The 57,671-nt window shown below is 73.2% G+C and carries 39 protein-coding genes (2 of these 39 only partly in view); 7 read left to right on the top strand and 32 right to left on the bottom strand.

The annotated features are described in order from the left end of the window. Positions 1–831 carry the 3' portion of a 1,4-dihydroxy-2-naphthoate polyprenyltransferase gene (locus ACTJIY_RS07690; RefSeq protein WP_353707748.1) on the top strand. 39 nt of this gene lie to the left of the window's left edge, so the window shows 831 of its 870 coding nt (coding positions 40–870); the start codon falls outside the window, past its left edge; the stop codon is at positions 829–831. A gap of 37 nt (positions 832–868) precedes the next feature. Here the strand turns inward: ACTJIY_RS07690 and ACTJIY_RS07685 are convergent, their stop codons facing one another. After that, the gene (locus tag ACTJIY_RS07685; protein ID WP_253055055.1) at positions 869–1,207 is read right to left on the bottom strand and encodes a DUF4229 domain-containing protein; all 339 of its coding nucleotides are present in this window, start codon (positions 1,205–1,207) and stop codon (positions 869–871) included. A gap of 31 nt (positions 1,208–1,238) precedes the next feature. Between ACTJIY_RS07685 and ACTJIY_RS07680 the strand changes: the two genes are divergently transcribed. Next, positions 1,239–1,709 (top strand): PLD nuclease N-terminal domain-containing protein, encoded by a 471-nt coding sequence (locus ACTJIY_RS07680; RefSeq protein ID WP_440674732.1) that lies wholly within the window; start codon positions 1,239–1,241, stop codon positions 1,707–1,709. Positions 1,710–1,750: 41 nt separating this feature from the next. Here the strand turns inward: ACTJIY_RS07680 and ccsB are convergent, their stop codons facing one another. The 6 genes from ccsB to ACTJIY_RS07650 all read right to left on the bottom strand — a co-directional run bounded on the left by ccsB (position 1,751) and on the right by ACTJIY_RS07650 (position 7,557). Then, positions 1,751–2,770, bottom strand: coding sequence for a c-type cytochrome biogenesis protein CcsB (gene ccsB / locus ACTJIY_RS07675; protein WP_440674731.1), 1,020 nt, complete (start codon positions 2,768–2,770; stop codon positions 1,751–1,753). Between the two features lie 3 nt (positions 2,771–2,773). Next, positions 2,774–4,660: a cytochrome c biogenesis protein ResB gene (gene resB / locus ACTJIY_RS07670; protein WP_440674729.1), complete on the bottom strand. Its 1,887-nt coding sequence runs from the start codon at positions 4,658–4,660 to the stop codon at positions 2,774–2,776. Between the two features lies 1 nt (position 4,661). Continuing rightward, positions 4,662–5,417, bottom strand: coding sequence for a cytochrome c biogenesis CcdA family protein (locus tag ACTJIY_RS07665; RefSeq protein ID WP_253055132.1), 756 nt, complete (start codon positions 5,415–5,417; stop codon positions 4,662–4,664). A 107-nt stretch (positions 5,418–5,524) separates the two neighbouring features. Further along, the gene (locus ACTJIY_RS07660; RefSeq protein ID WP_253055051.1) at positions 5,525–6,157 is read right to left on the bottom strand and encodes a TlpA family protein disulfide reductase; all 633 of its coding nucleotides are present in this window, start codon (positions 6,155–6,157) and stop codon (positions 5,525–5,527) included. Between the two features lie 127 nt (positions 6,158–6,284). Beyond that, complete coding sequence (locus tag ACTJIY_RS07655) at positions 6,285–6,956, bottom strand: histidine phosphatase family protein (protein ID WP_253055050.1); 672 nt, start codon at positions 6,954–6,956, stop codon at positions 6,285–6,287. 70 nt (positions 6,957–7,026) lie between these two features. Continuing rightward, complete coding sequence (locus ACTJIY_RS07650) at positions 7,027–7,557, bottom strand: MarR family winged helix-turn-helix transcriptional regulator (RefSeq protein ID WP_440674728.1); 531 nt, start codon at positions 7,555–7,557, stop codon at positions 7,027–7,029. Positions 7,558–7,729: 172 nt separating this feature from the next. On the opposite strand from ACTJIY_RS07650, the gene ACTJIY_RS07645 reads away from it, so the two are divergent. Next, positions 7,730–8,281: a YceI family protein gene (locus tag ACTJIY_RS07645; RefSeq protein WP_253055048.1), complete on the top strand. Its 552-nt coding sequence runs from the start codon at positions 7,730–7,732 to the stop codon at positions 8,279–8,281. A 110-nt stretch (positions 8,282–8,391) separates the two neighbouring features. On the opposite strand, the gene ACTJIY_RS07640 is transcribed toward ACTJIY_RS07645, so the two are convergent. Both ACTJIY_RS07640 and ACTJIY_RS07635 read right to left on the bottom strand, forming a co-directional pair. After that, positions 8,392–9,066 carry a redox-sensing transcriptional repressor Rex gene (locus ACTJIY_RS07640; protein WP_253055047.1) on the bottom strand — a complete coding sequence of 225 codons (675 nt, stop codon included), beginning with the start codon at positions 9,064–9,066 and terminating at the stop codon, positions 8,392–8,394. Positions 9,067–9,124: 58 nt separating this feature from the next. Beyond that, positions 9,125–9,418: a glutaredoxin family protein gene (locus tag ACTJIY_RS07635; RefSeq protein WP_353707742.1), complete on the bottom strand. Its 294-nt coding sequence runs from the start codon at positions 9,416–9,418 to the stop codon at positions 9,125–9,127. Between the two features lie 60 nt (positions 9,419–9,478). Here ACTJIY_RS07635 and ACTJIY_RS07630 point away from each other — a divergent pair, with 60 nt between their 5' ends. Then, positions 9,479–10,360, top strand: coding sequence for an HAD family hydrolase (locus tag ACTJIY_RS07630; protein WP_253055045.1), 882 nt, complete (start codon positions 9,479–9,481; stop codon positions 10,358–10,360). A gap of 184 nt (positions 10,361–10,544) precedes the next feature. On the opposite strand, the gene ACTJIY_RS07625 is transcribed toward ACTJIY_RS07630, so the two are convergent. Both ACTJIY_RS07625 and ACTJIY_RS07620 read right to left on the bottom strand, forming a co-directional pair. Beyond that, on the bottom strand, positions 10,545–10,643 hold the full coding sequence (locus ACTJIY_RS07625; protein WP_003792170.1) for a 30S ribosomal protein bS22: 99 nt from the start codon (positions 10,641–10,643) through the stop codon (positions 10,545–10,547). A gap of 221 nt (positions 10,644–10,864) precedes the next feature. After that, positions 10,865–12,106 (bottom strand): acetoin utilization protein AcuC, encoded by a 1,242-nt coding sequence (locus tag ACTJIY_RS07620; protein ID WP_440674727.1) that lies wholly within the window; start codon positions 12,104–12,106, stop codon positions 10,865–10,867. Positions 12,107–12,272: 166 nt separating this feature from the next. On the opposite strand from ACTJIY_RS07620, the gene ACTJIY_RS07615 reads away from it, so the two are divergent. Together ACTJIY_RS07615 and ACTJIY_RS07610 are read left to right on the top strand one after the other, a co-directional pair. Next, positions 12,273–13,649 carry a TrkH family potassium uptake protein gene (locus tag ACTJIY_RS07615; RefSeq protein ID WP_253055043.1) on the top strand — a complete coding sequence of 459 codons (1,377 nt, stop codon included), beginning with the start codon at positions 12,273–12,275 and terminating at the stop codon, positions 13,647–13,649. A 163-nt stretch (positions 13,650–13,812) separates the two neighbouring features. Then, positions 13,813–14,517, top strand: coding sequence for a potassium channel family protein (locus tag ACTJIY_RS07610; protein WP_253055131.1), 705 nt, complete (start codon positions 13,813–13,815; stop codon positions 14,515–14,517). A 57-nt stretch (positions 14,518–14,574) separates the two neighbouring features. Here the strand turns inward: ACTJIY_RS07610 and ACTJIY_RS07605 are convergent, their stop codons facing one another. Continuing rightward, positions 14,575–15,150 (bottom strand): ArsR/SmtB family transcription factor, encoded by a 576-nt coding sequence (locus tag ACTJIY_RS07605; RefSeq protein ID WP_253055042.1) that lies wholly within the window; start codon positions 15,148–15,150, stop codon positions 14,575–14,577. Positions 15,151–15,226: 76 nt separating this feature from the next. Between ACTJIY_RS07605 and ACTJIY_RS07600 the strand changes: the two genes are divergently transcribed. Next, a complete protein-coding gene (locus ACTJIY_RS07600) occupies positions 15,227–16,540 on the top strand; it encodes an MFS transporter (RefSeq protein ID WP_440674726.1) in 1,314 nt (437 codons plus the stop codon). Between the two features lie 12 nt (positions 16,541–16,552). Here the strand turns inward: ACTJIY_RS07600 and ACTJIY_RS07595 are convergent, their stop codons facing one another. The 20 genes from ACTJIY_RS07595 to ACTJIY_RS07500 all read right to left on the bottom strand — a co-directional run. Beyond that, positions 16,553–17,188, bottom strand: a complete 636-nt coding sequence (locus ACTJIY_RS07595; RefSeq protein ID WP_440674725.1) for a hypothetical protein — start codon at positions 17,186–17,188, stop codon at positions 16,553–16,555. 376 nt (positions 17,189–17,564) lie between these two features. Continuing rightward, on the bottom strand, positions 17,565–19,583 hold the full coding sequence (locus tag ACTJIY_RS07590) for an Ig-like domain-containing protein (protein WP_440674724.1): 2,019 nt from the start codon (positions 19,581–19,583) through the stop codon (positions 17,565–17,567). Then, positions 19,580–21,829 (bottom strand): glycoside hydrolase family 127 protein, encoded by a 2,250-nt coding sequence (locus ACTJIY_RS07585; RefSeq protein WP_440674723.1) that lies wholly within the window; start codon positions 21,827–21,829, stop codon positions 19,580–19,582. Before ACTJIY_RS07585 ends, ACTJIY_RS07590 begins: the two co-directional genes overlap by 4 nt. A gap of 211 nt (positions 21,830–22,040) precedes the next feature. After that, entirely contained in the window at positions 22,041–24,617 is a 2,577-nt protein-coding gene (locus ACTJIY_RS07580; protein WP_440674722.1) for an immunoglobulin-like domain-containing protein, read from the bottom strand. A 113-nt stretch (positions 24,618–24,730) separates the two neighbouring features. Then, positions 24,731–29,668 (bottom strand): family 43 glycosylhydrolase, encoded by a 4,938-nt coding sequence (locus ACTJIY_RS07575; protein ID WP_440674721.1) that lies wholly within the window; start codon positions 29,666–29,668, stop codon positions 24,731–24,733. 237 nt (positions 29,669–29,905) lie between these two features. After that, positions 29,906–32,323: a family 43 glycosylhydrolase gene (locus tag ACTJIY_RS07570; RefSeq protein WP_440674720.1), complete on the bottom strand. Its 2,418-nt coding sequence runs from the start codon at positions 32,321–32,323 to the stop codon at positions 29,906–29,908. A 174-nt stretch (positions 32,324–32,497) separates the two neighbouring features. Further along, positions 32,498–35,392: a family 43 glycosylhydrolase gene (locus tag ACTJIY_RS07565; protein WP_440674719.1), complete on the bottom strand. Its 2,895-nt coding sequence runs from the start codon at positions 35,390–35,392 to the stop codon at positions 32,498–32,500. 169 nt (positions 35,393–35,561) lie between these two features. Further along, positions 35,562–39,752, bottom strand: a complete 4,191-nt coding sequence (locus ACTJIY_RS07560) for a beta-L-arabinofuranosidase domain-containing protein (RefSeq protein WP_440674718.1) — start codon at positions 39,750–39,752, stop codon at positions 35,562–35,564. A gap of 254 nt (positions 39,753–40,006) precedes the next feature. Then, the gene (locus tag ACTJIY_RS07555) at positions 40,007–43,885 is read right to left on the bottom strand and encodes an alpha-L-arabinofuranosidase C-terminal domain-containing protein (RefSeq protein ID WP_440674717.1); all 3,879 of its coding nucleotides are present in this window, start codon (positions 43,883–43,885) and stop codon (positions 40,007–40,009) included. Positions 43,886–44,155: 270 nt separating this feature from the next. Next, positions 44,156–45,133, bottom strand: coding sequence for a galactofuranose ABC transporter, permease protein YjfF (gene yjfF / locus ACTJIY_RS07550; RefSeq protein ID WP_253055031.1), 978 nt, complete (start codon positions 45,131–45,133; stop codon positions 44,156–44,158). Positions 45,134–45,213: 80 nt separating this feature from the next. Then, entirely contained in the window at positions 45,214–46,272 is a 1,059-nt protein-coding gene (locus ACTJIY_RS07545; protein WP_440674716.1) for an ABC transporter permease, read from the bottom strand. Then, the gene (locus ACTJIY_RS07540) at positions 46,269–47,810 is read right to left on the bottom strand and encodes a sugar ABC transporter ATP-binding protein (RefSeq protein WP_353707728.1); all 1,542 of its coding nucleotides are present in this window, start codon (positions 47,808–47,810) and stop codon (positions 46,269–46,271) included. The genes ACTJIY_RS07545 and ACTJIY_RS07540 overlap by 4 nt, the downstream gene beginning before the upstream one ends. Positions 47,811–48,030: 220 nt before the next feature. Beyond that, positions 48,031–49,047, bottom strand: a complete 1,017-nt coding sequence (locus ACTJIY_RS07535; protein WP_253055028.1) for an ABC transporter substrate-binding protein — start codon at positions 49,045–49,047, stop codon at positions 48,031–48,033. Between the two features lie 460 nt (positions 49,048–49,507). Then, complete coding sequence (gene araA / locus ACTJIY_RS07530; RefSeq protein ID WP_253055027.1) at positions 49,508–51,016, bottom strand: L-arabinose isomerase; 1,509 nt, start codon at positions 51,014–51,016, stop codon at positions 49,508–49,510. Positions 51,017–51,201: 185 nt separating this feature from the next. Then, positions 51,202–51,972 carry an L-ribulose-5-phosphate 4-epimerase gene (locus ACTJIY_RS07525; protein ID WP_440674715.1) on the bottom strand — a complete coding sequence of 257 codons (771 nt, stop codon included), beginning with the start codon at positions 51,970–51,972 and terminating at the stop codon, positions 51,202–51,204. After that, positions 51,969–53,639 (bottom strand): xylulokinase, encoded by a 1,671-nt coding sequence (locus ACTJIY_RS07520; protein ID WP_440674714.1) that lies wholly within the window; start codon positions 53,637–53,639, stop codon positions 51,969–51,971. The genes ACTJIY_RS07525 and ACTJIY_RS07520 overlap by 4 nt, the downstream gene beginning before the upstream one ends. A gap of 128 nt (positions 53,640–53,767) precedes the next feature. Next, complete coding sequence (locus ACTJIY_RS07515; RefSeq protein WP_253055130.1) at positions 53,768–54,820, bottom strand: LacI family DNA-binding transcriptional regulator; 1,053 nt, start codon at positions 54,818–54,820, stop codon at positions 53,768–53,770. Between the two features lie 35 nt (positions 54,821–54,855). Then, positions 54,856–55,737, bottom strand: a complete 882-nt coding sequence (gene proC, locus ACTJIY_RS07510) for a pyrroline-5-carboxylate reductase (RefSeq protein WP_253055024.1) — start codon at positions 55,735–55,737, stop codon at positions 54,856–54,858. Between the two features lie 158 nt (positions 55,738–55,895). Further along, positions 55,896–56,633 (bottom strand): hypothetical protein, encoded by a 738-nt coding sequence (locus ACTJIY_RS07505; RefSeq protein ID WP_253055023.1) that lies wholly within the window; start codon positions 56,631–56,633, stop codon positions 55,896–55,898. Positions 56,634–56,801: 168 nt separating this feature from the next. Then, a protein-coding gene (locus tag ACTJIY_RS07500; RefSeq protein WP_440674713.1) for a family 43 glycosylhydrolase crosses the window boundary here: on the bottom strand, positions 56,802–57,671 show its final stretch. 2,298 nt of this gene lie beyond the right edge of the window; only the last 870 of its 3,168 coding nucleotides appear in the window; the start codon falls outside the window, past its right edge — the gene reads right to left on this strand; the stop codon is at positions 56,802–56,804.

Genomic DNA, 57,671 nt, shown 5'->3' with positions numbered 1-57,671 from the left:
CGCACCCTCCCCGCCGCCGCGACGCCCGTCATCGTCGGGTCCGGCGCCGCGGCCCAGGTGGACGGCTTCGCCTTCTGGCCCGCGCTGCTCGCCCTCGGCGTCGCGCTCGCGCTCCAGGTGGGCGTGAACTACGCGAACGACTACTCCGACGGCGTGCGGGGGACCGACCTCGACCGCGTCGGCCCCATGCGGCTCACCGCGACCGGCGCCGCGCGACCCGGTCAGGTGCGCGCCGCGGCGTTCGGCGCGTTCGGCGTCGCCGCCGTGCTCGGGCTCGTGCTCTGCGCGGTGACCGGCCACTGGTGGCTGGTCGCCGTCGGCGCCCTCGCGATCCTCGCGGGCTGGTACTACACGGGCGGGCGCAACCCCTACGGCTACCGGGGTCTCGGCGAGGTCGGGGTGTTCGTGTTCTTCGGGCTCGTGGCCACGCTCGGCACCACGTACACGCAGGCGGGCGTCGTGACGTGGCCGTCGGCCGTCGGCGCAGTCGCGGTGGGCCTGCTCGCGTGCGCGATCCTCATGGTGAACAACATCCGCGACATCCCCACCGACGTCGTCGCGGGCAAGCGGACGCTCGCGGTGCGGCTCGGCGACTTCCGTGCCCGCCGGGCCTACGTCGCGATGATCTGGTTCCCGCTGCTGCTGGCGGTCGTGTGCGCGTTCGCGGCGCCCTGGTCGCTCGCCGTCCTGCTGCTCCTGCTGCCCGCGGTGCTGCTCACGGTCCCGGTGATCGCGGGGGCACGCGGGCCGCTCCTCGTGCCCGTGCTCGCCGGGACCGGGCTGTTCGAGCTCGCGTACGGCGTGCTGCTGGGGGTCGGGCTGGCGCTCTGAGCGCCGTCGGTCCTGCGCCGGGGTGCAGCGGCAGGGCTCAGCGGGCCGACGACGCCCCGGGCTGCTCGGTCGGCGTCGTGTCCGCACCTCTCGAGGCGGCGTCCTCCTGCGCGTCGAGGGCCGCGTCCTCGGCCGCCGCGTCGTCCTCGATCTCGCGCGAGAACCGCTCGCCCGTCCGGGCGCGGTGCTCGGCCCGCTCGGCGAGGTAGCGCGACGCCGCCTCACGGGGCGTGCGCAGCGTCAGGTAGGACAGCATGAGCGCGACGACCGCGGCGACCAGGACGAGCAGCCAGCCCCGGAGGCCGGCGAACCAGAGGACGCCCAGCGCGACCGCGAAGAGGAGCAGACGCAGGACGGAGTAGATCACGACAGGCACGACTCCAGGGTACGGCCCGTAGGCTGGAGCCATGCTTCGCGTGCTGCTCCCCCTCCTCGCCGTCGGCCTCGCGGTCTACGCGCTCGTCGACCTCGCCTCGAGCGACGAGGAGGAGCGCGGCGGCATCCCGAAGGGGCTGTGGATCGTCCTCATCATCCTGCTGCCGTTCCTCGGCCCGGTCGCCTGGATCCTCGTCAAGCGCTCCGCGTCGCGGTCCGGCTCGCGGTACGCGGCCGGTCGGCCGTCGGGCGGTGCGTCGAACGGCGGCACGCGCCGCCGTCGCAACGCCCCCGTCGCGCCCGACGACGACCCCGAGTTCCTCTGGCGGCTCGAGCAGCAGCAGCGCCGCCAGGCGCGGGACGAGGCGCCCTCGCCCGCGACGGACGACGCTCCCCCGACGGCCGGGGGCACGACGGAGGACGACCGCACCGAGGACGACGGCGACGCGCACCGTCCCGGCGCGAGCAACGGGTCCGACGACGGCGACGACACCGCCCGCTGACCGACCCACCGCAGTGAGGTCGAGCGCGGTGTCGGACCGGGTCAGTCGCCCGGGTTGAGGCCCGAGTACGAGTGCTTGCCGTTGAACAGCAGGTTCACGCCCGTGAAGTTGAAGAGCACGCACGCGTAGCCGACGATCACGAAGTACGCCGCCCGGCGGCCGGACCAGCCGCGGGTCGTGCGGGCGTGCAGGTACGCCGCGTACACGATCCAGACGACGAAGCTCCAGACCTCCTTGGGGTCCCAGCCCCAGTAGCGGCCCCAGGCGTGCTCCGCCCAGATCGCGCCGCCGATGATGGTGAACGTCCACAGCACGAACGCGACCGCGTTGAGGCGGAAGCTGAGCGCCTCGAGCTGGAGCGGGCCCGGCGTCGAGTCGAGCCAGCGCCAGCCGCGCGCGCCGAGGAAGGCGTTCCCGGAGTCGCGCGAGTCGCGCAGGAGCTGGAGCACCGACGTGACGAACGCGACGGTGAAGATGCCCGTCGCGATGATCGCGACGCCCACGTGGATGACGAGCCAGTAGGACTGGAGCGCGGGCTGCACGCCGGTCGCGGCGACGAAGAACGCGTTCTGCGCGAGCACGAGGAACAGAACCGCGAGGCCCGTGACGAACGACCCGAGGAAGCGCACGTCCCGCTTGAGCGACACGGCCAGGAACACCGCGAGCGCGACGAACGCGCCGACGAGCGTGAACTCGTACATGTTGGCCCACGGCGTGCGGCCGGCAGCGATCCCGCGCGTGACGATCGCGACGAGCAGCAGCGCCGTCCCGAGCCACGTCAGCGAGATCCCGATGTTGGCGGCCTTGCGCGACGGCTCGGGCGCGGCGACGGGTGCGGCGTCGACGACGTCCGGCGTGCCCGGGCCGTACGGCGAGACGGACGCGCCCGCGCCCGCGAGCACCTCCGCGCCGGGCGCCTTCGCGTCGGCCCGTGCCTCGGCCCGCTCGTCGTCCGCGCGGCCCGCGAGCCGCGCGAGGTCGATCGCGAACGCGACGAGCGCGACGGTCAGGGCAGTCGCAGCGGCCCAGACGAGGTCCTGGCTCAGCTCGGCTACGGTCATCGGTCAGCCTTTCGTGCGCGGTCGCGCGGTCGGGTCCTGTGCGGGACGCGCGGTGGAGCGGGTGCGGTCGGCCGGTGCGCGTCCCGACGACGTGGTGAGGTCACCCTCACCCGATGGTGCCACGCCCGGGAGCGCGGCGAGAAGCGAGTCCACCTCGCCCTGGAGCCCGGCGTCGTCCCCGCGGGCGAGACCCGCGACGGCGACGACGGTGCGCTCGCGCGGGCCGTCGTCCCCGTCACCGGGGACCTCCTCGCGCCACGCGCGCACCCACACGCGGCGGCGCGGGGTGAACAGCGAGACGGCGAGCCCCGTGAGCGCGCCGAGCGCGAACACGAGCACCCACGTGAGCGACGGGTCGTGGCGCAGGTCGAGCGCGACGTAGCGCGGCAGCGAGTCGAACGTGATCGTGCCGAGGCCGTCGGGCAGGTCGACCGTCTCGCCCGGGGCGACGAGCAGCTTCACGCGCTCGCCGTCCGCGTCGACCGACGGCGTGAGGTCGTCCGTGTCGAGGCGGTAGACGTTCTGCGGCAGGCCCTCGTCGAGACCGAGGTCGCCCCGGTAGACCTCGAGCACGAGGAGCGGGTTGATCGGCTGCGGGTACACCGACTCCGCGGTCTCGCCGTCCTCGCTGAGCTGGGCCGTCGGCAGGAAGTACCCGACGAGCCCGATCTGGTCGAGGCCGGACGACACGTCGGGCACCTTGATGACGCCGCGCGAGGTGTACATCGTGTCCTCGGGCAGGAACGGCACGCGGCCCGAGAACGCCACCTCGCCGTCGGCGTCGTGCACCGTGACCTCGGGCGCGAACCCGTTGCCCTGGAGGTAGATCTTGGCGCCGCCGGCGGTGAGCGGGTGGTTGACCTTGATGGTCTCCTCGTGGGACTCGCCGTCGGGGTCGCGCACGGTGACCGTCGCCGTGAAGTCGCGCGATTGCGCGAACGCGACCGCGTCCTGGGCGAACTCCGACTCGAACGCGTCGAGCGTCATCGAGAACGGCACGAGCGACGACGGCCGGAACCACGCGCCGTTCTCGAACGTGTCGTAGTCGACGACCGCGTTGGCGAACCCGCGGCCCTCGGTGACGATCGCCTGGCCGCGGTAGTGCAGGAGCTGGCCCGTCGCGACGGCGACGAGGAGACCGACGAGCGACAGGTGGAACAGCAGGTTGCCCGTCTCGCGCACGTAGCCCCGCTCGGCGGACACCGTGCGCGCGGCGGGTCGCGCCGCGGCGCGACCGCGCGCGGGGGCGGCCTCCTCGGCGCCCGTGTCGACGCGGAACGTCGGCAGCCGGCGCAGGCGGCCGCGCAGGTGGCTGCTCGCCGCCGCGACGACCTCGTCCGGCGAGGCGTCGGTGACGGCGCGCGCCTGCGCGGGGAAGCGGTCGAAGCGCCGCGGCGTGCGCGGGGGCCGCGTGCGCAGCGCCTGCCAGTGCGCCTTCGTGCGCGGCAGGATGCAGCCGACGAGCGAGACGAACAGCAGGATGTAGATCGCGGAGAACCACACCGAGGCGTAGACGTCGAAGAAGCCGAGCCGGTCGAGCCACTCCCCCGTCGTCGGGTTCTCCTGCAGGTACCGCAGCACGGCCGCCGGGTCCTGGGGGCGCTGCGGCAGGACGGAGCCGGGCACCGCTGCGACCGCGAGCAGCATGAGGAGCATGAGCGCGACGCGCATGCTCGTGAGCTGCCGCCACGTCCAGCGCAGCGTGCCGCGCCACCCGAGCCTCGGGAGCGCCGGGCCGCCGTCGCCTCCCGCGCCGCCCCCGCCACCCGACGGCGTCCGGTCACCCGGGCCGTCGCCCGCGGAGAACGCGTCGTCGATGCCCTCGGGGCGGTAGCCCGTCGGCGTCGGACGCTCTTCTGATCTCTCGGCCTGGCCGGTCCGCTCGGTCATCTCACACCACCGTCACGTAGCCGTCGATCCAGCCCTGCATGGTCGTCGTCCACGTCGTCCACAGGCCCGTGACCAGCGCGAGGCCGATGAGCACGAGCAGCCCGCCGCCGATCCGCATGATCGCGAGGCGGTGCCGGCGCAGGAAGCCGAGCATGCGCTGCGAGCTCTGGAGCCCGAGCGCGATGAGCAGGAACGGCACGCCGAGACCGAGGCAGTAGGCGACCCCGAGGACCGCGCCACGGCCCGCCGAGGCCTCGTTCAGCGACAGCGACTGCACGGCGACGAGCGTCGGACCGAGGCACGGCGTCCAGCCGAGCCCGAACACGATGCCGAGCAGCGGCGCTCCCCACAGCCCCGCCTGAGGGCTCAGGTGCAGGCGCCGCTCGCGCTGGAGGAACGGGACCGCCCCCATGAAGGCGAGCCCCATGAGGATGACGACCACGCCCAGGACGCGCGTGATGACGTCCTCCCACCGGACCAGGTGCACGCCGATCGCGCCGGCGGCGACCATCAGCGCGACGAACACGAGCGTGAAGCCGGCGACGAAGAGCCCGACGCCCGCGAGGACGCGGCCGCGGCTCGGCGCCGCGACCCGCGTGGCCGTCGTCGTCCCTCCGGACGCGCCACGCCCGCTCCCGGCGTTCGCCGCGGCCATGCCCGAGACGTACCCGACGTAGCCGGGCACGAGCGGCAGCACGCACGGCGAGGCGAAGGAGACGAGCCCCGCCAGGATCGCCACCGGGACCGCCAGCAGCATCGACCCGCTCCAGACCGTCGCGGCGAACGTGTCGCCGACGCTCGTCGCGGCGGCGGGGAGCGCGGTGGCCGGGACGGTGGCGGCGAGGGACGCGAGGGTGACCACGGTCAGCCGGCCGCCTCGTCCTCGGCGAGCACGTCGTCGACGAGCGCGTTCAGGGTCGAGCCCTCGGCGAGCCCGATGACGCGTGCCGCGACGCGGCCCTCGCGGTCGAGCACGACCGTCGACGGGACCGCCTGGAGCGGCACCGTGCCGGAGAGCGCCGCGACGACCTCCCCGCTGCGGTCGTCGATCGACGGGTACGGCACCTCGAACCGGCGCTGGAACGCCTGCGCGGCCCCGGCCTCGTCCGTCGTGTTGATGCCGAGCACCTGCACGCCGTCGTCGGCGCGGTCGTTCGCGAGGGCCACGAGGTCGGGCGCCTCGGCGCGGCACGGCGCGCACGCGGCGTACCAGGTGTTGAGCACGACGACGTCGCCCAGCCAGGCGCTCGTGTCGACCGGCTCGCCCTCGTAGTCGGTGCCGGTGAGCGCGACGACGTCGCCCCGCTCGCCCGCGTCCCAGGTGCGGACCGAGCCGTCGCCGGAGACGTAGCCCTGCCCCACGACGTCCGTCGTCGCGCCGGAGTCCTGGGCGCACGCCGCGAGGCCGAGCGTCGCGGCGAGCACGACGCCCGCGGTCAGCACGCGGCGGACGGGCGGGAGGGCGCGCGCGGCACGCGCGCGCGAGCTGGCGGTCACAGCGGCATCACGGGAGGCACCCTGCCCGGGGTTCCTGGACGCCACCTGGGAGACGTGACCTCCGCCACTCCCGAACGGGACGGTTCGGGCGTCCGGACGGCGACGACTGCGCGAGACATGACCGACGTCACGCCCCCGCGACGGTCGCGGCGCCCGGGAGGAGGTCGGCGACCGGCTCGGAGTAGTGCAGGCCGACGAGGCGGTCGTCCTCGAAGTGCAGCGACGTGAGCGACGCGAGCGAGCACTGCCGCTTGCGCGGGTCGTGCCACAGGCGGCGGTTCTCGAAGCTCAGGCGCGTGAGCCACACGGGGAGCTGGTGGCTCACGAGGAGCGCCTCGTGGCCCGCGGCCTTGTCCCGGGCGTCGGCGACCGCGGCGCGCATGCGCGCGACCTGCTCGGTGTACGGCTCGCCCCAGGACGGCCGGAACGGGTTCCACAGGAAGCGCCAGTGCTGCGGGTGGCGCAGCGACCCGTCCCCGACGCCGAAGGTCATGCCCTCGAAGTGGTTCGCGGCCTCGATGAGCCGGTCGTCGGTGCCGAGCTCGAGCCCGAACGCCTCGGCGGCGGGCGTGGCCGTCTCCTGGGCGCGCTGGAGCGGCGACGCGACGACGACGGCGAGGTCCGCGCGGGGGCGGGACGCGCCGTCGGGCCCGGGCTCGCCCGCGAGGTGCGCGGCGACGCGGCGGGCCATCTCGTGGCCTCGCTCGGAGAGGTGGTAGCCGGGGATGCGGCCGTAGAGGACGCCGTCGGGGTTGTGGACCTCGCCGTGGCGCAGGAGGTGGACGATGGTGGAGACCATGCGCACCAGTGTCCCGCACTCCCGGCCCTGACCGGCACCCGCGGGCCGGCGGCTCCCGGAGCGACCCGGGTCAGGAGTCGCGGTCGGCCTTGCACGCCTCGGCGACGGCCGCCATCGCCTCGCCGAGCGCCCGGAACTGCTCCGGCGTGAGCACGTCGACCATGAACCGGCGCACGGCGGCCACGTGGGCCGGAGCCGACGCCACGAGGACGCGGTAGCCCTCGGTCGTCATCTCGCAGTTGACCCCGCGGCGGTCGCCCGTGCTCGCCGAGCGCCGGACCAGGCCGCGTGCCTCCATGCGCGCCACGGTGTGGGTCACGCGGCTGCGGGACCGGGCGAGCCCGTCGGCGAGGGCGGACATCCGCAGCGTGTGGTCCGGGCTCTCCGAGAGCCGCACCAGCAGCTCGTACTCGTTGAGCGACACGTCCGACCGCTCCTCGTGGTCGCGCCCCAGCGACTCGATGAAGCGCACGGTCCCGTCGAGGTAGGCGCGCCACAGGCGCTGCTGCTCGGCGTCGAGCCAGCGCGGCTCCTCGCTCGCGGCCGCGGTGGTCCCGCGGGCGGTCGTCGTCAGCTGGTGGTCGACGTCGTTGCTGGTCATGGGTCCTCGGGCGCTGGCGGACGGGGGCGGGTTCAGGGGTGGAACCTCGCCGAACATTGTTCCACCTCACCGGGAATAGACGGATCACCCCCTGCTGTTGATACGCTCGTGCGAAGTTGAACCTTCAACCAAGTTCGGTCCCCCGGGACCCTCGACCCCTTCAGGAGCACCCATGGCCACGCCGCTGCCCGCCGGGCTCAACGCCGGTACCTACGCCCTCGACTCGTCCCACTCGCAGGCGGCCTTCACGGTCCGCCACGCCGGCATCTCCAAGGTGCGCGGCACGCTCGCCATCACGGCCGGCACCATCACCGTGGGCGACGACCTCGAGTCGACCTCCGTGACCGCCGAGCTCGACGCCGCGTCCGTGAGCACGGGCGACGCGAACCGCGACAACCACCTGCGCAGCGCGGACTTCTGGGACGCCGAGAACAAGCCGACGTGGACCTTCGCGTCGACCAGCATCTCCGGCGACGGCGACGACTTCGTCGTGGCGGGCGACCTGACCATCAACGGCGTGACCAAGCCGGTCGAGCTCGAGACCGAGTTCGCGGGCACCGCGACCGACCCGTTCGGCAACGCGCGCGCCGGGTTCGAGGCGACCACGGAGATCTCCCGCAAGGAGTTCGGCCTCACCTGGAACGCCGCGCTCGAGACCGGCGGCGTGCTCGTGGGCGACAAGATCAAGATCGCCCTCGACGTCTCGGCCATCAAGCAGGCCTGACGACCGGCTCCCGGGACACTCTTCCCCGGTACCGTTCCCCGAAACACTGCACCCCCGGCAGGGGTGCCGCCCCGAGGGGCCGCGTGCGCGAGCACGCGGCCCCTCGTCGTTCAGCGGTCCTGCGCCTCGGCGAGCGCGCGCGCCTGGGAGTGGAACGCGAGGATCTGCAGCTCGCTGCCGACGTCCACGCCGCGCACGTCGACGTCCGCGGGCACCTGCAGCGCACGCGGCGCGAAGTTGAGGATCTCCCGCACGCCCGCCGCCACGACCCGGTCCGCGACGGACTGCGCGTGCGCCGCCGGCGTCGCGAGGACCACGATCGACACCTTCTCCCGCGCCACGACCTCCTCCAGCGCGTCGACGTGCTCGACGACGAGGCCCGCCGCCCGCGTGCCCACGACCTCCGGCGACGCGTCGAGGAGCGCCGCGACGTGGAAGCCCCGCTGCTCGTACCCCGAGTAGTTCGCGAGCGCGTGCCCCAGGTTGCCGATCCCGACGATCGCGATGCGGTGCTCGTCCACGAGCCCCAGCGCCTCGGTGATGTACTGCGCGAGCGAGTCCACGTCGTAGCCCACGCCGCGCGTGCCGAACGAGCCCAGGAACGACAGGTCCTTGCGGAGCTGCGCCGGACCGACGCCGGAGAGCTCGGCGAGCTCGACCGACGACGTCGTCGCGACGCCCCGCGCCACCAGGTCGCGCAGCGCCCGCAGGTAGGACGGGAGCCGCGCCACCGTCGCGCTCGGGATACCCGGCGCCGTCACCTCACCGACTACCTGCTCAGCCACCCGTCACCCCGTCGTCCTGGGACCGTCCTCGTCGACGGTCGCGCTCCACCGGGAGGAATCATCCCAGGTCCGCGCGCGCCGTCGAAATCCGACCCACCGCGCGGGCGAGCCGGCGGGCGTCCACGCGCCAGAACCCCTGCTGCACGCCGCCGACCGTCACGACCGGGACGTACTCGCCGTACTGCTCGCGCAGCGCCGGGTCCGCGTCCGGCGCGTCCACGTCCACCTCCGCCCACGCGACGCCCGCCTCGGCGCACACCGCCGCGACGACGGCGCGCGCGTCGTCGCACAGGTGGCACCCCGCTCGGCCGTAGAGGAGGACGGGAGGGGCCGGCGCGTCGGAGGTGCTCACGCCTCCCAGGGTACGAGGACGCGGCCCCGGGCCGAGCGCGGGACCGCCTAGAGTGGGGACATGGCGACGTCTTCCGGTCCGGGCCCCGTCCCGACCCCCGGGTCGACCGCCTCCGAGGCCGCGCCCGACGCCGGCCGCACACCCCCCGCACCCGCGCACCGCACCGCCGCGTTCTTCGACGTGGACAACACGATCATCCGCGGCGCGTCGTCGTTCCACCTCGCCCGCGCGCTCTACCAGCGGGAGTTCTTCTCGACGCTCGACATCGTGCGCTTCGCCGTGCACCAGGCGCGCTACCTCCTGTTCGGCGAGAACAAGCAGCAGATCGACCGCATCCGGTCCCGCGCGCTCGCCCTCATCGCGGGTCGCTCCGTCGCCGAGGTCACCGCGATCGGCGAGGAGGTCTACGACACCGTCCTCTCGCTGCGCATCTACCCCGGTACGCGCCGCCTGCTCGACGAGCACCTCGCCGCCGGTCACCAGGTGTGGCTCGTCTCCGCGACCCCCGTCGAGATCGGCGAGCTCATCGCGCGCCGCCTCGGCACGACCGGCGCCCTCGGCACCGTCGCCGAGCACGAGGACGGCTTCTACACCGGCCGCCTCGTGGGCGACATGATGCACGGCCGCGCCAAGGCCGCCGGGGTGCGCGCCCTGGCCGAGCGCGAGGACATCGACCTCGACGCGTCCTACGCCTACGGCGACTCGCTCAACGACGTGACGATGATGGAGGCCGTGGGGCACCCGTGCCCCATCAACCCCGACGCGCGGCTGCGCCGGCACGCGCAGGACGTCGGCTGGCCCATCCGCGAGTTCCGCGGCCGACGCCGTCGCGTCGCCCGCAGCAGCGTCCGCACCGCGAGCTGGGCCGGCGCCGCCTGGGCCGCCGCCCTCGTCCTGCGCTCCGTCCGCCGCGCCGTCGACCGCCGCATCTCGCGCCTCTGACCACCCCGCTCCCCCGAGCCGGCGCCCTCGCCCCCGCCCCCGCGAGAGAGAACCCTGGTCCCGCGAGGTAGAGGCCTGGTAGGCCAGGGCTCCACCTCGCGTGATCGTCCGAGACGCGTCGAGCCCGGTCCCTCGGGAGGGGCCGGGCTCGACGGCGGGTCGGCGCGTCAGGACGCGCGCGACGTCACTTCTTGTTGCGACGCTGGTGACGCGTCTTGCGAAGCAGCTTGCGGTGCTTCTTCTTGGCCATGCGCTTGCGGCGCTTCTTGATGACGGAGCCCATACGGTCCTCGCAATGCTCGAGCGGCGTGTCGGTCGGCGACCGGTCGACCGGCCGCGTGTGGTCCACGGTTGATCGGGGCGCCCGGCGACCACGAGGGCGCCGCGAGCCGACCAACACGAGAGAAATCCGCCCCCTAGACTACCCGCTCGCGCTCGTGCCCCGGTACGCCGCCCGGCGCGCGGACCTGCACGACGCCCCGGGCATCCCGGGGGACGACCGCCTCAGTCGAAGTGCGGGTCGAGGCCGAGCAGCGGGAAGACGGCGCGGCGCGTGGCCGCGACGGCGCGGTCGACGTCGTCGTCGGGGTCGTAGCCGCTGCTCCAGCGGCGCACGTCGACGGGCGGGCCGAAGGCGAGCGGGGCGTCGAACCCGGCGACCTCGGCGACGCGGGCGCGCCACTCCTCGGGCAGCGGCTCGCCCGCCGTCACCGGCCGGTGCACGACCTCCCCCACGACCGCCGTCCACACGAGCGGCACGACGCGCGCGATCGCGTACCCGCCGCCGCCGAGCGCGAGCCAGCGTCCGCCGGTGAGCTCGTGCGCGAGGTCGTGCACCTGGGCGAGCGCCGTGCGCTGGGCGTCGACGGAGACGTCGAGGTCGGAGAGCGGGTCCTCGCCGTGCGCGTCGCACCCGTGCTGGGTGACGAGGACCTCGGGCCGGAACGCCCGCAGCACCGGCGGCACGACGGCGTCGACGGCGCGCAGCCAGCGCGCGCCGTCCGTGCGGCGGGGCAGCCCGACGTTGACCGCCGTGCCCTCGGCGCCCGCGCCCCCGACGTCGGTCGGGTGCCCGGTACCGGGAAAGAGCGTCGTGCCGCTCTGGTGGACGGACACGGTGAGGACGCGCGGGTCGTCCCAGAACGCCTCCTCCACGCCGTCGCCGTGGTGGGCGTCGAGGTCGACGTACGCGACGCGCGCGACGCCGTCGTCCAGGAGGCGCCGGATCGCGACGGCCGCGTCGTTGTAGACGCAGAAGCCCGACGCCGCGCCCGCCTTCGCGTGGTGCATGCCCCCCGCGACGTTCACCGCGTGCCCGACGCGCCCCGCGGCGATCTCCCCCGCCGCCTCGTAGGAGCCCGCGACGATCCGGGCCGCGGCCTCGTGCATCCCCGGGAAGACCGGGTCGTCCTCGGTGCCGAGACCGCGGGCCGGGTCGGGGGTCCCGTGCTCCGACGCCGCGCGCACGGCCGCGACGTACGCCGGCTCGTGCACGAGGCCGAGGACGTCGTCGCTCGCGGGCTCCGGCCCGACGACGCGAGGCGCACCCTGAGGCGCACCGTCGCCGTCGAGCAGGCCCAGCGCGCGCACCAGGCCCATCGTCAGGTCGAGCCGGGCCGGGGACATGGGGTGCCCGGGACCGAAGTCGTACCCGAGGAGCTCGGGGCTCCACACGACGCAGGATCCGGGCGCCGCGGCGCTCCCCCGGGCGAGGGCGGGCGACGACGGGGGGTCGGTCGTGGGCATGGCTCACGGTAACGCCCGGCGCCGCGCCCCCGCCCCGACGGACCGGTCACCGGACCGCGGTGCGGCGCACGGAGGCCGGACGCGGCATGATGTCCCGGCGCCGGAGCGGCGACATGACGGGTCACCAGGCCCGTGGCAGAGTGACGCGAGTGGTGAGGGAGGCTCCATGCCGACGAGCATGACCGGGCGCCTGTTCAAGGGGCGGGAGATCGTCGACCGCCTCGCCCGGCAGTCGCCCGCACGCCTCGCCGTCACCGTGTTCGCCGCCGTCATCGCGGTCTTCACCGCGCTCCTCATGGCCCCCTGGGCGACCGCGAGCGGTCGCGCTGCCCCGTTCGTCGACGCCCTCTTCACCGCGACGTCCGCGGTGTGCGTCACGGGTCTGGTCGTCGTCCCGACGGGCACGTACTGGTCGACGTACGGGCAGGTCGTCATCCTGCTCGGCATCAAGATCGGCGGCCTCGGCGTCATGACGCTCGCGTCGATCCTCGGCATGGCCGTGTCGCGGCGCATCGGCCTCACGCAGAAGCTCCTCACCGCGTCCGAGACGAAGACGACGCGGCTCGGCGAGGTCGGCTCGCTCGTGCGGGTCGTCGTGATCACCTCGACGTCGCTCGAGCTCCTCATCGCGCTGCTCCTGCTGCCCCGGTTCATCGTGCTCGAGGAGACGTTCGGCGAGGCCGCGTGGCACGGCATCTTCTACGGCATCTCGGCCTTCAACAACGCCGGGTTCATCCCGACCGAGCAGGGCCTCGCGCCGTACGTCGGCGACTGGATGCTGTGCCTGCCGATCATCCTCGGCGTGTTCATCGGCTCCCTCGGCTTCCCCGTGATCCTCAACGTCATGCGCAACCGCAAGCGCGTGTCGAAGTGGAGCCTGCACACCAAGCTCACGCTCACGACGAGCGCGGCCCTCGTCGTGGTCGGCACGGTCCTGTTCGCGGCCGTCGAGTGGACGAACCAACGCACGCTCGGCCCGCTCGCGTTCGGGGAGAAGCTCCTCGCCTCGCTGTTCGCGGGCGTCATGCCCCGCTCGGGCGGCTTCTCCACCGTCGACACCGGCGGAATGCACGAGGCGAGCTGGCTCATCACCGACGCCCTCATGTTCGTGGGCGGCGGCTCCGCGTCGACCGCGGGCGGCATCAAGGTCACGACGCTCGCCGTCATGCTCATCGCGATCGTGTCCGAGGCGCGCGGCGACCGGGACATGGAGGCCTTCGGGCGCCGCATCCCCCGCGACACCCTGCGGCTCGCCGTCGCCGTGTCCTTCGTCGGTGCGACCGCGGTCCTGCTGGCGAGCCTGCTCCTGCTGGAGATCACGGGCGAGACGCTCGACGTCATCCTCTTCGAGACGATCTCCGCGTTCGCGACGGTCGGCCTCAGCACCGGCATCACGCCCAGCCTCCCGGATGCGGGCAAGTACGTGCTCGTCGGGCTCATGTTCGTCGGGCGCACCGGCACCATGACGTTCGCCGCCGCGCTCGCGCTGCGCGACCGTCGCCGCATCGTGCGCTACCCCGAGGAGCGCCCCATCATCGGGTGAGCGGACCGCCCGCCGCGGCGTACGCCGTCGGGCACCGCCACCGACCCACCCCGACCACACGAGAGGCCCCACCGTGACCGACCCCTTCTCCCGCGGCGCCGACCCGAGCGCCGGGCCGACGACCGGGAAGGACGCCCTGCCGGCGGACCCCGTCGCCCGGCGCATCGTCGAGCGCGGGCGCGCCGAGCGCTCCCGCCGCGACGAGGCGAAGGCGCCGCGCAAGGACGCCGGCGTGCTCGTCATCGGTCTCGGACGCTTCGGGACGGCCATCGCGGCCACGCTCGACCGCCTCGGCCAGGACGTGCTCGCCGTCGAGCGCGACCCCGAGCTCGTCGCCCAGTGGAGCGGGCAGCTCCCCCTCGTCGAGGCCGACGCGTCCAACCCCGTCGCCCTCGAGCAGCTCGGCGCGCGCGACTTCCCCGTCGCGGTCGTCGGCGTGGGCACGTCGCTCGAGGCGAGCGTGCTCATCACGGGCAACCTCGTCGACATGGGCACGCCCCAGATCTGGGCCAAGGCGATCTCCGCCGAGCACGGGCGCATCCTCCAGCGCATCGGCGCGCACCACGTCGTGTTCCCCGAGGCCGACGCCGGGTCCCGCGTCGCGCACCTGGTCTCCGGCAAGCTGCTCGACTACATCGAGGTCGAGGACGGCTTCACGATCGTCAAGATGCGCCCGCCCAAGGAGGTCCAGGGCTTCACGCTCGCGCAGTCCAAGGTCCGCGAGCGCTACGGCGTCACGGTCATCGGCGTGAAGTCTCCCGGCGAGGACTTCCTCTACGCGACCCCCGAGACCCGCATCAGCGCCAACGACCTCCTCATCGTCTCCGGCCACGCCGACCTCCTGGAGCGCTTCGCCGCCCGCCCCTGAGCCCCCGCGGCGCCGGGTCGGGCCGGGCTGCGGCCGCGCGGTCGCGTCCGCGCCAGGTCAGGGCTGCGGGCGGTGCAGGAGGAACACCCCGCGGTGGAGGGGACGGTCGAGGCGCTGGTCGTCGGTCGCGACGTACTCGTCGAGGACGGCGAGGATGCGCCGGTCGAGCTCGGCGACGTCGTCGTCGGAGAGGTGGAGGCCGAAGGTCGCGGCCGTCGAGACGGCGTCGGGACCCGCGGCGAGGGCGTCGTCGAGCGCGGCGGCGAAGGGTCCGAACCGGACGTCGGGCGCCGTGCCGCGCAGGGGGTCGTCGAGCCACCAGGTCGCACCGGTCGCGCGGTAGGGGCGTTCGAGCGCTCCCCCGGCGCCGGTGCGCACGTCGGCGGGCTCGAGCAGGCCGGCGCGGACGAGGAGCCGGACGTGGTGGAGGGCCGTGCCGGGGGCGACCCCGAGGTGGTCGGCGAGCTCCTTGTTGGTCATCTCGCGCGTGCCGCACTGCCGGACGATGCGCTGGCGCAGGGGGTGGGCGAGCGCCTTGGCCTCGAGCGCCGTGGGCGGACGCCGTCCGGGCACGGCGGGCGGCGTCGCACGCGTCGTCGCTGCTGGCTCCTGCGGCGTGGGCTCGGCGCTCATGGCACCCATCGTACGTCGATCGATCGAGATCCACCGATCGATTGGGATTTCTCGATCACTGTGCCATGCTGACGCCATGGCCCTCGCACCCCGCCGACGACGGACGGTCGGCACGCCCCTGGGCGGGCCGTTCCGGCGCCTCTGGACCGCGTCGACGGTCTCCAACCTCGCCGACGGCGTGCTCAAGGTCGCGCTACCGCTCGTCGCGGTCCGCTACACCGACTCGCCCGCTCTGGTCGCCGGGCTGACGTTCGCGCTCACGCTGCCCTGGCTCCTCTTCGCGCTCCCCGCCGGCGCGCTCGCCGACCGGCTCGACCGGCGCCACGCGATGATCGGCGCCAACGTGGCGCGCGCGCTGCTCGTCGTCGCGCTCGCCGCCGTCGCGCTCGTGCCCGACGCCGGCAGCATCGCCGTGCTCTACGTCGTCGCGTTCGGCGTGGGCGTCACGGAGACGCTCTACGACACCGCCGCGCAGTCGATCCTGCCGCAGGTCGTCCCGCGCACCGCGCTCCCCCGGGCGAACGGGCGCCTGTACGCGGCGGAGCTCACCGCGAACCAGTTCGTCGGGCCGCCGCTGGGCGGGCTGCTCGTCGCGGCGGGCGCGGCGGTGGCGTTCGGCCTCCCGGGCGCGCTGTGGGCGATCGCCGTCGGGCTGCTCGTCGGTCTGCCCGGCTCCTACCGCCCCGAGCGCACGACCCGCACGACGCTGCGGGCCGACATCGCCGAGGGCCTGCGCTTCCTGTGGCACGACCGGATCCTGCGCACGCTCGCCCTGATGGTCGGTGGCATCAACTTCGCGAGCAACGCCGCGTTCGCGATCTTCGTGCTCTACGCCGTCGGCCCCGACTCGCCCCTGGGGCTGTCCGAGCCCGCGTACGGCGTGCTGCTCACGACGACCGCCGTCGGCGCGTTCGCCGGGTCCTTCGTCGCGGAGCGCGTCGTCGCGCTCGTCGGCCGGGCGCGCTCCCTGGCGCTGACCGTGCTCAGCACCGTCGCGCTCGTGGGCGTCCCCGCGGTGACGACGGACGCGTGGGTCATCGGCGCCGTCTACGCCGTCGGCGGGGCGGGGATCGCCGTGTGGAACGTCGTCACCGTCTCGCTCCGGCAGCGGATCACGCCCGACGCGCTCCTCGGTCGCCTCAACTCGTGCTACCGGCTCGTGGCATGGGGGACGATGCCGCTGGGGGCGGCGGTCGGCGGCGCGCTCGGCGAGCTCTTCGGGCTGCGGAGCGTGTTCGTGGTCATGGCGGCGGTGTCGGCCGCGACGCTGCTGGGCATGCTCGTCGTCGACGACCGCGCGATGGACGCCGCGGAACGCGCCGCCGACGAGCGCGACGACCTCGGGCGCCGGGAGGACGAGCAGGCGGCGGACGTGGCCGCCGAGGAGTGAGCCTCGCCGCGGTCAGGCGGCGGACCGGCCCCGGTACGCCCGACGGCGCAGCGCGGCACCGGCCGCGACGGCCAGCCCCGCGAGCACGGCGGCCCCGACGAGCCCCGTGCCGGTCGTGGCGAGGCCGCCCGGGCGCGGGGAGGCGGACGTCCCGCCGCCGGTCGTGACGCCCGTGCCCGTGGACGGCGTGCCGCCGGGCTCCTGGGGCTCGCCCGGCGCGGCGAAGACGACGAACGGCTCGGACAGGACGTCGGCACCGCCACCGGGTGCGGAGAGGCGGATGTGGTGCTCGCCCGGTGCCGTCCCGGCGGGGATCGTCGTCACGAGCTCGAAGGCACCGTCGGCGTCGGTCGTGACCGTGCCGAGGAGCACGGGCTCGGTCTCGAGCCAGACCTCGTAGGTGGTGTGCGGCGCGAGGCCGGTGCCGCGCACCACGAGCTCGCCGCCGACGACGAACGGGCCCTCGCCCACGACGACGACGCGGGGCGCCGCGGGGACCTCCCGCTCGGTGATCTCGACGCTCACGCGCACGCCCTCGGCCGGGTCGGGGACGGCCGTGGTGAGCGCGGCGGCCGAGGCGGCGCCGGCGGGGACGACGAGGGAGCCGGCGATCACGAGGGCGGCGAGCAGCCTGCGGGTGGTCGTCACTGCGATGAACCTCTTCGTCCGGCCCGGGGCGGGCGCCGCTGGGTCCCCCCGAACCCGGCTGGACGAGCGTCCAGCCGCGATCATCTTGCCATCTTGGACGCCTGAACTGAACATCTGTCCAGGTTGTTCACCCGCTCGCCGCCGGCAGCACGAAGCTCGGCAGCACGAAGCTCGGCAGCACGAAGCTCGGCAGCACGAAGCTCGGCCCCCGCCGCTCCGAGGAGCGACGGGGGCCGAGCCGGACCCGGACGGTGCCGGCACACCACCCGGGGGTCTGTGGTCACCCACCGTGGCGAGGTAGAGGCGTGGTCACGGCGACGCCTCTACCTCGCGGTACCGGGGCTCTACCTCGCGGTACCAGGGCTCTACCTCGGCGTCAGCCGCAGTCGAGCGCGGCGAACGGCGCGTCCACCGTGGCGGTCACCTCCTGGGGGCCGTCGGGGCCGTCGACCGTGGCGGTCCCGGTGACGGTCGCGGTGCCCGCCGGGGCCGACGTCGCGCGCGTCGCGAACGACTGGTAGGCGTTCTTGCCGGGCGCCACGTCGGCGAACGCCTTCTCGCCGTACGGCGTCGAGAGCGACACCGACACCGGGACGTCCTCGCCGTTCGTGACGCGCACGGCGACGTACGCCTTGCCGGCGAGGCACCGCGGCGACACCTCGACCGCGAGGTCCAGCCCCGGCTCGCCGCCCAGCGCGGGCAGCACGACCTGCTGGCGCGTCTCCTCGTTGCCCGCCGCGTCGGTCGCGGCGAACTCGATCACCTGCGGCTCGTCGGTGAGCGCGCGCGTGAACGGCTCGGTGTACGTGCCCCAGAACGTGCCGGGGCCCTCCCACTGCACCTTGTCGACGCCCGATCCCGCGTCCGTGGCCGCGAGCGTGATCTCGACGCTGCTGCCGACCTCGCGCAGCGTCGCGACCGTCACCGGCGCGACCGTGTCCACGCGGAGCTCGCGCGAACCCGTGCCGACGTTCCCCGCCGCGTCGGTCGCGCGCGCCTCGACCGTGCGCACGCCGTCCTCGTCGACCGCGAACGGGCCGTCGTAGGGAGCCCACGCGCCGCCGTCGACCGAGACCTCGACCGCCGGGGCCGGGTCGCGGTTGTCGGACGCCACGACCGTGACGGTCGGGTGCTGGACGTACCAGCCCGACGTCGCCGGGCCGGGCTGCGCCGTGACGGTGACGGTCGGCGGCGTCGTGTCCTCGCCGGTGTCCGGCGCGACGACGAACACGACGGCCTCGGCCGGCACGTCCGTGCCCTCGACGTCCCCGGCGACGAAGAACAGGCCGTCGGGCTCGGCGTAGTCGGCCGGGTCCACGGCGCCCCAGGTCACCGGGATGCGGCTGTCCTTGGACGCGTCCTCGTACTCGGCCGTGACGGTGGCCGGGAGCGCCGGGGCGGTGCCCGCGAGCGTCACGACGCTCACGTTGTCCACCGCGGTGACGTCCCCCGGCGCGCCGTCGCGCACGTGCACCGTGCCGCTCACCGGCTCGACGAGCGCGTCCGACGTCCCGGTGACCTCGAACGCCCCCGCGACGGCGACGTCGTCGGCCGTCACGTCGTCCCAGTCCACGGAGACCGTCTCGACGCGACCGTCGGTGAAGATCGCGTCGATCTCGGCCGGGAGGTCGGGCAGGACGCCGACGTCCGTGGGGATGTGGACGGGCGAGTAGTCGATCGGCCCGTTGGGGTCGACCGGCTCCGGCTCCTCGACGCCGCCCGTGCCCCAGACCTCCCACTCGGACACCCCGACGGCCGAGTACGTCGTCGCCGTGGTCCCCCGCAGCGCGTCGAACGTCGCGCGCAGGCGCGTCGTCGTCACCGCGTCGAAGGTCGTCTCGTTGGTCGTGAGCCTCTCGGTCGGGTAGCCGCTCGGGTTCGGGACGTCGACGAACGCGCCGGCGTCCGCGTCCCAGTACTGGAGCGTCCACGACGCCGGGACCCGCACGTTGTCGCCGTTCGCGTCCGTGCCGTCGGACCAGAACCGGACGACGGAACGGTCCACGGTGACCGGCGCGGGCCACGAGTACTCGAGCCACTGCGTCGCGGGCCGGTCGCCGCTCCACGTCGCCCAGGTCGCGTCGTGCGCTCCCCCGGTGCTCACGCCCGCGCCGTCGTTCACGGCCTCGACCTTGTTCCACGACGCGGTGTAGCTCGCCTCGGGCGTGCCGAGCAGCGCCACGTTCGACGGCGCCTCGTCGGCCGCCGCCAGGACCTCGTCCCCGGTGCCCGAGGTCGCGGCCCACGCCCCGACGCCCGCACCCGTGAGGGCGAGGGCGAGGACGGTCGCGGTGGCGACCACGCGCCGTCGGGCCCGGGGTGTCCCCGGCTCGTGCCCGAGCGGGATGAGCACGGCCGAGCCCGCGCCCCGTGATGAGTCGGTGCGCGCGCTCATGCCAGCCTCGCCTTCCCCGCCGTGACCAGGACCTTCTGACCGTCGCGGCGGCTCAGGAGGCCGTCCGCGGTGAACTGCTCGACCGTGCGCTGGACCTTCTGGAGGAACGCGGCGCGGTCGGCGAAGCCGCCGTCGCCCCACACGACGTCGAGGAACGTCGTCCCGTTCGGCCGCGCGGCGTTGGCGACGCCGCTGTCGAGCCCTGCGAAGACCACGCGGGGCTCGGAGCGCTCGACGTACATGTGGTACTGCGTGTCGTCGCCCGACCACGCGGGCTCGAACGTGAGGTCCCCGAGGCGGAAGTACCCGTTCCCGAGATCGGTGAACGCGCCCTCGAGCGTGCCGTCGAGGCCCATGTGGGCGTAGAGCGACAGCTTGAGGTACTCGCGCGACGCGCTGCGCGCGAGCAGGACCGTCGGCCCGTTCTCGATGCTCTGGATCGCGGGGTTGTCGATCGTCGGCACGGCGCGGATGCTCAGCGGCATCGTCACCTCGACGACGTCGCCGGGCGACCACGAGCGCGACACGCTCACGTACGTCCCCGGCACGGCGTCGAGCTCCTGCTCCACGCCGTTGACCGTCACCGTGAAGCCCTTGCGCACCCAGCCGGGCACGCGCAGGCGCAGGTCGAGCGGCCCGGAGCCGTTCACCGTGAGGCGGGTCGCGCCGACCTTCGGGTACTGCGTCTCCTGGACGACCTCGAAGCCCTTCTCCTCCCACGTGAGGGTCGAGGCGAGGTAGAGGTTGACGTACAGCACCTCGCCGTCGACGGACCGGAAGTACACCGAGTCGCGGTACTTGACGTGGTTCTCGAGCCCGGTCCCGCCGCAGCACGTGCCGGTGTTGCCGTACTCGCGCCGCGTGCCCGGGTTGACGCCGTACATGTACGTCACGTCGGGGCTCGTCGTGGACTGCGTGTTCTTCTTCGAGCCGACGATGTGGTTGAGCAGCCCGCGCTCGTAGTACTCCATGTACTTCGGGTCGAGCGAGTGGAAGTACAGCAGGCGCGAGAGCTTGAGCATGTTGTACGTCCCGCACGTCTCGGCGTTGCGCGCGCCGATGTCGCCCGCGACGGTGTTCGGCGGTCCGAACAGCTCGCCCTCGCCGTGCCCGCCGTGCGCGTACGTGCGCCCGGGCACGACCATGCCCCAGAAGCCCTCGACCGCCTTGAGGTACCGCTCCTCGCCCGTGAGGTCGTAGACCTTGAGGTAGCCGGGGAACTGCGGGATGTGCTGGTTCGCGTGCTTGCCGTTGAGCGTGTCCGTGCCCGCGGCGCTCGCGTCGACGAGCGTGTTGAGGTCGAACAGCTTGGCCGTGGCGACGTACGTGTCGTCGCCCGTGATCGACGCGATGTCGGCGAGCACCTCGTTCATGCCGCCGTACTCGCCCGCGATGTAGATGCCCCACATCCGGTCGAGCTGCGCCTGCGGCAGCACCGACAGGCGGCTGTGCACCCACGCCGCCATGGACGACGCGAGCGCCAGCGCCTGGTCGTTCCCCGCGAGGCGGTAGGCCTCGAGCAGACCGGCCATGATCTTGTGGCACGTGTAGTACGGCGCCCAGATCTCGCCGTACGGCGCGTACTTCTCGAGCTGGCTGAACTGCCACTCGCCGTAGGCCGCGAGGAACCCGGGGTGGCTGAACCGCCCCATGGCCGCGAGCGCCGTCTGGACCTCGCCGAGGCCCTCGACGATCTGGTCCACCTTGTCGCGGAACACCGTCTCGCCCGTGCTCGCGTACGCGAGCGACACCATGGACAGGAAGTGCCCGCCGTAGTGGCCGCGCAGGAGGTTCGCGGTCTGGGTGTTCGCCCGGCCCGGGTAGTCGTCGGGTCCCCACGGCTGCTCGTTGGCGTGGCCGAAGCCCTCCCAGCCGCCGGGCGCGGACGCGCCCTGGGTGTCGAGCCCGGCGTTGCGCCGGAACACCGCGAGGACGCGGTCCACGGGGTACTCGCGCGCGAGGTGCAGGATCTGGTCCTGCGAGCGCGTCGCGACGCTCGGGGCGAGCGTCACGTCGGACATCGGGAACGGCTCGGCGGCCCAGCCGTCGAGGGTCACCGAGCGGTCGAGGGACCGCAGGAAGGCCCGGCTGACGGGCGGTCCGCTCGGGACCGTCAGTGCCGGGGCCGGCGGCGCGGCGAGGGCGCTGCCGCCGCCCGCGAGCGCGACGGCGCCGGTCGCCCCGGCGGCCAGCGCCCCGAGCCGCAGGACGGCCCGCCGCGAATAGCTGGAGTCGTGCACGTGCATGAGCTGTCGCTCCTTCTCACTCGTCGTCGAGTGGTGGAAGCGTCGTCGGCGGCAAGGAGGGAAACCCCGCGTCCGACGCTCGTGCTGGTTCTGCCCGGCCGCCGCGTCGCCGAGGGAGGGCTCTGGTCCGTCGAGGGAGAGGCGTGGTCGTGACCACGCCTCTCCTCGCGGTACCTCGCCTCTCCCTCGGCGGGGTGCGGCCTCGCGGGTGTCAGGCGCAGTCGAGCGCGTCGACCTGCGCCTCGCGCGTGGTCGTCACCTCCTTCCCGTCGAGGGTCGCGACGCCGGTCACCGTGACGGTCCCGGCCGGGACCGCCGTCGCGCGGGCGGCGAACGACTGGTAGGCGTTCTTGCCCGGCGCGACGTCGGCGACCGTCTTCTCGCCGTACGGCGTCGTGAGCGTCACGGTCACCGGGACGTCCTCGCCGTTCGTCGCGCGCACGGCGACGTACGCCTTGCCCGCGAGGCAGCGCGGCGTGACCTCGACCGCGAGGTCGAGCTCGGGCGCCGGCGGCTGCTCGCCGTAGGCCGCGAGGAGCGCGGCGTGCTCGGCGGCCGTGATCGGCAGGACGGTGCCGTGGCGGGGGCTGCTCGGCAGGTGGGCGTCGACGGACGTCCACACGCCCGAGTCGAGGTCGGTGGACTCGAGCGGCAGGTAGCCCTGGCCGCCGTGGTAGCTCGGCTGGTCGACGAAGAGGTACCACTTCTCCTCGGTGTTCGACTTGAAGACGGTCGGCCCCTCGCCCGCGGTGAGCGTGCCGCCCCACGGGTTGGGCTGGCCGTAGCCGATCTTCTCGGCGACGAGGTCCCAGTCGGTCGAGCGCAGGTCCGTCGACTTCTCGAGACGCGGGATCATGTACGCCTCGTCCTTGGTGAACCGGTAGTACGTGCCGTCGTGCTCGACGATCGACGAGTCGATCATCCCGAGGCCGTTGCCGCGCTTCTCGTCGATCCACACCTGCGGCTCGGAGAACGTCACGAAGTCGCGCGTCGTGGCGTACATCATGCGCTGGTAGGAGTCGGCGATGCGGCGGCCGTCGGTCGACGTCGTCGGGTAGAGCGCCGAGGCCCAGTAGACGATGTACTCGCCGCGCTGCGCGTCCCAGAACGCCTCGGGCGCCCACGTGTTGCCCGCGTACGCGCTCGACACCGTGACCATGCGCTGGTCGGACCAGTGCACGAGGTCGGTCGACTCCCAGATCATGAGGGCGCGCGACCCGCGCTCCTGCGCGTTGCCGAAGTTGTTGCCGCCGTAGATCCGCAGGTCGGTCGCGAGGAGGAAGAACCGGTCGCCCTCGGGCGAGCGGATGATGAACGGGTCGCGCAGGCCCTTCTCGCCGAGCGTCGACGTGAGCACGGGCTCGCCGTCGTTGAGCTCCACCCAGTCGAGCGGGTCGTTGCCGTTGCTCGCGCTGAAGTAGACCGACTCGCCGTCCGCGGTGCTCTCCCCCTCGAAGTACGGGAAGAAGTAGCCCTCGTAGTCGGCCGCGGCGGGCAGCGGGCGGACCGTCGCGTCGTAGGTGTGCGTCGCGGTCGCACCCTCCTTGGTCGCGGTCGCGGTGAGCCGCACGACGGCGGCCGGCTCGCCGTGGGCGGGCCGCGTCACCTCGCCCGTGGCCGAGACGGTCGCGGGGTCGGAGCTCTCCCACGTGAGGGCGGAGCCGTTGGCCCCGTCGGCGGGCAGCGTGAGGTTGCCGCGCACGTCGTCGAGGTGCGGCACGACGACGTGGCTCGCGTCCCACGCCACGGCCTCGGCGGGGGCGAGGTGGGCGAGCACGGTGACGTCGAACGTCGCGGTGCGGGCGACCGCGCCGCGCGTGACGAGCGCCGTGAGCGTCACCGTCGCGTCGTCCTCGCCGGCGGCGGGCCGGGTGACCTTCCCCGTGGCGCTGACGACGCCCGCGTCCGACGACGTCCACGTGACGATCGAGCCCTGCGCGCCCGTCGTGGGCAGCACGAGGTCGGTGGTGACGGCGCTCGTGTCGCCGAGGTCGAGCGCGGCGAGGTCGGCGTCGGCAGCCGCCGTCGAGGTCTCCGCCGCGAGCTCGCCCGCCTCGGCCGCCGTGAGCGCGCGGTCGTAGAGGCGGAAGTCGCGGACCTGGCCCTTGAGGTACCGGTCGCCGGAGTAGAGCGAGCGGCCGACGTAGTTCGCGGTCGTCTGCCCGCCCCCGATCTGGCCGGGGTCGGTCGTGACGTTCGTGGCCTGCTTGACCTGCACGCCGTCCTCGTAGAGCGTCGCGGTCGTGCCGGTGAGCGTGTACGTGAGGGTCTTCCAGACGCCGCGCTGGAGGTTGGAGCCCTTGGTCACCGTCTGCTCGGTCGACCAGTTCCCGGTGGCGATCGAGGTCCGGTAGGCGTTGCCCGTCGTGAACAGGTAGCCGTTGCCCGCGGTCCCGCTCGAGTTGCCGAGCCCGTAGACGAAGTACGGCGTCCCCTGGTCCTGGCTCACGAGCACGTCCAGGCTCACCGTGACGTCGGTGAGCCCGGTGAGCAGGTGGTCCGGCAGGTCGACGTAGTCGTCCGTGCCGTCGAGCGTCGTGCCGTCGGGGGTCGCCGTGCCGCCCACCAGGGTGGCCGGGCCGAACGTCGAGCCCTCGGCGAGGTTCGCCGTCGTGCCGCCGGTCGTGCTCGCGGCGTCGAGCGGGTACCACGCGACGAGCCCGTCGTCGGTGGGCCCCCCGACGTCTGCGGCCGCCGGTGCGGCGACCGCCGTGGCGAGCGTGGAGACGGCGAGCGCCCCCACGAGCCCGGCGGCGAGCGCCGAGCGTCCTCGGTGTGTGGAATTCATGTCGTCCTCTCCTCGTCGAGATGCAGGTTGTGCCGCGAGGGAGAGCCCGTGGTCGCGAGGTAGGGCTCCCCGAGCTCTACCTCGCGACCTGCGGCTCTACCTCGGCGGGGTCGTCAGCCGCAGGCGTGCGCGGCGTAGGCGACGTCGTACGTCGTCGTGGCCGGGGTGCCGTCGAGCGTCGCCGTGCCGGTGACGGTCACGGTGCCGGCCTCGACCGACGTCGCGCGCGTCGTGAACGACTGGTACGCGTTCGCGCCCGGGGCGACGCCCGCGAACGTCCTCGTGCCGTACGGGGTCGTGAGGGTGACGTGGGCGGGCACGTCGCCCGCGTTGGTCGCCCGCACCGCGACGTAGACCTTGCCCGCGAGGCACCGCGGCGTGGCCTCGACGGTCAGCTCGACCCGGGGCGCGGGGGTGACGTCGACCGGGTCCACGCTCTCGAGCGTCGGCACGACCTTCTGGATGAGGCCGTCCTCGCCGAACGTGAGGCGGTCGATCGTCGTCTCGCGGTGCGTCCCGTCGCCGCCGGGGATCGCGAACCGGTGGTACGCGATGTACCAGTCGTCCGTGCCCTCGACGTTGAGGATCGAGCTGTGCCCGGTCCCGAGGATGCCCTGCGAGGCGTCCTTCTCGAGGATCACGCCGCGGTACGTCCACGGTCCGTCGATGCTGTCCGACGTCGCGTAGCCGACCCGGTAGTTCTCCGAGCCCGTGTCGTCGATCGAGTACGTGAGGTGGTAGACGCCGTCCCGGTAGTTGAGGAACAGGCCCTCGCGGAAGTCGGTCAGACCGGGGATGCGCCGCAGCGTGTCCTGCTTGATCGACGTCATGTCGTCGTTCAGCTCGGCCATGACCGGGCCGTTCGACGGGCCGCCGTTGCCCCACAGGAGCCAGTACTTCCCGGTCTCCGGGTCGCGGAACGCGGCCGGGTCGATGGCCTGGCCGGACGTGACCGCCTCGCCGTTCGTGATCATCGCCGTCGGCTGCGCGGTGAACGGCCCTTCGGGGCTGTCGGCCACCGCGACGCCGATCGTCTTCCTGTTGTAGGTCGGGTTGTGGCCGGAGAAGTAGAACCAGTACTTCCCGTCCCGCTCGATGATCGTGGGCGCCCACGCGTTTCCGGTCGCCCACGGGACGTTCCCGTTCGCGCCGTCGAGCGTGAGGAACGGCTGCTCCGAGCGCTCCCACGTCACGAGGTCGGTGGACTTCCACACGTAGAAGTCCTTGCCGCCCCAGCCCGGCGTGCCGTCGGTCGTGGCGTAGAGGTAGAACGTGTCGCCGAACTGCGCGATGTTCGGGTCGGCGTACGTCCCCGGCAGCACGGGGCTGCCCATCTGCTTCGTCTGGACCGTCCACGTGCGCGACGACCCGTCCGGCCCGGTCACGGTGTACGCCACGGGCTGCGTGAGGTCCTGCACCGAGCCGTTGGCGGGCGTCACCGTCGCGCGCGGCGAGACCGTGAGGACCGGCGCGAGCGCGGAGACGTCCGTGCCCGGCTCGACGGCGAGCGTCACGGTCGAGCTTGCCCCGTCGACGATCGCGGGCACCTTGAGCGCGTCGAGCTCGGCACCCGTGACCGCCGTGTGGTCGGCCCCGACCTGGTAGACCTCGTCCGCCGTGAGCGCGCGGTCGTAGATCCGGAAGTCCCGCACCGAGCCCTTGAGGTAGCGGTCGCCCGAGTACAGCGAGCGGCCGATGTAGTTGGCGAGCGTCGAGCCGTTCCCGATGTCCTTCGGGTCGATCGTGACGCCCGTCTGGCGGCCCACCTCGACGCCGTCCTCGTAGAGCACGGCCGTCGTGCCGGACAGGGTGTACGTCAGGTGCTTCCACACCCCGCGCTGGAGGTTCGCGTTCTTGGTGACGGTCTGCTCGGTCGTCCAGTTCCCCGTCGCGATCGACGTGCGGTACGCGTTGCCCGTGGTGAAGAGGTACCCGTTGCCCGCCGTGCCGCTCGTGTTGCCGAGACCATAGACGAAGTACGGCGTCGCCTGGTCCGTCGCGACCTTGACGTCGAGCGCGACCGTGGCGTCGGTGAGTCCGGCGAGCAGGTGGTCGGGCAGGTCGACGTAGTCGTCCGTCCCGTCGAGCCGGACGCCCTCCCCGGTGCCGGAGAACGCCGCACCGTTGGTCAGCGTCGCCGGACCGAACGTCGACCCGGGCGCGGTGTTCGCCGCCGCCGTGCCGCTCGTCTCGTCGAACGCGTACCGCACGACGAGGCCCGGGATCTCCGTGGTCACCTCGACCGCCACGTACGCGGTGTGCGAGCCGTCGGCCGTGGTCGCCGTGACGAGCGCGTGGCCCTCGCCGACGCCCGTGACGACGCCGTCGGCCGAGACCGTGGCGACGTCCGCGTCGTCCGACGCCCACGTGATCGCGCGCGCCGTCGCGTTGGCGGGCGTGACGGTCGCGGTGAGCTGCCGCGTGCCGCCGACGCCCACCTCGAGCGACTCGGGGGTGACGCTCAGGCCCTCGACGGGGACGACGTCGTCGGTCACGGTGACGACCGCGCGGGCGCGGACGCTCACGCCGCCGCCGAGCGTGCCGGCGACCTCGAACGACCCCGCCTGCGCGTAGGACGCCGGGTCGACCGCGTCCCACGTGACGTCCACCGAGCCCGTGGACCCGTCGGCGAAGCGTGCCGTGACGCTCGCGGGCAGCACCGGCGCGGAGCCGGTCTGGACGGTCACGGCGACGTCCTCGACGGACTCGACGAACGCGTCGGGCTGGTAGGTCTTCAGCAGGCGGTCGTACTCGGCCTGCGTCACGGGGAGCACCGTGCCGTGGCGCGGGCGCGACGGCATCTCGTAGTCGGTGGACATGGTCCACTCGGCCGCGTCGAGCGAGGTCGACTCGAACGGCACGTAGCCGCGGCCGCCGAACTCGTCGATGAAGAGGTACCACTTCTCCTCGGTGTTCGACTTGAAGATCGTCGGGCCCTCGCCCTGGTTGATCCCGCCGCCGAGGGAGTTCGCCTTGCCGATGCAGTCGGTGATGAACTCGTAGTCCGTCGAGCGCAGCTCGGCCGCCTTCTCCGCGAGGATGAACTTGGAGCACGGCGTGGACGACGTGTTGTTCCGCTCGTCCTTGGTGAAGCGGTAGTACTGGCCGTCGTGCCGCGTCACGGTCGAGTCGATGACCGAGTAGCCCGGGTCGACCCACACCTGCGCCTCGCTGAACGTCACGAAGTCGCGCGTCGTGGCGTACATCATGCGGTTGTAGGTGTTGCCGGTGTGGTCCGGGTCGTCCTCCGCGTAGAGCTTCGAGGCCCAGAACACGACGTACGCGCCGATGGTCTCGTCGTAGTACGCCTCCGGCGCCCACGTGTTGCCGGCGGTGTCGGGCGAGACCTGCACGAGGCGCTGGTCGGTCCAGTTCACGAGGTCCGTGGACTCCCACACCATGATCGACTTCGAGCCCGTGCGCTGCGCCGCGTCCCAGCCGTTGCCGTCGTAGATCCGCAGGTCGGTCGCGATCTGGTAGAACTTGTCGCCCTCGGGCGAGCGGATGATGAACGGGTCCCGCAGGCCCTTCTCCCCCAGCTCGGACGTGAGGACGGGCTGGTTGTCGTTGAGGTTCTGGTACTTGAGCGGGTCGTTGCCCTGGCTGAGCCCGAAGTAGACCTGCTCGCCCGTGGCGGTGCCCTCGCCCACGAAGTAGGAGAAGAGGTAGCCCGCGAGGTCCTCCTGCTCGGGCAGCGCGGGGACGTGCGCCGCGAGCTCGCGCGTGGCGGTCGCCTCGCCCACGGTCACCGTCGCGGTGAGGGTCACGGTCTCCGCGTCCTCGCCGTGGGCCGGGCGCGTCACCTCGCCCGTCGGGGTGATCGTGCCCGACGACGACGCCCAGGCCACGCTCGCGCCGTGCAGCCCCGCGGTGGGCAGGGTCAGGTTGCCGCGCACGTCGTCGAGGTTCGTCACCTCGAGCGCGGCGGCCGCGGCGTCCGCCTTGGCCTGGTCGCCGTCGCCCGGCAGGACCGTGACGTCGAACGTCCGCGTCTCGGTCGCGCCGCGCAGAGCCAGCGTCGCGGTGAGCGTCGCGGTCGCGGGCTCGTCGCCCGCGGGGCGCGTGACCGCACCGCTCGCGGAGACGACCGCCTCGTCGGAGCTGGCCCAGGTCACCGCCGAGCCGCCGACGCCCTTCGCGGGGAGCGCGAGGTCGGTGACGACGGCGGTCGTGTCGCCGAGGTCGAGGGCCGCGGCGTCGGCCGCGACGGCGTGCTGCGCGCCGGTGGACGCGAGGTCGGCGACCTCCTGCGCGGTGAGCGCGCGGTCGTAGAGCCGGAAGTCCTTCATGCGGCCCTTGAAGAGGTTGTCGGCGGCGTAGGCCGACTTCCCGAGCGCGTTCGCGGTCGTCGTGCCGCCGCCGATCGCCCCGGGCGTGATGGTCACCGCGGTGTTCTGCCCGACCTGCGCGCCGTCCTCGTACAGCCGCGCGGTGCCACCGCCGAGCGTGTACGTGATCGTCTTCCAGACTCCGCGCTGCAGCGCGGCGGCGGGAGCCTTGGCGGTGTTCTGCTCGCGCCCCCACGCGAGGTCGGAGATCGACGCGCGGTAGTTCGCGTTGCCCGTCGAGAACAGGTAGCCGTTCCCGGACTGCGGGGTGCCGACCGCCGGGTTGCCGAGGGTGTAGAAGAAGTAGTTGCCGGTCAGCGACGCGTCGACCCACACGTCCGCGCTCACCGTCACGGCGTCGTAGCCGGCGAGGAGGTCGTCGGGCAGGTCGACGTGGTTCGACCCGCCGAACGTCAGGCCCTGGCCGGGCTGCCAGCCGCCGCCGGAGCCGGTGAGGGTCCCGTCCAGGCCGTTGCCGGAGGCGTCGTGCGCGACGGTGCCCGCGGTCTCGTCGAGCGGGAGCCAGAGCCGGAGCCCCTCCGCGCTCGGCTCGGCCGCAGCCGGGACCGGCGCGGGTGCCGCGGGCATCGGGCCGGCGGCCGCCGCGCCCACGGGCGCGAGCGGTGCCACCAGTGCGAGCCCGAGCAGCGCGGCGAGCGAGCGGCGTCGGCGTCGGGCGCGGGGCTCCGCGGGCGTCGGGGGTGGTTCGTGGCGTGAGGTCATCGGTGACTCCTCGTCGTCGTGCCCGGCGGCAGCGCCGGTCGCAGGTCCGTCGTCGGACGCGCGTGTGAACGCTAACATGTGAGCGCAAACATGACGAGGGTCCAGGGCGCTCTACGTCGTCGAAACCGATATCGAGTTTCCTGCGGCGCCCGGCTCCAGCGGCGGAGCGGGCCGGCGTCCGGGACGCCGACCCGCTCCCGGGGTCTCGGCGCGACGTGCGCGCCGTCCGTCCCGTCCTCAGCCCCCGCAGGCCAGCGCGTCGAACGCGGCCTCGTACGGCGTGCTCACGTCGGCGCCGTCGAGCACGGCCGTGCCCGTGACGGACGCGACCCCGGCCGCGAGCGACGTGGACCGGGCCGCGAACGACTGGTACGCGTTCGCGCCCGGCGCGACGTCCTCCACGACGCGCGTGCCGAACGGCGTGGCGAGCGTGACGTCGGCCGGGATGTCCCCGGAGTTCGTCGCACGCACCGCCACGTAGGCCTTGCCCGCGAGGCAGCGTGCGGACGCGGTCACGTCGAGCTCGACGGCCGGGCCGGCGGCGTCGGCCGCGAACTCCCACGTGTCCACCTCGACGAGGTCGGCGCCCGCGGAGCCGGCGAACGTGAAGTACACGTCGTGGACGCCGCTCACCCCCTCGAGGGCGGCGGTCACGTCCGCCCACTCGCCGACGGGGGTGTCGAGGTCGAGCGTCCCGACGACGGCACCCTCGCGGTCGTCGAGGCGCACCTCGACGGTGGCGCCCTCGACGAGCGGCTTGACGCGCGCCGTGACGCTCGCGGCACCGTCACCGAAGTCGACCGACGACAGCGCCGACCAGTCCCCGGCGTCGACGTCGCGGACGACGAGGTTCGGCGCCGCGTCCCCGAACTGCGCCGAGCCGCCGTCGACCTTCGCGGTGGCGAGGCCCTGCTGCCACGCGAACGTCTCGGCCTCGAGCACCTGGAACGGGTCGAGGTCCTTGACCTGGTCCACGCCCGCGTAGTCCCCGACGACCTGCTGGACCGTGCCGTCCGCGTTGAACGTCAGCTCCTGGATGTGCGGGCTGCGGTAGCCCTGCGTGGTGTTCCCGTTGATGCGCTTGTTGAGCGTCGGCGCGTGGTACGTGAAGTAGTACTTGCCGTCCAGCTCGAACACCGACTGGTGGTTGTTGCCGCCCGTGCCCGCGCCGAAGAACTGCGACTGGTTCGGGAACATCACGCCGGCGTACGTCTCCTTGGGGAACGACATCGGGTCGTCGGAGATCATGTAGCCGATCTGCCCGCCGCCCGGGTACCCCGGGAGCGTGGCCTGGTTGCCGCCGAAGTCGTTCCCGCCGAAGTGCGACGAGTACGACAGGTAGTACTTCCCGTCGCGCTCGAAGACCTGCGCCGCCTCGAACGCCACGGGCGCGTCCACGACGGCCGCGGTGCCCTGCGTCGAGACCATGTCGTCGCCGAGCTCGATGACGCGGATGTTCTTCGGGTTGTTGAACCGCTCCGCCGCGGGCATCGACGTCGACGCCGGGCCGCCGCCGAAGTAGAGGTACGCGCCCTCGTCGGTGACGAGCGGCGCCGGGTCGAACTTCCAGGCCACGGCCTCGGCGCCCGGGGTGCGCCCGTCGATGAGCGTGCTGTCGCGCTCGCTCGTCCACGGCCCGAGCGGCGAGGCGCCCGTGATGACGTTCGACGACCCGCCGCCGTTGGCGTAGTAGAGGAAGTACTTGTCGACGCCGTCGACGGTCTTCTTCGCCATGCCCGGTGCCCACGAGTTGTTCGTGAACGGCGCGACGCCCTGCGGTCCGGCGACCTGGATCTCGCCGTGGTCCGTCCAGTTCACGAGGTCCTCGGACGAGATGAGCGTGATCTGGTTGATGCTGCCGTAGTTGATCTGCGGCGAGACGCCCGTCACCGGGTCGGGCGCATAGCCCTGGGTGTCGTTCGTCATGTACATGTACACGCGCCCGTCCTCGACGAACCCGAACCCGTCGGCCCCGAACTTGTGGGAGATGAGCGGGTTGTGCTCGCCGGGCAGCTTGCCGAGGACCTCGATGGTCTTCGAGGGCGGCCCGGGCGGGGCCGCGCCGACGACGGAGACGTCGTCGAGCACGAAGTCCATGAGGTGCGTCGCCGGGTCGGCGGACGGGTTGCTCGTCCACGGCGTCTCGAAGAACAGCCGCGCCGTGCTGACGTTCTGGTCGGCCGGGATCGTGAACCGGCCGTCGAACGTCGCCCACTGGCCCTTGGTCGCGGTGACGCTCACCAGGTTCGTGTACGTCCCCCCGCCGTAGTGCATCGTGGCGAAGAACTGCTTGGTGGCCGGGGCCGCGGCGGCGTCGTACCGGATCTTCGCCGTGAGCTCGTACGTCTCGCCCGCGCGGACCTTGCCGCTGAGGTCCTGCATCGGACCGGAGCCGGTCGTCGCGCGCTCGGTGGTCAGGGCCGCGGCCTCGCCCGCGAACGCCTGGTCGGTGGTCGACAGCACGGCCTTGTCGGTCGCGTTGCCGTTGTTGACGAACCAGCCGGTCGTGCCGTCCTCGAAGCCGCCGTTGACGACCAGCTCCTCGTCCGCGGCGTACGACGGGAGCGCGGCGAGCGACGCCGAGAGCAGCGTCGCGAGCGCGGCCCCGGCGACGGCGCCGCGCAGGCGGCGTCGTCTGCGGTGGTGCGTGTCCATGGATCCTCCTCGATCGATGTGTGTCGTGCCTCGTCCGCGCGCCTCGCGCGGACGGTCGTGCCCGACGGCGGTGTCGCGCCGTCGTCGTGCGCCCTCCTCTCGTCCGGGACCGGCGGCCCGCCCGAGCGACCCGCCGGCGGGTCGGCGGCGGGTCGGCGGCGGGTCGGCGGCGGGTCAGCCGCCGTACGTGACCGTGCGGGTCGCGGTGGACCCGTCGGTCGAGCGGGTGACCGAGACCGTCACCTCGCCCGCCGGGGCGCTCGCGAGGCGGCTCGCGAAGGCCTGGTACGCGTGGCGGCCCGGCGCGACGTCGGCGAACGACCGGCTGCCGTACGGCGTGGTGACGACGACGTCGACGGGCACGTCCTCGTCGTTCGTCACGCGCACGGCGACGTAGTCCTTCCCGGCGAGCGCGCGCACGCTCGCCTCGGCCGTGAACGCGACCTCGGCGACGTCGGCCCGCACGAGCGACGCGACGGCGAGCGCGAGCGCCCGCGCGGGTGCGTCGGCCTCGTTCTGCGTCGACGGCGCGGTCGTGGCCCGCGCCGCCGCCAGCTCCTTCGCGACGGCGGACCACGACTCGGCCGTGTAGTGCGCCGGGTCGAGCCCCTCGGCCTCGGCGACGACGGCGTCGAGCGCCGTCCGGTCGGCGCCGCCGTCCGCGTCGAGCACGTCGCTCAGGAGGAAGTGGTCGAAGTCCACGTGGCCACCGGTCCGCTCCTTGGCGTAGGAGAAGAGGCCGAACCGGTACCCCATGAAGTGCGACAGGCTCCAGTCCATGACGAGCGGCCCCTGGCGGGCACCGAGCGGCTGCCAGGTGCGCCCGTCGAGGCTGTAGGAGTACTGCACCCAGAGCTGGCCGTTCGGCGAGGCGAAGTCCGCGTCCGCCTTGAGGTGGACGTCCGTGCGCTCGCCCAGCGGGACCTGCGACCCGGGGACGAACGACTCGACCGCCTCGCGGTCGATCGTGTCGGCGAACGGCTGGAGCCGGGTGACGAGACCGAGCGTGCGCTCGCCGTCGACCTGCTGGATCCCCGCGTACGCGAAGCTGCGCCCGTAGACGGCAAGCCCGGCGACGTCGCCGTCGAGCATGCCGGAGACGTCGAGCCTCGTCTGGGCCGACGACGTCGGGCCGAACGTGCGCTGCCCGAGGGTGTTGCGCGCCTCCTCGAGATACGTGAGGTCACGCCCCGGCGCCTTGGTGTACTCCGCCTCGCCGGTGACGACGTGCCCGTTGGTCAGGCGCAGCCAGCCCTCGCGCTCGGTGAGCGACCAGTACCGGTTGTCCGGCGCGTGGTTCCACTGCCACGCGAGGTCGAGGTCGGAGCCGTTGTACGACACCTCCTCGCGCGTGGGCGTCTCGACGTCCGGCGCGCGGCCCACGACGGACACGTCGTCGAGCAGGTACTCGACGCTCGACGACGGCGGCTGCGGGTTCGCCCACGGCGTCTCGACCGCGAGCTTGAACGTGCTCACGTCCGTGCTGGTCGGCACCGTGTAGGTGCCGCTGACCGTGGCCCACTCCCCGGGGGTCGCGTCCGCCCAGGCCAGGGTCTTCACACCCGCACCCCAGTCGCCGACCAGGTTGAAGCGGACCGTCGAGGGCCCCGTGGCGTACCGGACCCGGGCCGAGACCTCGTAGGTCACGCCCGCCTGGATCTTCCCGCCGAGCTGCTGGTTCGGGCCGGAGCCGTTGAGCGTCCGGCCCGCGACGCGCAGCGCGCCCGTTCCCGACGCGGCGCCGCTCGTCTCGCGCGTCAGCGTCGCCCCGAACTGCGCTGCCCAGGGCGCGGTCGTCGGGTCCTCGAACCCGGGGTTGGCGACGAGCTCGACGCCGAGCAGGGACTCGTCGTACGTGGGCGCGTCGGGGACCTCCCAGACGGTGTCGCTGAACGCGCGGTGCTCGGCGTCGTTCGCGAAGTCGTCGGAGGCGACGATGCTCTTCAGCCGCTCCCGCCGCTCCGTCGCCGCGTCCAGCACGATCGGCTTGGCGAACGTGTCGCCGACGCGGACGACGCCGTCGTCACCGAACGTGGGCCATCCGTCTTCCCACGTCGCGGGGATGAGCGCGGGGATGCGGCCGAGCGGGTAGGTGTCGCGGAAGAACATGCCCCACCACTCGTAGCCGCCCGCGCCGTCGGGCACCTCGACGAGCCCGCCCTGGGCGAAGCCGTCGGAGTTCAGCGCGCTGCGCGCCACGTACGGGTTCGATCCGTCGGCGGTCTCGTAGCGACCGAGGAGGTGCGGCGAGCGGAAGAGCACCTCCTGGCGGTTCTGGCCGCTGGGCCACGTGATGATCGCGACGTAGTACTCGCCGTCGATGTAGTGCACCTGGGCGCCCTCGAACAGCCCGCCGATGAACCGCTCGCCCGCGTAGTCCTCGGCACGGAAGATGTTCGGGAAGTCCGCCTCGATCGCGGTGAGGTCGTCGTTCAGCCGGACGGCGCTCGTCGCGCCCGAGCCGTAGAAGATGTACGGCGTCCCGCCGTCGGCCTCGTCGAAGAAGAGCGACGGGTCGTGGAACCCCCGGCCGAGCGCGGTGCGCTCCCACGCGCCGTGCTCGACGTCGTCCGTGCGGAAGAGGTAGGACCCGCCCAGGTCGTTGGTGTTGAAGACCACGTAGAACGTGCCGTCGTGGTAGCGCAACGACGACGCCCACTGACCGTTGCCGTAGCCGTTCTGCCCGTTGCGCAGCGAGGAGACGTCGCCCACGCCGAGCCGGTCGTAGACGTACCCGACGATCTCCCAGTTCACGAGGTCGAACGACTTCATGATCGGCGCGCCCGGCGCGAGGTGCATCGTGGTGCTGATCATGTAGTAGACGTCGCGACCCTCGTCGCTCTCGGCCGCGGGGACGCGTGCCACGGAGATGTCGGGGACGTCGCTGCCCAGCAGCGGGACACCGTACGTCCCGTCTCCGTGGTCGGTGGTCGTCAGCCCGGTGATCGTGCTCGTTCCTCCCGGTCCCTCGCTCGACTCGTCCGCCACCGCCGCGGACGTCGTGCTCGCGCCGAGCGCGAGCACTCCCGCCAGCGCCGCCGCGACGGCCGCCCTCACCTGCCTGCTCATCTCTCTCTCCTCCTCGTCGAGGTCATGGTCGATCGTGCGGAGAGCGGTATCGATACCGATATCGCTCTCGGGCCCGCCCGGCGCGGGCCACGGTCCGCCGGGGTGGTCGCGGGGCCGTGGCCCCGGGACCTCCCCGGCGGACTGCGTCGCTCCGTCGGCGGGACGGGCGTCAGCCGCAGGCGCGGGCGTCGAGAGGGACGTCGTACGCCGTGGTGACCTCGCGCGGGCCGTCGGGGCCGTCGAGCACCGCGGAGCCCGTGACGGTCACGGTGCCGGCGGGGACCGACACCGAGCGCGCGGCGAACGACTGGTACGCGTTCGCGCCCGGGGCGACGGCCGGGTAGGACCTCTCCCCGTACGGCGTCGCCAGGGTCACGTCCACCGGCGCGTCGCCCGTGTTCGTCGCCCGCACGGCCACGTAGACCTTGCCCGCGAGGCAGCGCGGGGAGACCTCGACGTCGAGCGGCACGACGGCCGCCGCCCCCGGCACGATCTCGACCCGGTAGGTCGTGGCCGTCCGGTGGTCCTGCGCGACGCCGACGACCTCCACGGTCCGCGCGCTCCCGTCCGCGGGGAGCGGCACGACGCGAGCCTGCGTGTCGTCGATCAGCACGCCGTCGACACGGACCAGGCCGCTCGGCACGTGCGGGTCCGCGTCGAGCACGACGCTCGTCGTGCCCTCGGGCACGGTGAGCGTGTAGTCCGTGACGGCCGGGTCGAACGCTGGCGCGAGCGCGCCGGTGTCGAACGCGAGCGCCGCGAGCCCGGGCGTCGCGTCGTAGGACGCCGCGCGGTCGACCCGGACGCCGAACACGCCTCCGGCCCAGCCGCCCGTCGCCTGGAAGCGCACCGTGACCACGGGGATGCGCTCGCCGTCCTCGTCGAGCACGTACTCGCCCGCGCTGTCGACCTTCCACCGCGTGTTCTCGCCGATCTCGAGGTACTTCGCGGGGAGCTGCGTCGTGTCGACGTAGAACCCCTGCTCGTCCTTGGTCGGGGCGTTCGCGACCGTGGTGATCGTCTTCAGCTTCTCGTCGTTCACGTACACGTCGAAGACGCGACCCTGGTCGCCCGAGTACAGCGTGACGCCCAGGTGGTTCGACGCCGAGGCCGGGTCGATCATCAGGTCGTAGCTGAACCAGCCCGTGCCGTTCGCGTGGCGGAACTGACGGCCGGAGAACGTCCCGACCGACGACCCGCTCTGCCGGAGGTTCTTCGCGTTCTCGAAGTTGTTGTTGTCGAAGCTCGTCAGGCTGTCGACGGTGCGGTCGGCGTCGCGCAGCGCTTCCTTGGCGCGCAGGATGCGCTCCTGCGACGCCGCGGAGTCCGGCTCGTCGAGGTTGAGGTAGAGCCCGTAGGTCACGTCCCAGTTGGTGTGGTGGGGCGTGAAGACGAGGTCGCCGCCGTCGGCGGTGTTCCGCAGCCGGAGCTGCACCCGGCCCTCGGCGTCGTCCGAGACGCGCACGAGGTTCTCGGCGATGCGCTCCTTCCACTCGTCGGCGCCCATGTTCGCCGCCGTGATGGTGGTCTGGGCGTCGGCGTCGCGCGTGGAGGAGCGGACGAGGATGCCCGTGCCCTGCCACGCGGGCTCGGGGACCTCGCCGAGGGTCGCGGAGAGGACGACCGGCCCGTACCGGAAGGCCACGAAGTACGGGTTGTCCGGGGTGTCGACGACGGACGCCGCCATCGGCATCGTGTACCGGACGACGTCGCCCGCGGCGACGGGCAGCACGACGTACCCGCGCGACACGACCGGCTCCACGGCGGCGCCGTTCACGTCCAGGCCAGGATCACCCGCGATCCACGACGGCACGCGCAGCCGCAGCGTCGCGTCCTCGGCGACCGCACCGCCGTCGAGCGCGTCGACGCGGAAGGTCACGGTGTCCTCGTTCGGCAGGTTCGCCTCCTGCGTGAGCCGCAGGTTCTGCTCGGCGTGCTCGACCGTCGAGGAGAAGTACATGTTCACCCACACCGAGCCCTGGCCGGTGAAGTAGATCGAGTCGCCGAGCTTGGAGAAGCTCTCCATGCCCGTGCCGGTGCAGCACCAGAACTCGGTGAACGGCAGGTTGTACACGCGGTGGTAGCCCGACGCCATGGGGTTGAAGTACGTCGTCGTCCCCGTCTCCGGGTTCTGCGACGCGAGGATCGTGTTGATGAACGTGTTCTCGTAGTAGTCCGCGTACCGCACGTCCTTGCTCAGCGTGAACAGCTCGCGCGCGAGCTTGAGCATGTTGTACTCGTTGCACGTCTCGGCCGTCTCGGCGTTGCGTGCCGTGCCCTGCTCGTCGGCGCGCTCGTGCAGCGAGCCGGGCGCGTGGAAGTGCTCCGCCTGGCTGTTCGCGCCGGTGACGTACGTGTGGTCGCGCACCACGATGTCGAAGAAGTTCTCCGCCGCCGCGAGGTACATCGGCAGCTCGTCCTTCTCGGCGGGCGTGAGCAGGTCGTAGTACTCGGGGTTCTGCGTGAACACCTGGTAGCGCTTGAGCGCGCCGAGCAGCTTGGGGATCTGCGTGTTGGCGTGCTTGCCCGGCAGCACGTCCTGGCCCGCGGCGAGCTGGCGGAAGAACGTCACCTCGTCGAACGCCTCGGCCGCCTCCTTGATCCGGACGTCGCCCGTGAGGTCGAACAGCTCGTACAGCGCCTCGTTCATGCCGCCGTACTCGGTGCGGAGCATGACGTCGGTGCTCGGCAGCTTCGCCACGCGGCCCTGGACGTAGAGCCCGAAGTCGGTCGCGACGGCGAGCGCCTGGTCCCCGACGGGGCCGTCGACGTACTCGGCGACGTCGAGCAGCCCGGCGAGCACCTTGTGCAGGTTGTACCAGGGCACGATGACGTTCTCGTCCGACGCCCCGGTGCCCTGCACCTGGTCGAGGATCGACTCGCGGAACGCCGAGACGTACCCGGCCGAGCCGGGGTGGGCGGCGGCGTACGCGTCCTGCACGCGCGCGAGCCCACCCACGCCCTCCTCGATCTCGGTGAACAGCGCGTCCTTGGTCTCCGGGTCCCGGGTCGAGGACCACGACATCGCGAGCGCCGACAGGTAGTGGCCGAACGCGTGGCCGCGGAAGTTCACCGCGTTGCTGCGCTCCCAGCCGCCGTACCCGGCGGCCGTGGTCGGGGTGAGCCCACCGACCTTGTAGAACTCGTAGAGGAACGTCTCGGAGTCGAGGCTCAGCAGGTACTCGTGCTCCTTCGCCGCGGCGTTCTGGAGGAAGTCGTCGGAGAGCAGCACGGACGGCAGCGCCGTGTCCTCGAGCGGCGTCTCGTCGACGAACGCCGGCACGACGACCTCGAGGTCGCGCGTCACGGGCTCGCCGTCGAGGTAGCGCACCGTCGCGGTGAGCGTGACGTGCGCGTCGTCCTCGCCGATCGCGGGCCGCACCACGGTCCCGTCGGTCGCGATCACGTCGGGGTGCGACGACCGCCACGACACGGTCGACCCGCGCGAGCCCGTCGTCGGGAGCACGAGCGCGACGGTCGCGCGCTCGGGCAGCGACAGCGCGTCGGCGTCGTCCTGCGCGACGGCGTCGCGGTCGACCGTGCGCCCGCTCTCCTCGTACAGCCCGACGACGTCGCCCAGGTCCGCGACGGCGTCGTACACGCGGTAGTCGTCGAGCGTCGCCTTGAGGTACGCGCCGTTGTACTGCGGCCCGTTGAAGCCGATCGTCTTGGGCAGCGCCGGGTCGGAGCCGAGCACGCCCGTCGCGTCGCCGCCGACGGCGTTGGCCACCGTGGACGGGACCTTCTCGCCGTTGCGGTAGAACGCGACGTCCTTCGTCACGTGGTCGTACGTGACGACGACGTGCGTCCACTCGTCCGCCGGGAAGAACGCCGCACGGTCGGAGCTCGCGACGCGGACCTTGTACGGCTGGCCCGACGCCGGCCCGACCGACAGCGCGAGCGGCACCGTGTCCGACTCGGACGACAGGTACCAGCCGTCGGAGTTGTAGGCCCGCTTGTTCCACGTGATCACGTGCTCGCCCGAGAGCTTGCCGCTGGGCTCCACCCAGAACGAGAGCGTCAGGTCCTCGGGCTGCAGCGCGGTCGACGACCCGAGGTCGAGGTACGTGCTCCCGCTCAGGCGCAGGGCCTGGCCCTCCCCGTCGACACCGTCGACGTAGGAGTAGCCGGTCGGCACGGAGCCGGTGTGGCCGCGCAGGGCCACGGGGTGGGCGAGGGAGCTCGCGTCGGCGACGTCGCCGTCGAACGCGAGGTCGAGGACGGGCGCGGGCAGGGCGTCGGCCGCGACGGCGGACGGTGCCCACGCGGTCACGGCGAGCGCGGCGGCGGCCGCCACGGCCGCCAGCCGGGCCGCGCCGCCGGGTCGACGGCGGACGCCGTCGGTCGGTCGGGGGTGCATCGTTGCTCCTCAGGGTCGCGCGCGGGCGTCGTCGTCCGCGCGTCGGACGGGTTCGTCGGGTGGGGCGGCCCGCGCGGGTGGCGCGGGCCGCGCCCTCGTGGCCTGCCGGACCGGCCACGAGGGAAGAGTTCCGCTCAGCCGCTGTGTCGCCGAGGTAGAGACGTGGTCCGCCGAGGTAGAGGCGTGGTCATGACCACGCCTCTACCTCGCGGTACCAGGGCTCTACCTCGGGCGACCAGGGCTCTACCTCGGGGTCAGCCGCAGTCGAGCGCGTCGTAGGCGACGTCGACGGTCGTGGTGACCTGGTCGCCGTCGACCAGCGCCGTGCCCGTGACGGTCGCGGTGCCGGCCGGGGCCGACGTCGCACGCACCGCGAACGACTGGTACGCGTTCCTGCCCGGCGCCACGTCCGCGACCGTCTTCTGCCCGAACGGCGTGGAGAGCGTCACCGAGACCGGGACGTCCTCGCCGTTCGTCGCGCGCACGGCGACGTACGCCTTCCCCGCCAGGCAGCGCGGCGAGACCTCGACCGCGAGGTCGAGCTCGGGCGCCGCGTCGGACGCGTGCAGCCGCACGAACGTGATCGAGTGCGCGGGGAACTCGTAGGAGAACTCCTCCCCCACGCCCGTCAGCGTCCGCTCCACCGGGACGACCCGCTCGGGGTCGGCCTTGGTGTTGGTGTCCGACGGCGCGCCCACCATCTCCGTGACCGTCGCCTCGGACGCGATGCTCGTGCCGGCCCCGAGCCCCTCGACGTGCACCTGCGTGCGCGCCGCGGTCGCGGTGGGGTTGACGACCTTGACGACGACGTCGCCCGTGTCGTCGTCGCGCGTGACGACCTGGTAGAGCGACTTGGTCGACGGCTGCTCGTAGGACATCTGGAGCTCGCCGTCGAGGTAGAGCTCGATGGTCGAGCCCTCGACGACGACCTTGACGTGGTACGGCTGGCCGGCCTCGATGGAGTGGTTCTCGACGGCCTTCACCTCGTTGGCGCTCCCGCCCGACGCGCGCTGGAGGGCCTGGCGCGAGTTGTTCCACCCGCCGAGGTTCCACCAGTAGTAGTCGTTCGGGCCGCCCGCGGCGAAGCCGACGAGGAAGCCCTCGGCACCCGACGTCTTGCGCGCGTCGAGCTCGAGCGTGTAGCTCGACCAGTCCTTCGCGTATGCGCCGGCGACGATCGACCGGGCGTCGGTGACGTTCGTCGCCGACTGGACGTAGGCGCCGTCCTGCGCCGCCCAGGTGCCCGACTGCGGCTCCCACTGCGACGCCCCGGACTCGAAGTCGTCCGCGAAGAGCACCTCGCCGCTCGCGTTGTCGGTGACGCGCACGTTGTCGTACTGCGCGGCCGTGTTCCACGTGGAGAGGAACACGCCGCCGTCGAGCGTCGCGTCGGCGGGCACCGGGCCCGCGTGCGTGCTCGGCACGACCTCGTCGCCCGCGTTCGCGGAGAACATCTGCTGGACGTAGTAGTTCACCGAGCCCCACGACTCGTCGTTGTCGAACCAGATCGCGTCGGGCGACCACTGGACGTACGACTCGTTCGCGAGCAGCGGCGCGTACGACGCGAGCCGCACGACGTCGGAGTTGCGCTCCAGACCGGTCATGAACGACGCCTCCGCGAGCGCGTTGGCGAAGGTGTTGCCGCGCGACGCGTACTCGCCGAGGAACACGTGCGGCCCCTCGCGGTCGTAGGAGTCGTAGCGCTCGTCGTTCTCGAGGAACCACTGCGGGTCGTTGTAGTAGTGCTCGTCGACGAGGTCGACGTCCTGCTCGCGGTTGAACTCCCAGAGCTCGTCGAAGCGCTGGCCCGTGTCGTCCGGGCCGGAGTTCGAGATGATCTGGACGTCCGGGTAGGCGGCCGCGATCGCGTCGCGGAACGCCGGGAAGTTGGCCTCGAACGTCTTCGTGTTCTCCTCGTTGCCGAGGCCGACGTACTTCAGGCCGAACGGCTCGGGGTGGCCCAGCTCGGCCCGCACGGCGCCCCACTCGGTCGTCACGTCGCCGTTGGCGAACTCGATGAGGTCCACCGTGTCGTCCACCCAGCGCTGGATCTGCGCCGGGTCCGTCATCTCGGGGATCGTGCTGCCGCAGCCGTTGGCGCCGACCGACACGACGGGCAGCGGCGTCGCGCCGAGGTCCTCCGCGAAGAGGAAGTACTCGAGGTACCCGATGCCGTACGACTGGTTGTAGCCCCAGAAGTTCCAGTTGGTCGCGCGCTCCTCGACCGGGCCGATCGTCTCCTTCCACTGGTACGTGCGGCGACGGTCGGTGAAGCCCGACTCCTCGTACGTGCGGAACGTGCCGACGTTCGTCACGCAGCCGCCGGGGAAGCGCAGGAACTGCGGGTCGAGCGCGTCGATCTTCTCGGCGAGGTCCTTGCGGAGCACCGACTTCCCGTTGACCGGCCCGACCCACGTGTCCTGCGGGAAGAGCGACACCTGGTCGAGCGCGAGCGTGCCCGCCGCGCCGGAGAGCAGCGCGAGCCGCCCGGCGTTCGTCGTGCCGGTCGCGGTGAGCGTGACGTCGTACTTCTTCCAGGCGTTCGAGCCGTCGACGGCGACCTGGCCGGTCGCGTACGCCGTGGTCCCGGCGGCGTCCTCGACGCGCACGGTGACGGTCTGCGCCGTCGCCGACCGCGCCCAGACGGAGAAGTCGTACGACTCCCCCTCCTCGACGAACAGGCCCGTGTTGTACCCGGCGTTGCGCACCCCGGCGCCCGCGGCGGTCGTCGTGAGGTTGAGGTAGGTGCGGTTCGTCGCGTTGAGCCGCCCGGCGTCGTTCACGACCTGCGTCGTGGCCGTCGCGCCGCCGCGGTTCGCGGCGCTCCACGCGGTGAGCCCCGTGAACGACCCGTTGTCCTGGGAGGTGAACTCGAACGACCGGTTGCGCACGAGCTCCGCGTACAGGCCGCCGTCGGCCGCGTAGTTGATGTCCTCGTAGAAGATGCCGTACAGCTCGTCGCTCATCTCCGTGCGCTCGCCGGCGAGGTCCACGGTGATCTCGTGGTCCGCGCTCGTGGCGGGCGTGACCGTGAGCTTCGTGGCCGCGTCGCGCGGGCCGAGCACGAGCGCGCCGTCGGACGCGCGCACGCCGGCGTACCGCTCCGGGTCGGCCGCGTCGCGCAGCCAGACCGTGCCGCCGCCCGCGTCGGTGAGCCGCAGCGCGGTCGCGTCGTCGCCCGCGGCTCCGAGGGAGAGCCGGGACGCGCCGGTCACGACGACGGGGCGGTCGCCCGCCGTGAGCGTGACCGGGGACGTGCCGTCGGGGCCGTCGACCCCGGTCGCGGCGAGCGCGACCGTCGTCGCGGGGCGTTCGTCGTCGAGGGCCAGGCCGTCGTCGGTCGCCACGAGGTACCGGGCGTCGCCGGGACCCGCGAGCGTGAACGCGCCGTCGGGCACCTGGTCGGCGCCCTCGGCGGCCTGGAGCGCCACGTAGTCGAACGCCGCCGCGTGCGACGTGCCGTTCTGCGCGGCGAGCGCGTACAGGCCGACGTGCGTCGTCGGGAAGTCGACGGTCACGGAGCCCGCGGGCTGCCACGCGGCGCCGTCCCAGAAGCTCGTCGCGATGGTGTCGCCGGTGCGCTGCATGCGCAGCGTCTCCCCGGTGGAGCCCGGGCGGTCCGTGAAGGCGGCCGCGGTGAAGACGCCGCCGGTCTCGACGTCGTTCTCGATCGCGCGGCCCGACGGCGAGAGGTCGCCCACGAAGGTCAGCCCGGACCGGACGTAGTTGTCCATGTCCTGCCACGCGACGAGACCCGCGCCCTGGTAGACGGAGGCGACGGGCGCCTCCACGTGCGTGACGACGGTGAAGTCGCCCGCCGGCACGTCGAGCAGCACGACGTTCTTCGCGCTGTTCGCGTCCTGGTAGGTGTCGCCGGGCTGCGACGCGAGCGTGAGCTTCCCGCCGGCGACGGACAGCGCCTCGGGAACGGGGTTGACGACCGTCCAGTCGGGGCCGAGGCCGGCGCCGTCGAACGCGTCGACCCACGCGCCGTCCGGCAGGTCGGGCTCCGCGGCGGTGGCGGGCACCGACGTCGCGAGCGCGACCGTGCCGACCAGGCCGGTCGCGACGGCCAGCGCGACCGCCCGGCGGCGGGCCGTGCGGGGCCGTGGAGGGTGGAAGGACGTATCCATGGGCTTCCTCTCATCGTCGAGAGACACGCACCATTGCGTGTGAGCGTTAACAGGATCGTGGCCGAGCCTAGTGTGAACGCTCACATTCGACAAGGGTCATGTCATGACACACCGCCGGCCGGGCGTGCGCCCGGCCGACCCAGGGGTGCCGGCCCCCGTCCAGCTCCGGTGAACCCGGGCGAGACGCCCGGGCAGACGGCCGCGGCGCCGGGCCCGCGCCCGCCACGACGTCACGAGGACGCCGCGGCGGCCGGGCCCGGCACCGACGGCTCACCTCCGCCTGACGACCAGCACGCGCTGCAGGATCACGAAGACCAGGAGCAGCACGCCGATGACGATCTTGGTCCACCACGAGCTCAGCGTGCCCTCGAAGGTGATGATCGTCTGGATGAGGCCGAGCACGAGCACGCCGAGCACGGACCCGAGCACGAAGCCCGTGCCGCCCGTGAGCAGCGTGCCGCCGATGACGACCGCGGCGATCGCGTCGAGCTCCATGCCCACGCCCGTGAGCGAGTAGCCGGACCGCGAGAACATCGCGAACAGCAGGCCGCCGATGCCGGCGCACGTGCCGCTCACCACGTACACGAGCACCTTGGTGCGTGCGACGGGCAGGCCCATGAGCATCGCCGACTGCTCGCCGCCGCCGATCGCGTACACGGTGCGGCCGAACTGCGTGTAGTGCAGCACGTAGAACGCGATCGCGACGACGACCAGGGCGATGATGACCGCGGTCGTGATGCGCCAGCCGTCGCCGAACTCCTGGCTCCAGCCCGCCAGGGCGACGAACGACTCGTCCGTGATCGGGATCGACTGCAGCGAGATCACGTAGCAGAGGCCCCGCGCGAGGAACATCGCCGCGAGCGTCGCGATGAACGGCTGGATGTCGAAGACGTGCACCATCAACCCGACCGCGAGGCCGAGGACGGTCCCGATGAGGACCGAGACGAGGAGCACGACGGCGACGGGCCAGCCGCTCTGGAGCAGGGACGCCGTCGTGATGCCCGAGAGCGCCACGACCGCGCCGACCGACAGGTCGATGCCGCCCGTGAGGATGACGAAGGTCATCCCGACCGCGAGCACGATGAGGAACGAGTTGTTGATGAAGAGGTTCGAGATGACGCGGGCCGAGAGGAAGTTCTCGTACCGGCTGCCGCCCACCACGAGCATGAGCGCGAGCACCGCGAACGTGCCGAGGACCGGGAGGTAGCGCCGGTCGAGGCGGAAGCGGCTCGTGAGTCGCTCGGTCATTCTCGGGCCTCCGGGGGTGGCGGTCTCGGCGCCCCGGGGGTCGGGCGGCGAGGTCGGGGCAGGGGTCTGCACGGCGGACATCAGGCGCTCACCTCCGCGGCCGCGGCGGCCGTCGGGGCCGCGCGACGTCGTCGGGCGGCGACCATGTCGCGCACCTTCGGGGACTGCGCGAGGCAGACCGCGATGACGACGATCGCCTTGAACAGGGGCGTGACCGACGGCGAGATGCCGAGCATCGTCACCGTGAGCGTGAGCGTCTGGATGATGAGGACGCCGACGAGCGTGCCCGAGAGCGAGAACTTGCCGCCGGCGAGCGACGTGCCGCCGATGACGACGGCGAGGATCGCGTCGAGCTCGATGAAGAGACCGGCGTTGTTCGCGTCGGCCGCCATGGTGCTCGAGGAGATCATGAGGCCCGCGAGGCCCGCGAAGAGGGCGCACACCGCGTAGACGGTCCAGATGATGCTGCGCGACTTGACGCCGGCGAGGCGGCTCGCCTCGGGGTTGATGCCGACGGACTCGATGAGCATGCCGAGCGCGGTCCGGCGCGTGAGCAGCGCGACCGCCACGAAGACGACGCCCGCGAGGACGACCGCCACGGGGATCCCGAGCCAGAACCCGGAGCCGATCGCCTTGAACGGCGCGCTGTTGACCGTCGTGATCTGACCGCCCGTGATGAGCATCGCGACGCCGCGGCCCGCGGTCATGAGCACGAGCGTCGCGATGATGGGCTGGATCCCGAGGACCGAGACCAGGAAGCCGTTCCACACGCCGAGGACGAACGACAGCGCGAGCGCGATGCCGACGGCCACCAGGACCGTGGTCAGGCTGTCCGGGGAGGGCGACGATGCGATGAAGCTCAGCGCCACGGCCCCGGAGATCGCGACGACCGCGCCGACCGACAGGTCGATGCCCCGCGTCGCGATGACGAGCGTCATGCCGAGCGCGACCAGCAGCAGCGGCGCGCCGTTCTTCAGCAGGTTGACGAGCGACCCGAAGAGGTGGCCGTCCTGGAGCCGGATCGACAGGAAGCTCGGCCGGTTGATGGTGTTGACCGCCAGCAGCACGACCAGCGCGACGATCGGCCAGAAGAGCCGGTGCTGGACGGCGCGCTGCCAGGCGGGTGCCGTGGTGCTCATGACTCCTGCCCTCCGCTCGCGATGAGCTCGACGACGTCCTCGACCGTGACGTCCTCGTCGTTGGTGATCTCCGCGACCTTGACCCGGTCGCGCATGACGGCGATGCGGTGGCTGAGCCGCAGCACCTCCTCGAGCTCGGCCGAGATGAAGACGACCGACATGCCCTCGCCCGCGAGCTGGGCCACGAGCTTCTGGATCTCGGCCTTGGCGCCGACGTCGATGCCGCGCGTCGGCTCGTCGAGGATGAGCAGCTTGGGGGCCGTCGCGAGCCAGCGCGCGAGGAGCACCTTCTGCTGGTTGCCGCCCGAGAGGTTCTTGATGAGGGCGTCCGGGTTGCCGGGGCGGATCGCGAGCGCCTTGATGTAGGTCTCGACGATCTCGTCGACCTGCTTCTTCGGCAGGCGTCGCGCCCAGCCGCGCTCCGCCTGGAGCCCGAGCACGATGTTCTCGCGGATCGTCAGGTCGCCGACGATCCCTTCGGCCTTGCGGTGCTCCGAGGAGAACGCGATCTTGCGCTGCATCGCGCTGCGCGGCGTGCGCAGGCGTGCGGGCGCGCCACCCACGCGCACCTGACCCGAGTCGGCGCGGTCCGCGCCGGCGAGCAGGCGCGCGAGCTCGGTGCGGCCCGAGCCGAGCAGGCCGGCGAGGCCCACGACCTCGCCCGGGTACACGTCGAGGTCGAACGGCTGGACCGAGCCCTTGCGGCCGACGCCGAGGGCCTGGACGAACGGGGTGGTCCCGTCGCGGTCGGCCACGGAGCGCTTGGGCGCCTCCTCGAGCTCCTCGAGCACCTCGAGCGAGGTGCCGATCATCTTGGAGACGAGCTCGAGGCGCGGGAGCTCCGCGGTCACGTACTCGCCGACGAGCTTCCCGTTGCGCAGGACCGTCATGCGGTCCGAGATCTCGTAGACCTGCTCGAGGAAGTGCGAGACGAAGAGGATCGCGACGCCCTCGTCGCGCAGCCGCCGCACGACGGCGAAGAGCTGGGCGACCTCGTCCGCGTCGAGGCTCGAGGTCGGCTCGTCGAGGATGAGGACCTTGCACTCGACGACGAGCGCACGGCAGATCGCGACGAGCTGCTGCACGGCGAGCGAGTGGGCCGCGAGCGACGAGGCCGGGTCGATGTCGAGGTTGAGGCGGGCGAGCATCTCGCCCGCGCGTCGGCGCGTCGTGCGCCAGTCGATCGCGCCGAGGCGGCGCGGCTCGTGGCCGAGCATGATGTTCTCGGCGACCGAGAGGTTCTCGCAGAGGTTGACCTCCTGGTACACCGGCGAGACGCCGGCGGCCTGGGCCTCGCCCGGGCCGGAGAACGTGTGCTCGGCGCCGTCGACGACGATGCGACCGGAGTCGATCGAGTAGACGCCCGTGAGCGCCTTGATGAGCGTCGACTTGCCGGCGCCGTTCTCGCCCATGAGGGCGTGGACCTCTCCGGGCCGGAGCGTGAGGTCGACTCCGTCGAGCGCCTTGACGCCCGGGAACTCGATCGAGATCCCGGTCATCTCGACGACGGGTCGACCGTCGGGGACGGCGGTAGTCATGGGTGACCTTCCGTGCAGCGGTGGCGACGGGGCTGCCGGGCCCCGGGTCGCCTCAGGACGCCGGCGACGTCGGCATGCCGGCGGTGGTGCGTCGGCCGCGCGCCGGGGAGACGTGCTCTCCCGGCGCGCGACCCGTCCGTGGTGGCGGGGCCGGTCGGCGTGGACCGGCCCCGCCGGGCGGGAGTCCTCGCGGATCGCTCCGAGAGGGCCGCCGAGCCGGTCAGTACTCGCGCGTCGGGAGCGCCTCGACGGCCTGCTCCTGCGTGAAGGACTGGTCCTCCACGACGATGCGCTTCTCGACCTCCTCGCCCGCGACGACCTTCTTGATGATCTCCGCCAGGTCCGGGCCGAGGAGCGGGTTGCACTCGACGATGAAGTTGATCTTGCCGTCGGCGAGCGCCTGCATGCCGTCCTTCACCGCGTCGACGGTGACGATCTTGATGTCCTCGCCCGGGACGAGGCCCGCGGCCTCGATGGCCTCGATGGCACCGAGGCCCATGTCGTCGTTGTGCGCGTAGACGAGGTCGATGTCGTCGTGCGCCTGGAGGAAGCCCTCCATGACCGTCTTGCCCTCGGCGCGCGTGAAGTTGCCCGTCTGGGAGTCGATGATCGTGACGTTCGGGTTGTCCTTCGTGGCGTTCTCGAACCCGGTCTTGCGGTCGATCGCGGGCGCCGCGCCGGTGGTGCCCTGGAGCTCGACGACGTTGATGGGCTCGGTCGCGACGTTCTCCGAGACCCAGTCACCGGCCATCTCGCCCTCGAGGACGAAGTCGGAGCCGATGAACGACTCGTAGAGGGTGTCGTCCGCGGAGTCCACGGCGCGGTCCGTGAGGATCACGGGGATGCCGGCCTGCTTGGCCTCCTCGAGCACCGCGTCCCAGCCGGACTCGACGACCGGGGAGAACGCGATGACGTCCACGCCCTGCGCGATGTAGGAGCGGATCGCCTGGATCTGGTTCTCCTGCTTCTGCTGCGCGTCGGAGAACTTGAGGTCGAACCCGTTCTCGGCCGTGAGCGTGTCCTGGATGGACTTGGTGTTCGCCGCGCGCCAGCCGGACTCGGCGCCCACCTGCGAGAAGCCGACGACGATCGTGTCGCCGCTGCCGCCGTCGCCACCCGCGTCGTTGCTGCTGTCGTCCGTGCTGCCGCCCCCGCTGCTGCACGCCGCGAGCGCGAGGACCGCCACGCCGGCGAGGACACCCGTCAGACGCGTGCGCGCCTTGGTCGTGCTGAACATGCTCTCCTCCTTGAGATGCGACCTCGGCGCCGTGCCGAGGGTCGTCGGGTCGTGCCAGCCCACCGTCGGGCTGTTGACTCTTGTTGATACATGTTTGCTTGTGTCAATGTCTAGCGGTGTCAGCACCTCTCCCGCAAGCCCCGACCCGGCATTCCGCATAACCGTTCGGTAACCGTTGTGGTCACCGCCCGACACTGCGGCGTGCCGTCCGTGCGGAGCCTGCCGAGGCACCGAGCCCTAGACCTGCGAATGTGATCGCTCACACCCTCCCGAGAGACGATGTTAGCGCTCACACGCGCCGAGGGGAAGCGACCCCCCGTCACGGTTCGGTCACGACCGCACCGACCAAGAGACCCCACGGCGCCGAGAGAGCGACGCACGGCCGCGACGGCGCGCGAACTGGTGCCGCAGGCCGCTGTCTCGGCCGGGATCGCTCTCTCGGCGTCAGGGCGGGACGGGCTCAGAGGCCCTGCGCGACGCGGTAGAACACCTGGTTCCACCGGACCTGGTCGCGGAAGCCTCGGCGCGTCGTGGCCTCGTCGATGACCAGGAGCTCGGTGCGGGCGATGTCCGCGAAGACCTCGAACGCGTCGATGCCGGCCGCGGTGGAGAGCACCGTGTGGTGCGCGCCGCCCGCGGTGAGCCACGCCTCGGCGGAGGTCGCGAAGTCGGGGCGCGGCTCCCACACCGCCCGCGCCACGGGCAGGTGCGGCAGCGGCGCCGAGGGCGCCACGACGTCGACCACGTTGGCGGTCAGGCGGAACCGGTCGCGCATGTCCGCGAGGGACACGACGACGCCGACGCCCGGGTCGGCGTCGAACACCATGCGGACCGGGTCCTCCTTGCCGCCGATGCCGAGCGGGTGGATCTCGACCCGGGGCTTCGAGGTCGTGAGCGACGGGCAGATCTCGAGCATGTGCGCGCCGAGGATCTTCTCGCTGCCGGGCGTGAGGTCGTACGTGTAGTCCTCCATGAGCGACGCCCCGCCGGGCAGGCCTTCGCCCATGACCTTCGCGGCGCGCACGAGCACGGCGGTCTTCCAGTCGCCCTCGGCGCCGAACCCGTAGCCCTTGGCCATGAGGCGCTGGACGGCGATGCCGGGGAGCTGGCGCAGGTCGCCCAGGTCCTCGAAGTTCGTCGTGAACGCCTTGGCGCCGACCGACTCGAGGAACGTCTCGAGCGCGATCTCCTGCCGGGCCGCGTACCGCAGCGAGGCGTGCCGGTCGCCGTCCTTGCGCAGCTCGGGGACCACGTCGTAGAGGTCCTCGTACTCGGCGACGAGCGCGTCGACGTCGGCCTCGGAGACCTCCTCGACCGCGCGCACGAGGTCGTTCACGCCCCACGTGTTCACGCTCACACCGAACCGGAGCTCGGCCTCGGTCTTGTCGCCCTCGGTCACCGCGACGTTGCGCATGTTGTCGCCGAAGCGGGCGAGGCGCAGCTCGTGCGTCGCCGCCCATCCGGCGGCTCCGCGCACCCACGAGCCGACGCGCGCGGTGACGGCCGGGTTCGAGACGTGCCCGACGACCGTCGTGCGGGCCACCCCGAGCCGCGTCGCGACGTACGCGTACTCGCGGTCGCCGTGCGCGGCCTGGTTGAGGTTCATGAAGTCGAAGTCGATCGTGTCCCACGGCAGCTCGACGTTCGCCTGCGTGTGCAGGTGCAGGAGCGGCTTGCGGAGCTGGTCGAGGCCCCCGATCCACATCTTCGCGGGGCTGAACGTGTGCATCCACGTCACGACGCCCAGGACGCGGTCGTCCGCGTTGGCGTCGAGCATCGCGCGCCGGATCGAGCCGGCGTCCTTGAGCACGGGCTTCCAGACCACGGTCGCCGGGACGTCCGGCGACGCGTCGAGGGCGCGCGCGACCTCCTGGGACTGCTCGGCGACCTGCCGCAGCGTCTCCTCTCCGTACAGGTCCTGGCTCCCGGTGAGGAACCAGATCTCGCGGTCCGCGTAGGGCTTGCTCATGTCGGTCCACATCTCTCGTGTCGTGAGGCGGGCGCCGCACCGCTGCGGTCCCGTCCCGGGTGGTCGTGCTGTGTCGTGCTGCTGTCGTCCTGCGTCGTGCTGGGTCGTCGTCCGCGCGCCGGGTGCGCGTCGCGCCGCGGGTGCCGGGTGTGTCGGGACGGCCGGGGCCCGGCGCCGACCCGTGGTCAGCGCGGGCCGGGCGCGGGCTGCTGCCCGTAGACGTGCTGGTAGCGCGCGTAGAGCGAGTCGACGTCGTCCTGCGCGATGCGCGTGGGCTCGCCGAGCTGCCGGCTGACGTGCGCGGTCCGGGCGACCTCCTCGCACATGACGGCCGCCTTGACCGCCGCGCGCGCGTCCGTGCCGATCGTGAACGGGCCGTGGTTGCGCATGAGGACCGCGGGGCTGCGGGAGTCGCGCAGGGTCTCGACGATGCCGCGCCCGATCGAGTCGTCGCCGATCAGCGCGAACGGCCCCACGGGGATGTCGCCGCCGAACTCGTCGGCCATCATCGTCAGGACGCACGGGACGGGCTCACCGCGCGCGGCCCAGGCGGTCGCGTACGTCGAGTGGGTGTGCACGACCCCGCCCACCTCCGGCAGGTGCCGGTACACGTAGGCGTGCGCCGCCGTGTCGGACGACGGCGACCTGTCACCCTCGACGAGGGCCGCGTCGAGGTCGCACACGACCATCGCCTCGGGGGTGATGTCGTCGTACGCGACGCCGGACGGCTTGATGACGAGCAGGTCGCCCGAGCCGTCGGGACGCGTGGTGTCGCGGACCCGCTCGGAGACGTTGCCCGCGGTCCAGACGACGAGCTCCCACCGCGGGAGCTCGGCGTGCAGCGCCGCGACGCGCTCCTTGGCGGCGTCGACGGCCTCGCGCAGGTGCGCAGGCACGGCGGGCACCGCGGGCTCAGCGGGTGCCGTGACGTCCGCGGCCGGGGTGGGCGTGGTCATGCGGGGTCCTCTCCTTCGGTGCGGGCAGGCAGTGCCGCCACGGCGGCGCGCTCGACGGCGAGCCCCGCGGCGTAGCGGTCGAGGTAGGCCGCGAACCCGGCGACGTCGGCCGGGTCGGGCGCGACGGTCTCGATCTGGGCGGACGCGAACACGTGGTCGCGCAGGTACGCGCCGAGGTCGTGGCCGGCGACGCCGTCCGCAGACCCGGACGCGGTGCCCGACGCCCGGTCGCGTGCGAACCCGGCGAGCACCGCGATGCCCCACGCGCCGCCCTCGCCCGCCGTGCGCCCGACGCTCACCGGCGCGTCGATCGCCGCGGCGAGCATGCGCTGGGCGACGCCGGCCGTGCGGAACATGCCGCCGTGCGCGAGCATCCCGTCGATCGCGACGCCCTCCGCCGCGAGGACCCGCATGCCGAGCGCGAGCGTCCCGAACGCGCCGTAGACCTGCGTGCGCGCGAAGTTGGCGAGCGTGAGCCGGCTCCCGGGCGTGCGCACGACGAGCGGCCGCCCCTCCGCGAGGCCCGTGATCGGCTCGCCCGCGAGGTAGTTGTAGGCCAGCAGCCCGCCGCCGTCCGCGTCGCCGTCCAGCGCGGCGCGGAAGAGGGCGCCGAACACGTCGTCCGGTCCCGCGTCGCTGCCGACGGCCGCGGCCAGCTCGCCGAGCAGGCCCGCCCACGCGTCGAGCTCGCTCGCGCCGTTGTTGCAGTGGACCATCGCGACGAGGTCGCCCGCGGGCGTCGTGACGAGGTCGAGCTCGTGGTGCACGCCGCCGAGCGGGCGCTCGAGCACGACCATCGCGAAGATGCTCGTGCCCGCGCTGACGTTGCCGGTGCGCGGTGCGACGGCGTTGGTGGCGACCATGCCCGTGCCCGCGTCGCCCTCGGGCGGGCACAGCAGCACCCCGGGGGCGAGCGCGCCCGACGGGTCGAGCCAGGCCGCGCCCTCGGCCGTGAGCCGGCCCGCGTCGTCGCCGGCCACGAGGACCTCGGGCAGGAGCTCCGCGAGCTTCGGGCCTGCGCGGTGCGTCGCGGCACGCTCGTCGACGAGCGCGAGGAGCGCCTGGTCGTAGTCGCGCGTCGCCGGGTCGACGGGGAACATGCCGGACGCGTCGCCCACGCCGAGCACGTGGCGGCCCGTGAGCCGCCGGTGGACGTACCCGGCGAGCGTCGTGAGCGACGCGACGTGGGCCGCGTGCGGCTCGGCGTCGAGGATCGCCTGGTACCAGTGCGCGACCGACCAGCGCAGCGGGACGTTGTACCCGAGCAGCTCCGTGAGCTCGGCGGCGGCCGGCCCGGTCGACGTGTTGCGCCACGTGCGGAACGGGACGAGCAGCTCCCCGTCCGCGTCGAACGCGAGGTAGCCGTGCATCATCGCGGACACGCCGAGCGCGCCGTAGGTCGTGGGCCGCACGCCGTACCGCGACTCGACGTCGTCCACGAGGCGCGCGTAGCAGTCGCGCAGCCCGGCCTCGACGGCGTCGAGCGAGTACGTCCACGTGCCGTCCTCGAACCTGTTCTCCCACGCGTGGCTGCCGCTCGCGAGCGGCGTGCCGTCGCCGTCCACGAGGCACGCCTTGATCCGCGTCGACCCGAGCTCGATCCCGAGCGCGGTCTCCCCTGCCACGACGGCCGCCCGACGGCGACCGGCCTCGTCCTGCTGCACCATTGCTGCTTCTCCTCGTCGCGGCGTCGCGCTCGGTCGTGTGTCTTCTCGAATGTTAGCGCTCACAACCAGTGAGGCCAACTCCCCCGGAGCGGGTGCTCGCAGATGCCTCGCGGTCGGAGCGCGCGACGTCAGCCGCGCGGCGTCGCCGTGCTCTCGCGGACCATGAGCTCGGGCGGGATGGAGACGGGCCGGACGGTCGCGCCGGACAGGGCGTCGATCATCATCCCCATGCACCGGCGCCCGAGCGAGCCGAACGGCTGGCGCACCGTCGTCAGCGGCGGGATGAAGTGCCCCGCGCCCGCGACGTCGTCGAACCCGACGACCGAGACGTCGCTCGGCACCCGAACGCCCTGCTCCCAGAACGCCCGGAGCAGGCCGAGCGCGAGCTGGTCGTTGCCGGCGAAGACCGCGGTCGGCCCGTCGCCCGCGCGGACCGCGTCCGCGAGCTCCTTCCCGACGGCGTAGCCGCGGTCGGAGGACCAGTCGCCGCGCACCGGCTCGGGCACGGGCGCGCCGTGCTGCTCCAGCGCCGCGCGCCAGCCCGTCTCGCGCTCGCGCGCGTCGAACCAGTCGAGCGGGCCGGACAGGTGCAGCACCGTGCGGTGCCCGAGGCCGAGCAGGTGCTCGGTGGCCAGCCGCGCGCCGAGCCGCTGGTCGACCGCGATGGACAGGATCGCGCCCGGCGCGCCGAGCGCCCCGGCGCTCGGGCGCACGACCTCGGCGGCCTCGCCCTCGCCCGGGCGGTCGCGCGCCGCGATCATGATGACCGGCACGGGGGCGCGGAACGAGTCGACCGCCGCCGCGACGTCGGTCTGCGGCGCGATGACGACGATGCCCTCGACGCCCTGGTCCATGAAGTGCTCGAGCACGCGGTGCATCGTGTCAGCGTCGTAGCGCCGGATCGTCGCGACGCTCACGAAGTACCCCTGCTCGCGCGCCGCCTCCTCGACCGCGATGAGCGTCGACGTCGGCCCGTACAGCGCGGAGCCCGTCGTCACGACGCCGATCGTCCCCGAGCGCATCGTGACGAGCGCGCGGGCCGCGCTGTTGCGGCGGTAGCCGAGCGTCGCGATCGCGTCGAGGACCCGGTCGCGCGTCTCCGGCCGCACGCTGGGGTGGTCGTTGAGCACGCGCGAGACCGTCTGGTGCGACACGCCCGCGAGCCGCGCGACGTCGGACATCGCGGGCGGGCGGGTGCGCGGCGACGGCCCGTCGCTCACGACCCGGCCCTCTCTGGGTCGCGGCGCGGCGCGGGCGCGGCCGCGAGCGCTGCGGCGAGCTCGGCCGACCGGTCGCGCGCGGCCTCGAGAGCGTCGAGGAACGCGGCGCGCACCCCGCCCGCGTCGAGGCGTCGCAGCGCGGCGACGGTCGTCCCGCCGGGCGAGGAGACCTTCTCGCGCGCGATCGCCGGGTGCTCGCCGGTCTCGCGCAGCATCGTCGCGGCGCCGTGCACCGTGGCGGTCGCGAGCTCGAGCGCCGTGGCGCGCGTCAGGCCCAGCAGGACCCCTGCCTCGGCGAGCGCGTCGATCACGTAGAAGACGTAGGCCGGGCCGGAGCCCGACAGCGCCCCGACCGCGTCCTGGTCCTTCTCCGCGACGCGCACGACGAGCCCCGTCGCGGACAGCAGGCGCTCGACGAGCGCGACGTCGTCGTCGTCCGCGGCGGCGCCGCCGCTCACGGCGCTCACCCCGGCGCCCACGACCGACGGCGTGTTCGGCATGACCCGCACGACGGCGGTGCCCGCCGGGAGCCGGTCCTCGTAGAAGGACGTGGGCAGCCCGACGACGACGCTCACCACGACGGCCCCGGCGCCGACGGCGTCGTGGACCTCGTCGAGCAGCGCGGCGACGTCCTTCGGCTTGACCGCGACGACCACCACGCCGGCGCCGCGCACGGCCTCGACGTTGTCCTGGGTCGTCCGGACCCCGTGGCGCGCCGCGAGCTCCTCGGCCCGCTCCGGCCTGCGCACCGTCGCGACGACGTCGGCGGGGTCCCAGCCCGACGCGAGCGCGCCCGCGAGGACGGTCTCGCCCATGACGCCCGTGCCGAGGACGGCGAGCGGTCGCTCAGGGACGGACGGGGTCGGACGGTCGGTCATGGGCGATCAGCTCCCGGTGGTCGGTGAGGGCATTCTTGCGCACCCGGCGGGTGCGCGGGACCGCGGGGCGACCGCCGCGCGCCGTACGCCCCGGGGGGAGGGCGCCCGCAGGGCTTCGGACGGCGTCCGGACCGCGTCGGGTCGGGGTCAGAGCGGGGTCACAGCGGATAGGCGGAGTACACCTCGGTGACGACGTCGGCGGGCCCGGTGGCCTGGAGGACGGCGGTGCCGTTGGTCCAGGTGACGGTCGCCTGCCCGTCGGCGGCGGGCGTCACCGCGTACGTGCCGGCGACCTCGCCCGCGACCTCGACGTCGCCCGTGTCCGTCGGCTCGCCGGCCGTTGCGACGAGGTCGCTCGCCGCGGTCTCCGCCTCCGCGACGGTCGGCCACTGCCCGGCGACCACCGTGACCGTCGTGGCGTCGTCGCCCTCGCCGTCCGCGTACACGAGCTCGTACGCCTCGAGGGCCCGCGCCGTGGACCACGCGTCCGTCGCCGCGTCGCTGCGCAGCACCAGGTCGAGCACCGTGTCCGGGAGCGCCTGGGCGAACGCGGAGGTCCCCGTGCGCGCGACGGGCTCGAGCGTCGGGGTCGGCGGGTCAGCCGTCACGGTCACCGTGGGCGCGGGCTCCGCGTCGGCCCGGGCGAACCCCGGCCAGCCCCAGGCGAGCAGCGCGACCACGAGACCGACGACGAGCACCAGGCCGACGAGCACGACGAGCCGTCGGCGGCGGTAGACGGCCGCCGAGGAGGGCCGCGAGTGGCGGCGGTCGCTCGCGCCCACCGCGTCGCCCGGGCGGCGCGCGGCCGCGCCCTGCCCCGGTCGCGCGGGGCCCTGCCCCGGTCGCGCGGGTGCGGGCGCTCGTCCCGTCGGGCTCCCGCCGGGCGACTGGCTCATCGCGCCTACCTCCGCTGCTCTCGGTCCTCGCGGCCCGGTCCGCTCGGCCGGGGCCCCTGCGGCCAAGAGTAGGACGCGCGCGTGCCCGACCCCTCGCGCTGACGCGGGGTGTCGGGCACGCGCGGACGGGTTCACCCGCCCGTCATGACCCGGGCGGGGTCGGGATCGTCACCCGCAGCCCAGGGCGGCGTACTCGGCCCCGGTCTCCGTCGTCACCTCCGTGCCGTCGACCGTGCCGGTCGCGCGCACGACCACGGCGCCCGCCTCGACGGTCGTCGCGCGGACGGCGAACGACTGGTAGGCGCTCTTGCCCGGCTCCACCGCCGGGAACGACCGCGTCCCGTACGGCGTCTCGACGACGACGTCGACGGGCGCGTCGTGGTCGTGGGTGGCGACCACGGCGACGTAGGCCCTGCCGGCGAGGCAGCGCGCCTGCGCGGTGACCGTCACCGGGAGCTCGGGCTCGGGGCCGCCCGTGCCCGGGTCGTCCGCGAACGCGCGCCACTCGGTGACGGCGACCGCCGAGTACGTCGTCCCGTTGCCGTTCGCCGCGAAGGTCGCCCGGAGGCGCGACGTGGTGACCGGGTCGAACGTCACGGTGTTGAAGGCGGTCGTGCTCGTGCCGTACCCGGACGGGTTCGCCACGGGGGCCCAGGCCTGCGCCGCGTCGTCCCAGTACTCCAGCACCCAGGAGTCGGGGCGGACGACGCCGTCCCCGCTCCCCGGGTCCGAGTCCCGCCAGAACTTCAGCTCCGCGCCCGTGAGGCGGATCGGGCGCGACCAGTCGTACCGGACCCACTGCGTCGCCGGCCGCGTCCCGGACCACGTGCCCCAGATCTGGGCCTGGCTCGGGTTCGCCGGGTCGGCGCCGTCGTTGAGCGCGCCGACGCTGTTCCACCCGGAGGTGTACGACGCGCTCGCCGTGGCGATCGGCGCGACGTTGCCCGTGAGCGGTCCGGAGACGTCCGCGGGGACCGTCACGGCCTTCGGCGTCTCGGCGTTGCCCGCGGCGTCGACCGCGCGGAACGACACCCGGTG

The organism is Cellulosimicrobium sp. 22598 (assembly GCF_052044445.1).
In the GTDB taxonomy this organism is placed as follows: Bacteria; Actinomycetota; Actinomycetes; order Actinomycetales; family Cellulomonadaceae; genus Cellulosimicrobium; species Cellulosimicrobium cellulans_G.
This window is presented reverse-complemented; position numbering and strand designations above follow the sequence as displayed.

What these genes read in the sequence shown, in the direction of transcription:
- ACTJIY_RS07680 (WP_440674732.1), top strand. Translation starts at nt 1,239, where the DNA reads ATGCTTCGCGTGCTGCTCCCCCTCCTCGCCGTCGGCCTCGCGGTCTAC.
- ccsB (WP_440674731.1), bottom strand. Translation starts at nt 2,770, where the DNA reads ATGACCGTAGCCGAGCTGAGCCAGGACCTCGTCTGGGCCGCTGCGACT.
- resB (WP_440674729.1), bottom strand. Translation starts at nt 4,660, where the DNA reads ATGACCGAGCGGACCGGCCAGGCCGAGAGATCAGAAGAGCGTCCGACG.
- ACTJIY_RS07665 (WP_253055132.1), bottom strand. Translation starts at nt 5,417, where the DNA reads ATGCTGCTGGCGGTCCCGGTGGCGATCCTGGCGGGGCTCGTCTCCTTC.
- ACTJIY_RS07655 (WP_253055050.1), bottom strand. Translation starts at nt 6,956, where the DNA reads ATGGTCTCCACCATCGTCCACCTCCTGCGCCACGGCGAGGTCCACAAC.
- ACTJIY_RS07650 (WP_440674728.1), bottom strand. Translation starts at nt 7,557, where the DNA reads ATGACCAGCAACGACGTCGACCACCAGCTGACGACGACCGCCCGCGGG.
- ACTJIY_RS07645 (WP_253055048.1), top strand. Translation starts at nt 7,730, where the DNA reads ATGGCCACGCCGCTGCCCGCCGGGCTCAACGCCGGTACCTACGCCCTC.
- ACTJIY_RS07630 (WP_253055045.1), top strand. Translation starts at nt 9,479, where the DNA reads ATGGCGACGTCTTCCGGTCCGGGCCCCGTCCCGACCCCCGGGTCGACC.
- ACTJIY_RS07625 (WP_003792170.1), bottom strand. Translation starts at nt 10,643, where the DNA reads ATGGGCTCCGTCATCAAGAAGCGCCGCAAGCGCATGGCCAAGAAGAAG.
- ACTJIY_RS07620 (WP_440674727.1), bottom strand. Translation starts at nt 12,106, where the DNA reads ATGCCCACGACCGACCCCCCGTCGTCGCCCGCCCTCGCCCGGGGGAGC.
- ACTJIY_RS07615 (WP_253055043.1), top strand. Translation starts at nt 12,273, where the DNA reads ATGCCGACGAGCATGACCGGGCGCCTGTTCAAGGGGCGGGAGATCGTC.
- ACTJIY_RS07605 (WP_253055042.1), bottom strand. Translation starts at nt 15,150, where the DNA reads ATGAGCGCCGAGCCCACGCCGCAGGAGCCAGCAGCGACGACGCGTGCG.
- ACTJIY_RS07600 (WP_440674726.1), top strand. Translation starts at nt 15,227, where the DNA reads ATGGCCCTCGCACCCCGCCGACGACGGACGGTCGGCACGCCCCTGGGC.
- ACTJIY_RS07590 (WP_440674724.1), bottom strand. Translation starts at nt 19,583, where the DNA reads ATGAGCGCGCGCACCGACTCATCACGGGGCGCGGGCTCGGCCGTGCTC.
- ACTJIY_RS07585 (WP_440674723.1), bottom strand. Translation starts at nt 21,829, where the DNA reads ATGCACGTGCACGACTCCAGCTATTCGCGGCGGGCCGTCCTGCGGCTC.
- ACTJIY_RS07580 (WP_440674722.1), bottom strand. Translation starts at nt 24,617, where the DNA reads ATGAATTCCACACACCGAGGACGCTCGGCGCTCGCCGCCGGGCTCGTG.
- ACTJIY_RS07575 (WP_440674721.1), bottom strand. Translation starts at nt 29,668, where the DNA reads ATGACCTCACGCCACGAACCACCCCCGACGCCCGCGGAGCCCCGCGCC.
- ACTJIY_RS07570 (WP_440674720.1), bottom strand. Translation starts at nt 32,323, where the DNA reads ATGGACACGCACCACCGCAGACGACGCCGCCTGCGCGGCGCCGTCGCC.
- ACTJIY_RS07565 (WP_440674719.1), bottom strand. Translation starts at nt 35,392, where the DNA reads ATGAGCAGGCAGGTGAGGGCGGCCGTCGCGGCGGCGCTGGCGGGAGTG.
- ACTJIY_RS07560 (WP_440674718.1), bottom strand. Translation starts at nt 39,752, where the DNA reads ATGCACCCCCGACCGACCGACGGCGTCCGCCGTCGACCCGGCGGCGCG.
- ACTJIY_RS07555 (WP_440674717.1), bottom strand. Translation starts at nt 43,885, where the DNA reads ATGGATACGTCCTTCCACCCTCCACGGCCCCGCACGGCCCGCCGCCGG.
- yjfF (WP_253055031.1), bottom strand. Translation starts at nt 45,133, where the DNA reads ATGACCGAGCGACTCACGAGCCGCTTCCGCCTCGACCGGCGCTACCTC.
- ACTJIY_RS07545 (WP_440674716.1), bottom strand. Translation starts at nt 46,272, where the DNA reads ATGAGCACCACGGCACCCGCCTGGCAGCGCGCCGTCCAGCACCGGCTC.
- ACTJIY_RS07540 (WP_353707728.1), bottom strand. Translation starts at nt 47,810, where the DNA reads ATGACTACCGCCGTCCCCGACGGTCGACCCGTCGTCGAGATGACCGGG.
- ACTJIY_RS07535 (WP_253055028.1), bottom strand. Translation starts at nt 49,047, where the DNA reads ATGTTCAGCACGACCAAGGCGCGCACGCGTCTGACGGGTGTCCTCGCC.
- araA (WP_253055027.1), bottom strand. Translation starts at nt 51,016, where the DNA reads ATGAGCAAGCCCTACGCGGACCGCGAGATCTGGTTCCTCACCGGGAGC.
- ACTJIY_RS07525 (WP_440674715.1), bottom strand. Translation starts at nt 51,972, where the DNA reads ATGACCACGCCCACCCCGGCCGCGGACGTCACGGCACCCGCTGAGCCC.
- ACTJIY_RS07520 (WP_440674714.1), bottom strand. Translation starts at nt 53,639, where the DNA reads ATGGTGCAGCAGGACGAGGCCGGTCGCCGTCGGGCGGCCGTCGTGGCA.
- ACTJIY_RS07515 (WP_253055130.1), bottom strand. Translation starts at nt 54,820, where the DNA reads ATGTCCGACGTCGCGCGGCTCGCGGGCGTGTCGCACCAGACGGTCTCG.
- proC (WP_253055024.1), bottom strand. Translation starts at nt 55,737, where the DNA reads ATGACCGACCGTCCGACCCCGTCCGTCCCTGAGCGACCGCTCGCCGTC.
- ACTJIY_RS07505 (WP_253055023.1), bottom strand. Translation starts at nt 56,633, where the DNA reads ATGAGCCAGTCGCCCGGCGGGAGCCCGACGGGACGAGCGCCCGCACCC.